Origin of the sequence: Streptacidiphilus neutrinimicus (genome assembly GCF_000787815.1) — a bacterium.
GTDB classification, from domain to species: domain Bacteria; phylum Actinomycetota; class Actinomycetes; order Streptomycetales; family Streptomycetaceae; genus Streptacidiphilus; species Streptacidiphilus neutrinimicus.
This window is the reverse complement of the sequence record NZ_BBPO01000055.1, coordinates 1-45250: the sequence shown is the minus strand read 5'-3', so window position 1 is coordinate 45250 and position 45250 is coordinate 1. Positions and strand designations below refer to the sequence as shown.

The 45250-nt window shown below is 72.1% G+C and carries 41 protein-coding genes and 1 pseudogene; 20 read left to right on the top strand and 22 right to left on the bottom strand.

Annotated features, from left to right (window positions below):
* Positions 1 to 354: 354 nt before the first annotated feature.
* Positions 355 to 807 (top strand): hypothetical protein, encoded by a 453-nt coding sequence (locus tag TR48_RS28280; RefSeq protein ID WP_042372516.1) that lies wholly within the window; start codon positions 355 to 357, stop codon positions 805 to 807.
* Positions 808 to 987: 180 nt separating this feature from the next.
* Here TR48_RS28280 and TR48_RS45860 read toward each other — a convergent pair.
* Positions 988 to 1101: pseudogene (locus TR48_RS45860) on the bottom strand (aminoglycoside phosphotransferase family protein); the annotation flags it as partial.
* Positions 1102 to 1339: 238 nt separating this feature from the next.
* Here TR48_RS45860 and TR48_RS28270 point away from each other — a divergent pair.
* A complete protein-coding gene (locus TR48_RS28270) occupies positions 1340 to 2101 on the top strand; it encodes an alpha/beta fold hydrolase (protein WP_161789921.1) in 762 nt (253 codons plus the stop codon).
* A complete protein-coding gene (locus TR48_RS28265; RefSeq protein ID WP_052443127.1) occupies positions 2098 to 3558 on the top strand; it encodes a DHA2 family efflux MFS transporter permease subunit in 1461 nt (486 codons plus the stop codon). Before TR48_RS28270 ends, TR48_RS28265 begins: the two co-directional genes overlap by 4 nt.
* Positions 3559 to 3631: 73 nt before the next feature.
* Here the strand turns inward: TR48_RS28265 and TR48_RS28260 are convergent, their stop codons facing one another.
* The gene (locus tag TR48_RS28260; RefSeq protein WP_152628225.1) at positions 3632 to 4909 is read right to left on the bottom strand and encodes an ATP-grasp domain-containing protein; all 1278 of its coding nucleotides are present in this window, start codon (positions 4907 to 4909) and stop codon (positions 3632 to 3634) included.
* 180 nt (positions 4910 to 5089) lie between these two features.
* Here TR48_RS28260 and TR48_RS28255 point away from each other — a divergent pair, with 180 nt between their 5' ends.
* On the top strand, positions 5090 to 6259 hold the full coding sequence (locus TR48_RS28255; protein WP_042372508.1) for an AMP-binding protein: 1170 nt from the start codon (positions 5090 to 5092) through the stop codon (positions 6257 to 6259).
* A gap of 123 nt (positions 6260 to 6382) precedes the next feature.
* Here TR48_RS28255 and leuD read toward each other — a convergent pair whose 3' ends face one another.
* Genes leuD through TR48_RS28235 form a run of 4 tightly spaced genes read right to left on the bottom strand, consistent with a single transcriptional unit; the run spans position 6383 to position 10670 of the window.
* Positions 6383 to 6979, bottom strand: coding sequence for a 3-isopropylmalate dehydratase small subunit (leuD, locus tag TR48_RS28250; protein ID WP_042372537.1), 597 nt, complete (start codon positions 6977 to 6979; stop codon positions 6383 to 6385).
* Positions 6980 to 7002: 23 nt separating this feature from the next.
* Positions 7003 to 8394: a 3-isopropylmalate dehydratase large subunit gene (gene leuC / locus TR48_RS28245; RefSeq protein WP_042372507.1), complete on the bottom strand. Its 1392-nt coding sequence runs from the start codon at positions 8392 to 8394 to the stop codon at positions 7003 to 7005.
* Between the two features lie 39 nt (positions 8395 to 8433).
* Positions 8434 to 9984 (bottom strand): class I adenylate-forming enzyme family protein, encoded by a 1551-nt coding sequence (locus TR48_RS28240; protein ID WP_161789920.1) that lies wholly within the window; start codon positions 9982 to 9984, stop codon positions 8434 to 8436.
* On the bottom strand, positions 9981 to 10670 hold the full coding sequence (locus TR48_RS28235; protein WP_042372503.1) for a class I SAM-dependent methyltransferase: 690 nt from the start codon (positions 10668 to 10670) through the stop codon (positions 9981 to 9983). Before TR48_RS28235 ends, TR48_RS28240 begins: the two co-directional genes overlap by 4 nt.
* A gap of 207 nt (positions 10671 to 10877) precedes the next feature.
* On the opposite strand from TR48_RS28235, the gene TR48_RS28230 reads away from it, so the two are divergent.
* From TR48_RS28230 to TR48_RS28205, 6 genes are all read left to right on the top strand, one after another.
* A complete protein-coding gene (locus TR48_RS28230) occupies positions 10878 to 12578 on the top strand; it encodes a 2-isopropylmalate synthase (RefSeq protein WP_052443126.1) in 1701 nt (566 codons plus the stop codon).
* A 110-nt stretch (positions 12579 to 12688) separates the two neighbouring features.
* Positions 12689 to 13741, top strand: coding sequence for an iron-containing redox enzyme family protein (locus TR48_RS28225; RefSeq protein ID WP_042372502.1), 1053 nt, complete (start codon positions 12689 to 12691; stop codon positions 13739 to 13741).
* 31 nt (positions 13742 to 13772) lie between these two features.
* Positions 13773 to 14462, top strand: coding sequence for a 2OG-Fe dioxygenase family protein (locus TR48_RS28220; RefSeq protein WP_042372500.1), 690 nt, complete (start codon positions 13773 to 13775; stop codon positions 14460 to 14462).
* Positions 14459 to 15337, top strand: coding sequence for a diaminopimelate epimerase (gene dapF / locus TR48_RS28215; protein WP_042372498.1), 879 nt, complete (start codon positions 14459 to 14461; stop codon positions 15335 to 15337). Before TR48_RS28220 ends, dapF begins: the two co-directional genes overlap by 4 nt.
* On the top strand, positions 15334 to 17397 hold the full coding sequence (locus TR48_RS28210; RefSeq protein ID WP_201777171.1) for a molybdopterin-containing oxidoreductase family protein: 2064 nt from the start codon (positions 15334 to 15336) through the stop codon (positions 17395 to 17397). The genes dapF and TR48_RS28210 overlap by 4 nt, the downstream gene beginning before the upstream one ends.
* Before the next feature lie 11 nt (positions 17398 to 17408).
* Positions 17409 to 18101: a M24 family metallopeptidase gene (locus tag TR48_RS28205; RefSeq protein ID WP_042372496.1), complete on the top strand. Its 693-nt coding sequence runs from the start codon at positions 17409 to 17411 to the stop codon at positions 18099 to 18101.
* 59 nt (positions 18102 to 18160) lie between these two features.
* Here TR48_RS28205 and TR48_RS28200 read toward each other — a convergent pair whose 3' ends face one another.
* The 3 genes from TR48_RS28200 to TR48_RS28190 form a co-directional block, all read right to left on the bottom strand.
* Positions 18161 to 19081, bottom strand: coding sequence for a LysR family transcriptional regulator (locus TR48_RS28200; protein WP_042372494.1), 921 nt, complete (start codon positions 19079 to 19081; stop codon positions 18161 to 18163).
* Positions 19082 to 19138: 57 nt separating this feature from the next.
* Positions 19139 to 19423, bottom strand: a complete 285-nt coding sequence (locus TR48_RS42380; RefSeq protein WP_063771082.1) for a helix-turn-helix domain-containing protein — start codon at positions 19421 to 19423, stop codon at positions 19139 to 19141.
* 132 nt (positions 19424 to 19555) lie between these two features.
* The gene (locus TR48_RS28190) at positions 19556 to 20464 is read right to left on the bottom strand and encodes a helix-turn-helix transcriptional regulator (protein ID WP_052443125.1); all 909 of its coding nucleotides are present in this window, start codon (positions 20462 to 20464) and stop codon (positions 19556 to 19558) included.
* Between the two features lie 973 nt (positions 20465 to 21437).
* On the opposite strand from TR48_RS28190, the gene TR48_RS28180 reads away from it, so the two are divergent.
* From TR48_RS28180 to TR48_RS28170, 3 genes are all read left to right on the top strand, one after another.
* On the top strand, positions 21438 to 21695 hold the full coding sequence (locus tag TR48_RS28180) for a hypothetical protein (protein WP_052443124.1): 258 nt from the start codon (positions 21438 to 21440) through the stop codon (positions 21693 to 21695).
* 247 nt (positions 21696 to 21942) lie between these two features.
* Positions 21943 to 22140: a ferredoxin gene (locus TR48_RS28175; protein WP_042372490.1), complete on the top strand. Its 198-nt coding sequence runs from the start codon at positions 21943 to 21945 to the stop codon at positions 22138 to 22140.
* 62 nt (positions 22141 to 22202) lie between these two features.
* The gene (locus TR48_RS28170; protein WP_042372488.1) at positions 22203 to 23402 is read left to right on the top strand and encodes a cytochrome P450; all 1200 of its coding nucleotides are present in this window, start codon (positions 22203 to 22205) and stop codon (positions 23400 to 23402) included.
* Between the two features lie 16 nt (positions 23403 to 23418).
* Here the strand turns inward: TR48_RS28170 and TR48_RS28165 are convergent, their stop codons facing one another.
* From TR48_RS28165 to TR48_RS28150, 4 genes are all read right to left on the bottom strand, one after another.
* Entirely contained in the window at positions 23419 to 24225 is an 807-nt protein-coding gene (locus TR48_RS28165; protein ID WP_042372486.1) for an SDR family NAD(P)-dependent oxidoreductase, read from the bottom strand.
* Positions 24222 to 25031, bottom strand: coding sequence for an alpha/beta hydrolase (locus TR48_RS28160; RefSeq protein ID WP_042372484.1), 810 nt, complete (start codon positions 25029 to 25031; stop codon positions 24222 to 24224). Before TR48_RS28160 ends, TR48_RS28165 begins: the two co-directional genes overlap by 4 nt.
* A 165-nt stretch (positions 25032 to 25196) precedes the next feature.
* Positions 25197 to 25460 carry a hypothetical protein gene (locus TR48_RS28155; protein WP_042372482.1) on the bottom strand — a complete coding sequence of 88 codons (264 nt, stop codon included), beginning with the start codon at positions 25458 to 25460 and terminating at the stop codon, positions 25197 to 25199.
* A 17-nt stretch (positions 25461 to 25477) separates the two neighbouring features.
* A complete protein-coding gene (locus TR48_RS28150) occupies positions 25478 to 25693 on the bottom strand; it encodes a hypothetical protein (protein ID WP_152628223.1) in 216 nt (71 codons plus the stop codon).
* Positions 25694 to 25967: 274 nt separating this feature from the next.
* Here TR48_RS28150 and TR48_RS28145 point away from each other — a divergent pair, with 274 nt between their 5' ends.
* Positions 25968 to 26957 (top strand): helix-turn-helix transcriptional regulator, encoded by a 990-nt coding sequence (locus TR48_RS28145; protein ID WP_369405620.1) that lies wholly within the window; start codon positions 25968 to 25970, stop codon positions 26955 to 26957.
* On the opposite strand, the gene TR48_RS28140 is transcribed toward TR48_RS28145, so the two are convergent.
* On the bottom strand, positions 26929 to 28464 hold the full coding sequence (locus tag TR48_RS28140; protein ID WP_236652364.1) for a DUF2079 domain-containing protein: 1536 nt from the start codon (positions 28462 to 28464) through the stop codon (positions 26929 to 26931). The two genes, TR48_RS28145 and TR48_RS28140, sit on opposite strands and share 29 nt — an antisense overlap.
* An 83-nt stretch (positions 28465 to 28547) precedes the next feature.
* Here TR48_RS28140 and TR48_RS28135 point away from each other — a divergent pair, with 83 nt between their 5' ends.
* The gene (locus TR48_RS28135) at positions 28548 to 29615 is read left to right on the top strand and encodes a hypothetical protein (RefSeq protein WP_042372478.1); all 1068 of its coding nucleotides are present in this window, start codon (positions 28548 to 28550) and stop codon (positions 29613 to 29615) included.
* 80 nt (positions 29616 to 29695) lie between these two features.
* On the opposite strand, the gene TR48_RS44770 is transcribed toward TR48_RS28135, so the two are convergent.
* Both TR48_RS44770 and TR48_RS28125 read right to left on the bottom strand, forming a co-directional pair.
* Positions 29696 to 31450 carry a hypothetical protein gene (locus TR48_RS44770; RefSeq protein WP_063771081.1) on the bottom strand — a complete coding sequence of 585 codons (1755 nt, stop codon included), beginning with the start codon at positions 31448 to 31450 and terminating at the stop codon, positions 29696 to 29698.
* Between the two features lie 276 nt (positions 31451 to 31726).
* Positions 31727 to 33166, bottom strand: a complete 1440-nt coding sequence (locus TR48_RS28125) for a hypothetical protein (protein WP_152628222.1) — start codon at positions 33164 to 33166, stop codon at positions 31727 to 31729.
* A 281-nt stretch (positions 33167 to 33447) separates the two neighbouring features.
* On the opposite strand from TR48_RS28125, the gene TR48_RS28120 reads away from it, so the two are divergent.
* A complete protein-coding gene (locus tag TR48_RS28120) occupies positions 33448 to 33912 on the top strand; it encodes a helix-turn-helix domain-containing protein (RefSeq protein WP_042372476.1) in 465 nt (154 codons plus the stop codon).
* 120 nt (positions 33913 to 34032) lie between these two features.
* On the opposite strand, the gene TR48_RS28115 is transcribed toward TR48_RS28120, so the two are convergent.
* Together TR48_RS28115 and TR48_RS28110 are read right to left on the bottom strand one after the other, a co-directional pair.
* Complete coding sequence (locus tag TR48_RS28115) at positions 34033 to 34635, bottom strand: ClpP family protease (protein ID WP_042372473.1); 603 nt, start codon at positions 34633 to 34635, stop codon at positions 34033 to 34035.
* 1 nt (position 34636) lies between these two features.
* Entirely contained in the window at positions 34637 to 35281 is a 645-nt protein-coding gene (locus tag TR48_RS28110; protein ID WP_042372472.1) for an ATP-dependent Clp protease proteolytic subunit, read from the bottom strand.
* Positions 35282 to 35537: 256 nt separating this feature from the next.
* Here TR48_RS28110 and TR48_RS28105 point away from each other — a divergent pair, with 256 nt between their 5' ends.
* Positions 35538 to 37139 (top strand): FAD-binding oxidoreductase, encoded by a 1602-nt coding sequence (locus TR48_RS28105; protein ID WP_084729829.1) that lies wholly within the window; start codon positions 35538 to 35540, stop codon positions 37137 to 37139.
* 7 nt (positions 37140 to 37146) lie between these two features.
* Here TR48_RS28105 and TR48_RS28100 read toward each other — a convergent pair whose 3' ends face one another.
* The 4 genes from TR48_RS28100 to TR48_RS28085 are packed head-to-tail and all read right to left on the bottom strand — an operon-like array spanning position 37147 to position 42141.
* Positions 37147 to 37746, bottom strand: a complete 600-nt coding sequence (locus TR48_RS28100) for a sarcosine oxidase subunit gamma (protein WP_042372470.1) — start codon at positions 37744 to 37746, stop codon at positions 37147 to 37149.
* Positions 37736 to 40600, bottom strand: a complete 2865-nt coding sequence (locus TR48_RS28095; RefSeq protein ID WP_042372468.1) for a 2Fe-2S iron-sulfur cluster-binding protein — start codon at positions 40598 to 40600, stop codon at positions 37736 to 37738. Before TR48_RS28095 ends, TR48_RS28100 begins: the two co-directional genes overlap by 11 nt.
* A complete protein-coding gene (locus tag TR48_RS28090) occupies positions 40597 to 40902 on the bottom strand; it encodes a sarcosine oxidase subunit delta (RefSeq protein ID WP_042372467.1) in 306 nt (101 codons plus the stop codon). The genes TR48_RS28095 and TR48_RS28090 overlap by 4 nt, the downstream gene beginning before the upstream one ends.
* A gap of 18 nt (positions 40903 to 40920) precedes the next feature.
* On the bottom strand, positions 40921 to 42141 hold the full coding sequence (locus TR48_RS28085; protein ID WP_042372465.1) for a sarcosine oxidase subunit beta family protein: 1221 nt from the start codon (positions 42139 to 42141) through the stop codon (positions 40921 to 40923).
* Positions 42142 to 42388: 247 nt separating this feature from the next.
* Between TR48_RS28085 and betA the strand changes: the two genes are divergently transcribed.
* The 3 genes from betA to TR48_RS28070 all read left to right on the top strand — a co-directional run bounded on the left by betA (position 42389) and on the right by TR48_RS28070 (position 45233).
* Positions 42389 to 44050 (top strand): choline dehydrogenase, encoded by a 1662-nt coding sequence (gene betA, locus TR48_RS28080; protein ID WP_042372462.1) that lies wholly within the window; start codon positions 42389 to 42391, stop codon positions 44048 to 44050.
* 107 nt (positions 44051 to 44157) lie between these two features.
* Entirely contained in the window at positions 44158 to 44352 is a 195-nt protein-coding gene (locus TR48_RS28075; RefSeq protein ID WP_042372461.1) for a hypothetical protein, read from the top strand.
* 152 nt (positions 44353 to 44504) lie between these two features.
* Complete coding sequence (locus TR48_RS28070) at positions 44505 to 45233, top strand: type 1 glutamine amidotransferase family protein (RefSeq protein ID WP_042372460.1); 729 nt, start codon at positions 44505 to 44507, stop codon at positions 45231 to 45233.
* Positions 45234 to 45250 lie beyond the last annotated feature (17 nt).

Sequence of the window (45250 nt, the reverse complement as noted above, 5' to 3'; positions counted from 1 at the left end):
GCGCTGGGCTCCGCCGTCCCGGAGCCGCCGGCCTGCGTCGGCGCGGGCGTCGCGGTCGGCGCGGCGCTCGACGCTCCTGCCCCGGAGCCGCCGGCGGCGACGGCGGGTGCGGCTGTGGCCAGCACGGCGGCGAAGGTCAGGGCGACGGCAGTGGCAACACTCGTACGCATCAACAGCTTCTCTCTGCTCGGTCCACCGGCTCCCGGGCGGGGATGCCGGCGGTTTCGTTCCAGATCGGCCGAAGAGACGACGCACGCGGTGGTCCTGCTGCAAAGAAATGGCAAAGTCCTCGGATCGGTTCTTGGTCGTCGACCTGATTGCCCGTCATGGAGCGGGCAACTAACCTGACCGCCTGTGGAGCACCGTGCACCGACTCTGGCACCCTCGCCGGCTCCCGCCGACTGGAGCCGTGGGCGCGCCCGCGCGGCGGCGGCCCTCTGTCTGACGGCGGCGGCCGTGATCGTGGCGTACTGGGCGGTGTGGTTCACCGATCGACCGCTCCTGGCCAGCTCGACCACGCGCGGCTACCTCGACTTCGAGAACGCCTTCCCGCTCGCCGACGCCTGGCTGACGGCAGCCCTGCTGCTGGCCGCGGCCGCCTGCCTGAGCGAACGCGCCGCCACCGCCCGGCTCTGGCTCACCGTCGCCGCCGGCAGCGGTGTGTACCTGTTCAGCATGGACGTCCTCTACGACCTCGAACACCGCGTCTGGTTCACCGGCGGGGGCGCGGGCGTCGTCGAGGCCGTGATCAACCTGCTGACTCTGGCCATGAGCGTCCTTCTGTGGCGCCTCGCGCCCCGACGGTGAGTCATCGGGGAGCCACGGTGGCCCTCGCGAGGGTCACCACCCGGTAGATGCTGCCGTCGAGGCGCCCGTCGCCATGGTGGACAACCAGGAGGCCCCGGCCCGCCGTCCGCTCCTTGAGGGTGCGGAACACCAGGTCCCCGCCGTTCTCGTCGAGGTTGGGTCGGAGGGGGGACGCCGGAGGCGTCCAACGCCCACAGGACCCCGGCGGCGGCGCAAGGCCCTGACGGCCGCGCCCGCGGCGGCCCAGGCCGTCGGCGACGCGGTCGAGGGCTCGCCGAGGCGGCCGAGCGCCGTCCAAGTCCACCCTCAGGAACACGCCGAGTCCAGTCAAGTCGAGTTGATAAAACCAATTGATCGACCCTTTGAAATTCGTGATCGGGCGACGGCCGGGCATAAAGAGGTCTGATCACTCCCCCCGGGCGTGATTTCGCAGGCCCGCCGTATATTTTGCTCATCGCACCCGGGGACCGATTGGAGCTCTCCCATGCTCGAAATGATTCACCATGCCCGGCGCCCCGGTACCGGGCCCACCGTGTTGTTCGTACCGGGCCTCGGAATGACCTCGGGGTGTTTCGCGCCGGTGGTGGCCGCGCTCGGGCCGGAGTACGACGTCGTCACCGTGGACCTGCGCGGGCACGGGGCCAGCCCGGAGCCGCCACCGGGGTGGACCGTCGAGGACGCCGCAGCCGATCTGGCGCAGGTCGTCGAGCGGCTCGACCTGCGTGACGTCACGCTCGTCGGATGGTCGCTCGGCGCGACGGTCGCCTACAACTACCTGGAACAGCATGGGACGGACCGGGTCTCGCGGCTGGTCTCGGTGGAGATGTCGCCCTACCTGCTGCGCGAGGACGGCTGGGAGCACGCGGCGTTCGGCGGCCTGGACGCCGTCGGCGCGCTGCAGGCGACCCGGCAGCAGTGGACCGACCCGCAGGGGTACCTGACCGCCGTGACCGAGAACTGCTTCGCCTCCGGGAGCGAGCCCGAACCCGGCGTGCTGCGAGAGCTGTTGACGGAGTCGCTGCCGACCTCGCGGCTCGCGCTGCTGGCGCTGTGGAGCGGGGTTCTCGGCCAGGACTGGCGCGAGCGGATCAGTGGGCTGGCGCTCCCGACGCTGCTGCTGCACGGCGCCAAGAGCCGGATCTTCCCCACGGAGGTCGGCAAGTGGCTGCTGACCGCGCTCCCGGACGCCCGGCTGGAGATGTTCCCTGACAGTGGCCACGCCCCCTTCCTGGAGGAGCCGGACCGGTTCGTCCGGGTGCTCCGCGACTTCGTCGACGGGACGGCGGGCGCGTGAGCCGGCTGCGCGACAACCCGTGGGCGACGCTGGTCGTGTTGTCCCTGGGCTACTTCATGACCCTGCTGGACTCCACGATGGTCACCATCGCGATCCCCGGCATCATCGGCTCCCTGCACACCACGCTGCCCGTGGCGCTGTGGGCCTTGAACGGCTACATCATCACCGTCACCGTCCTGCTCATCACGGCGGGCCGGCTGGGCGACCGGTACGGCCCGCGACAGCTGTTCGTCGTGGGCATCGCGTTCTTCACCGTCGCGAGCCTGCTGTGCGGGCTCGCGACGGCGCCCGGTGTCCTCGTGGGCGCCCGCGTGCTGCAGGGCGTCGGCGCGGCGCTGCTCATGCCGCAGAGCCTCACGTTGATCGTGGCCACCTTCCCGCGCGAGCGACGCGGCACCGCGCTCGGGGTGTGGGGCGCGATCGGCGGGGTGGCCTCGGTGCTCGGCCCGTCCCTCGGCGGTCTGCTGATCGACGCGGTCGGCTGGCGCTGGATCTTCCTGATCAACCTGCCGATCGGCATGCTGGTCGTGGCGGCGGGCCTGACGGTCGTTCCGGACCTGCGGACGGGCCGGCAGCACCGCCTGGACGTGCTCGGCGTCGTCCTCGCCTCGACGGCCCTCGGCTGCTTCGCCTACGCCGTGACCAACGGCGCCGATCAGCACTGGGGCCCCGTCGTCTGGGCGCTGCTGGTGGCGGCCGCGCTGCTCGGCGTCGGCTTCGCCGTCCGCCAGCGGCAGCGTCAGGACCGGGACCCGCTGGTGCCCTTCGCCCTGCTGCGGATCCGCAGCTTCACCGTGATGCTCGGGGTGGCCGCGGCGATCACCGGCGCGACCTTCGGCATCACGGTGCTGGCCGTGCTGTACTCCCAGTCGGTGCTCGGCCTGAGCCCCTTTCGGGCGGGGCTGATCCTGGCGCCCGCGTCGGCGACGTCCATGCTGGTGGCCTTCTACGCGGGCAGGCTGGCCGACCGGATGGAGGGGCGTCACATCCTGCTGACCGGCATGCTCGTCCAGGCCGCGGGCATCCTGTGGACGGCGCTGCTGATGACGGGCTCGGCCTCGTGGACGGCCTTCCTGGCCCCCATGGCGGTGATCGGCGTCGGCAACGGCTGCTCGATCGCGCCGAGGACCACGGTCGCCATGCGCGAGGTGCCCCAGGAGCTGACGGGCGCGGCCTCCGGGGTCCTGGAGACGGTGCGTCAGGCGGGGGCGCTGGTCTTCACCGCGGGCGTCGTGGCGCTGGCGCAGGGCCTGCGGTCGGTGACGGGCGGCGTCGGTCCGGCCATGCGCGCGGCCACCCTCCTGCCGATCGCGGCGCTGGTGCTCGGCGCCGTCGCCTGCCTGGCGCTCGCACGCGAGGCGGCCGAGCCGACCGATGCGGCGCAGAAGGCGCAGAAGGCGCAGGAAGCGCAGGAGGCGGAAGCGGGCGCGCCGGCGCAGCCGCTCGCCTCGGACTGACGGGCGGCCGGCCTGCATGCTGCCGGGCCGGGGACGCCCCGGCCCGGCAGTGCTGCTCTCGCTCGGGGCCCGGCTACTCGCCGCCGGAGCCGTTCTGTCCCGGCGTGCCCGGCGTGTGCCGCTGGAGGAAGCTGATGTTCTCGTGGACGACCGCGTGGTCCTTCGCCGCGAACAGGGCGTGGCCCGCGAACCACCAGCGGATGCGCAGGCCTTCGTACGTGAAGACCTTGGGAGCCCGGCGCCGGTCGAGGTCGATCGAGACGACGGCCTCGGGGTGGGGGAAGTCGTAGGTCGGCCAGACCAGCGGAGCGTCGGTCCGACCGGTGAAGAAGCCCACGCCGTAGTGGTCGCCGGCCAACTGGGGACGGCTCGGGGTGCGGCCGTTGAGCATCGCGTCGAAATACGCCTGGTAGGGGCGCATTTCGTACGCCGCTTCGAGCAGTTCGATCATCCGGCCGCCGGCATAACGGGTGTGGATCTCGACGAGCTCGACACGGTCGTCGAGCAGCTTGATCTCGGCGTGCATCGGCGAGGTGACGAAGCCCAGCGCCGAGACGACCGCCTGGAGGTACTCCTCGACCTGCGCCCACCGCTCCTCGGTGTGCCGGCTGGGCACCATCTGGCCGACCTCTTCGAAGTGCGGCGTGCCGGTGTTGAACTTGTCGGTCAGGGTGAACAGCGTGAGCCGGCCGTCGACGACGAGCCCCTCGGCGCTGATCTCGGTGCCGGGGATGTACTCCTCGACGAGGACCTCGTGGGTGCGGCGGTCGCCGGACAGGTGGGCCACCCGGCCGTCACGCTCGTCACGGTCGGTCTCGGCCAGGTTGTACGGCTCGAAGACGCGGGCCAGCTCGGAGCGGTCGGCGACGAACTGCACGCCGTGGCTGCCGCTGAACGCCCGCGGCTTGACCACCACCGGCGGCTCGAGGCCGCCGAGCAGGTCCTCCCCGGGGGAGAGCAGCGACGCCCGGTGGAAGCCGACCTTGGTGAGCCCGTGGTCGCGCAGCACCTCGCGGGTCTCGGACTTGTCCAGGACCCGGGCCTCGACGGTGGACGGCGTGCCCGGGATGCCGAGCCGCTCGCGCACGGCCGCGGCCAGCTCCATGGAGAACTCGGTGATGGCGAGGACGGTCGCCGGCTCGATGTCGCGCACGCAGTCGGCGATCACCGACGGGTCGAGCGCCTCGACCGCGCGGGTCCGCACACTGGTGAGGTCGCCGATCTGCGCCAGGGACTCGGGTGTGTCGACGACGACGATCGAGGCGCCGAGTGAGGCCGCGTCACGGATCGCGTTGTTCAGCTCGTGGACGCTCCACGGGACTCCGACGAGCACGACGGTCTGAGTATTCATTCCGCCATTTTCTTCGGACGCCGGGCGCGCGACAATGCCGGACCGGCGCAGAAATTGTTATCGGCCGATCAAGGATCATTATTGGACCGCCCGGCGACGGGCTGCATAGGATTTTTCCGGCCCACTGCCGTGCGGCATGCGAACTATTCCACCTGAATTCATCGATCGTCCAGGAGAATCATGATCGGAACCATCGACCGGGAGATCCTGCTCGCCCACGCCCGGACGATCGCCTCACGTGGCGGCAAGGCGGTGCCCGACGGCGCGAAGGACCTCTGCGACCTGGAGGTCTGCGGCCCCGCCGAGATCACGGCCATGACCAGGGCGGCGGCCGAACGCGACGGCAGCGTGCTGGTCTCCAGCGGCGGCACCACCGGCACCCCGAAGCTCACCTACCTGCCGCACCACATGGCCTTCGACCGGCTCCTGCCGGTCTGGCGCCCGCTGGGCGTCGGCGACGTCGTGCTCAACCTGTACGACGCAGGCCGCATGTGGGGCACCCACTACTTCGTCCAGAAGCTCGCCGAGCGCACGGAGTCGACGGTCATCCCCTCGGGGCCGATGACGGCCGAGGAGCTCGAGCTGCGGCTCCCGATGCTCCGCGACGTCGGCGTCAGCGTGCTGGCCAGCGTCCCGTCCGGGCTGGCCGACTTCGCGGAGATCGTGCTCAAGACCGGGGTCAAGCCGCCGGTCAAGAACATCATCTGGATGGGCGAGGCCTGGACGGAGGCCAAGCGGGAGCTGGTCCGGCAGGCCTTTCCCGACGTGCGCCTGTGGGGCATCTACGGCTCGGTCGAGACCTGGGCGATGGGGTCCAACGGGCCGGACTGCGACGAGACGACGCTCCATCTGCTGGCCGACGAGATCTTCGAGTTGGAGGACTCCGGCGCCCTGCTGACGCGGGTCGGCGAGGGGTGGACCGTGCCCGTCGTCCGCTACCGCCTCGGCGACCGCGTCGAGGCGGCGCAGTGCCGCTGCGGACGCGGCGACGCCTTCCGGGTCCTGGGGCGTGCCGACGACGGCTTCAGCCTGCTCGGCAACTACGTCAACACCGCGGACATCGTCGACCGCGCCCGGCAGTGCCCCGGCGTGGTGGACGCCCAGCTCGTGCTGGTCCGGGACCCCGACACGGCAGATGCGGCACGTTCGATGACCGTCGAGTACACCGGGACCGCTGCCCCGGAGGCCGTGCGGAGCTGGCTGACCGGCGGCCACGTGCGGCTCGGCACCACCGACAGCCAGCACCCCGAGGCGATCTCCGCCCGGCGGGTCGACCGCCTGCGCCGCATCGCCAGGACCAACAAGACGCCGGGCGCGGTGTGGCAGGACCCGCTGGACAGCGCGTCCTGACTCCCCCGCGGTCCTGGCTCCCCCGCGGTCCTGATCCCCCGCGGTCCTGGCTCCCCGCACAGATCAGCCCCGGCAGGTCGGACGACCTGCCGGGGCTGCTGCTGTCCGCCGCTTCTCAGCGCCTCACGCGGTGACGTCCAGCCAGGGGGCGCGAGCCGCCTCGTACGCCGCGATCCGGTCGGCGGCGCGCAGCGTCACCTCCAGTTGCGTCAGCCCGGAAACGAGCCGGTCACGGGCCTCGTCGTCGAGCTGGAACGGCTCCGCCCGGACCCCCGCGGCCTCGCAGGCGACCGTCCGCGCGGCCACGTCGACGGCGATCTCGGCGGCGGGGTCGGCCGTGACGGCGGCCATCACGGCGGCGGCCACCGCAGGCTCGCAGCGCACGGGGACCAGTCCGGCGTTCGGCATGTTGTTGCGGAAGATATCCGCGAACCCGGGCGCGATCACCGCCCGGAATCCCCACTCGTGCAGCGCCCACGGGGCGTGTTCGCGCGACGAGCCGCAGCCGAAGTTCGGGCCGGCCACCAGGATCCTCGCGCCGGCCCGTTCGGGCCGGTTGAGGACGAAGTCCGGGTCCTGGCGCCACTGCTCGAAGAGGCCGTCGGCGTAGCCGGTGCGGGTGGTCTTCTTCAGCCACGCGGCGGGGATGATCTGGTCGGTGTCGACGTTGGGCCGGTCCAGGGGCACCCCGCGGCCGGTGACGTGGACGAGCGGTTCCATGCGGCTTCCCATACGGCTTCTCCCTACAGGTCGGCCGGCGTGACGAAACGCCCGGCGACGGCGGTGGCGGCGGCCGTGGCGGGAGACACGAGATGCGTCCGCGCCCCGGGACCCTGCCGGCCTTCGAAGTTGCGGTTCGAGGTCGACGCGCAGCGCTGCCCCGGCTCGACGGTGTCGCCGTTGATGCCGACGCACATCGAGCAGCCCGGCATGCGCCACTCGAAACCCGCGGCGGTGAAGACCCGGTCCAGGCCTTCCCGTTCGGCCAGCTGACGCACCAGCATCGAGCCGGGGACGACCAGGCCGCGGACGCCGTCGGCGACGCGCCGCCCGCGCACCACGTCGGCGGCCGCGCGCAGGTCCTCGATCCGGCTGTTGGTGCAGGACCCGATGAAGACGACGTCGACGCCGACGTCACGCATCGCGGTGCCCGGGCGCAGGCCCATGTAGGCGAGGGCGCGCTCGGCCGCCGCCCGCTCTCCGGGGTGCGCGATGCCGTCCGGGTCGGGGACCGCGCCGTCGACCGCGACGCTCTGCCCGGGGTTGGTGCCCCAGGTCACCCGCGGCGCCATGGAGCCCGCGTCGACGACCAGTTCGCGGTCGAAGACGGCGTCCGCGTCGCTGCGCAGCGTCCGCCACGCGGCGACGGCCTCGTCCCACAGGTCGCCGCGCGGGGCGCGCGGGCGGCCCTTCAGGTACGCGAACGTGGTCTCGTCGGGCGCGACCAGGCCGCTGCGGGCGCCCATCTCGACGGCCATGTTGCAGAGCGTCATCCGCCCCTCCATGGACAGCGCGCGCACGGCCGGGCCGCGGAACTCGATGAGCGTCCCCGTGCCCGCGTCGGTGCCGCCCTCGGCGAGGATGCCGAGCGCGAGGTCCTTGGCCGTGACGTCCGGCGGAAGCTCGCCGGTCACCGTGACGGCCATGGACTGCGGCCGCCGGGCCCGCAGCGTCTGCGTGGCCAGGACGTGCTCGATCTCGCTGGTGCCGATGCCGAACGCGATGGCGCCGAAGGCGCCGTGGGTGGCGGTGTGGCTGTCGCCGCAGACGATGGTGGCGCCGGGCCGGGTGAGCCCCATCTGGGGGCCGATCACGTGCACGATGCCCTGTCCCGGGCTTCCGACCGGGTGCAGCTCGATGTCGTTGTCGCGGCAGTTGTCGGCGAGCACCCGCAACTGCTGTGCAGCGCCCGCGTCCGCGGGCAGCTCCCGGCCGTCGGTCGGGACGTCGTGGTCGGTGGTGGCGACCGCGTGCGAGGGGCGGCGCACGGCGCGGCCAGCCTCGCGCAGCCCGGCGAACGCCTGGGGCGAACTGACCTCGTGCAGCAGGTGCAGGTCGATGTAGAGGAGGTCGGACGCTCCGGGCTCCACGACGTGCAGGTCCCAGATCTTGTCTACCAGGGTCTTGGGGGTCAAGACTCGCCCTTTCCGAACAGGTCGCTGACGCCGGCGACGTCAGGAGGAGGCCGCGGCCGGGATGTAGCGGCGGCGGATCAGCGCGCGGTCGGCCTTGCCGACGACGGTGCGCGGGATCCGGTCGAAGGCCAGGACCGCGCTGGTCAGCCCGCGGGCGGCGAGGAGCGCGTCGACGGCGGCCACGGCGTCGTCCGCGGGGGTTCCCTCCGCGGCGCGCAGCACCACGAGCACGCGGTCGGTCAGGGTGTCCGCGTCGACGGCGAGGCTGACGGACTCGGCGACGGGGCAGCGCTGCGCGATCAGGTCGTCGAGCTGGGGAACGGCCAGCGGGCCGTCGGCGGCCAGCACCAGGTCGGTGACGCGTCCCAGCAGGCGGAGGCGGCCGTCGTCCAGGCGCTGGGCGACGTCACCGGTCCAGAAGTCGGGGCCGCGGAACGTGGCCGCGTTGGCCTCGTCGTCGCCCAGGTAGCCGTCGCTGGTGCAGTCGGAGGTGAGCACCAGCTGGCCGAGGTCGTCCCTCTCGTACCCGGGGAGCGCCTCCAGCCGTGCCCGGACGCCCGCGACCTCGTGCATGCCACCGCCGGTCTGCACCTCGTCCGCCATGTTGCCCAGGGCGAGGCCGAACTCGGTCGAGCCGTAGACGTGGCGGATGCGGATGCCGAGCACCTCGGCGGCGGTGGCGATCAGGGCCGGGCTCGCGTAGGCGCCGCCGCACATCGGGCGGCGCAGCCGGGAGAGATCGGCGTCGGGCGCCCGCCCGGCGGCGGCGACCAGGTCCTCGTAGTGGTTGGGCAGCATGCTGGTGAAGGTGGCGCCGGTCGCGGCCAGTTGCGCCAGCAGCGTCGCGGGCTCGGCACGCGGGTCCGCGAGGATCAGCCGGGCGCCGGCGAGCAGCGCCGCGAAGGCGTGGAGATCGGTCGCGTGCGCCACGTCGAGGGTGTGCCGGCAGAAGAACGCGTCGCGCTCGGTCGCCTCGATGTGCGCGATCCAGCGCCGCCGCTCGCGGACGAAGGGCTCCTGACGCCAGGTGACGAGTTTGGGCGCCTTCGTCGAGCCGGAGGTCCACAGCATGCGGAAGGTCCCCGGGGCGGTCGCCCGCTCCTGCGGCCCCGCGCCTGACGCCGCGCCGAGCTCCGCGCCTGTCGCGGCGTCGGCGGCGGCGTCGGGGGCGGCGGTGACGGAGGCGGCGGCGAAGTCGGCGTGCGGGGCCTGCAGCGCGGCGAGTTCCACGCGGGGCAGCGTGACGCCGGGCCGGTGGTGGTTCTCGGGGCCGACCCAGAGCACCGGCTCGGTCATCCTCAGGGCCCGGGACACGGCGGCGGCGTCGAAGTCGGCGAGCAGCGGGACGTACGCGGCCCCGGCCGCGCAGACCCCGAGCAGGAAGGCCATGTAGGAGGCGTCGTTGGGCAGGCCGGAGCAGACCACGACGCGGCCCTCGGTGACACCGCGGGCCCGCAGGCCGACCGTGATCCGGTCGGCCTGCGCGACGAGTTCGGCGTAGGTGGTGAGCTCGCCGGCGGTGGTCTCGACCGCGATCGCGTCCGGCCGGAGCCGCGCGACCGACGCGACCGCTTCGTAGAGGGCTGTCACGCGGAGACCCACCCGGCGTAGGTGGCGAAGCGGAAGTCCTTGGCGAGGCAGTCGACGCTGCGGAACCCGGCGTCGCGCAGCCACTGCAGCTGGGTCTCCAGGTCGATGCAGTTGTCGAACTTCATCCGCTCGCGGCCGGCCGCCCACTCGTGCGCCGGCGCCTGCTCGCGGGCCACGTGCAGTTCGTGCTGGCTGTCGTAGAGGGACTCCAGGTGCGGCAGCGGGCCCTGCACCTGCTCGACGTTGACGAAGACGCCGCCGGGGCGCAGCGCCTCGCGGATGCGCCGGAACAGGTCCCGCTTGTCGGTGTGGCTCAGGTGGTGGATCGCCAGACCGGAGACGACCGCGTCGAACCGCCCTTCGGGCAGCGGGTCGGTCAGGTCCCCGGTCTGCACCGTCACGCCCTCCTGGCTGGCGAACCGGCTGCGGGCCTGAGCCAGCATCAGTTCCGAGCGGTCGACGAGCACCACGTTCGCCGCGGGGAGTTCGGTCAGGATCGCCGCGCTGAGCAGTCCGGTGCCGGCGCCCAGGTCGAGCACCCGCGGCGTCGCCGGCACGGTCGCCGCGACGGTCCGCACCGCGGCCTCGTAGATGAGGTCGAACGACGGAATCAGCTGGCGACGCAGCGCGTCGAACGTCGTCGGGTCCCAGAGGTCGTTCCCCTTGATCTCAAACGCTTGCACCACGTCTTCTCTCCGTTCGTCCACGGTCCGCCGATGCGGAACCGGGGCGAGTCTTGCGGCGTACAAGAACGGGCGTCAACGTCCGTTGCCGTATTGCGCAAGAGCAATCCCTTTTATCGGCGTCGCTTCCGTTTCGCTTCTGCGCAGTTTTCTGGTCGGCCGTCGGACCGCTGGCTAGCGTGGTTCGCAATTTATGCGCGAGGAGTCCCCATGACGAACGAAATCGCGGCCCGTCCGGTCTGGAACGAGCAGCGCCGGAGCCCGATGCCGGCTCACCGCTACCGCTCGTACGCCGAGGAGGTGGAACCGGTCCTGCTGCCGGACCGGACCTGGCCCGACCGGACGATCACCCGTGCCCCGCTGTGGTGCTCGGTCGACCTGCGCGACGGCAACCAGGCCCTCGCCGTACCGATGGACCCGGAGCGGAAGCACCGCTTCTTCCGCCTGCTGGTGGGGATGGGCTACAAGGAGATCGAGGTCGGCTTCCCCTCGGCCAGCGCGGCGGACCTCGCCTTCGTCCGGGAGCTCATCGAGCGGGACGCGGTCCCGGACGACGTGCGCATCCAGGTCCTCTCGCCGTGCCGCCCGGAGCTCATCGACCGGACGGTCGAGGCCGTCGCCGGGGTGCGCAAGGTGACCCTGCACATCTACAACCCGACCTCCGAGCTGCAGCGCCGGGTGGTCTTCCGTCAGGACCGGGCCCAGATCCGCGAGCTGGCCGTCGCGTCGGCCCGCCGCCTCGCCGCCGCGGCCGAGTCGCTGACCGGCGCGGACGTGCGCCTCCAGTACTCACCGGAGTCGTTCACCGGCACCGAGCCGGGCTTCGCGGCCGAGGTCTGCAACGCCGTCCTCGACGTCTGGCAGCCCACCCCGCAGCGTCCGGCCACGATCTGCCTGCCCGCCACGGTGGAGATGACCACGCCGAACACCTACGCCGACTCGATCGAGTGGATGAGCCGCAACCTGGAGCGGCGCGACTCGGTCATCCTCTCGCTGCACCCGCACAACGACCGCGGCACCGCGGTCGCCGCCGCCGAGCTCGGCCTCGCGGCCGGCGCGGACCGCATCGAGGGCTGCCTGTTCGGCAACGGCGAACGCACGGGCAACGTCTGCCTGGTCACGCTGGGGATGAACCTGTTCAGCCGCGGCGTCGACCCCGAGATCGACTTCTCCGACCTGGCCGAGGTGCGCCGGGTGGTGGAGGAGTGCACGGCCCTGCCCGTGCACGAACGCCATCCGTGGGGGGGCGAGCTCGTCTTCACCGCCTTCTCCGGCGGTCACCAGGACGCCATCAGCAAGGGAATCTCGGCGCTCGCCGACGAGGCCCACGGGGGCGGCCACGAACTGCGCGAGGAGCACTGGCAGGTCCCCTACCTGCCCATCGACCCGGGTGACGTCGGCCGCGCCTACGAGCCGGTCGTCCGGGTCAACTCGCAGTCGGGCAAGGGCGGCGTGGCGTTCGTGCTCAGCGACTCCCACGGCCTGCACCTGCCGCTGCGGCTTCGCGCCGACTTCGCCGTCCTGGTCCAGCAGGTCGCGGACCGCGAGGGCGGCGAGCTGGGCCCGGAACGGCTGCGCGAGCTCTTCGACGCCGCGTACGCGCCCGCGTCCGGCCGGCTACGGCTCCTCGAGCGTACGCAGACCTCCGTGACGGTCTGCCTCGACGGCATCGACAAGGAGCTCCCCATGAACGGGGCCACGCCGCTGGCCGCGTTCGCCGACGCGCTCGGCCAGGTCGGCCTGGAACTCACCGTCACGTCGGCCACGGCACACGAACTTCCCGGCGGCGGGGCGATCGCCTACCTGAGCAGCGGCGCCGTCTGGTCCGTCGGAACCGGCGAGGACGCGGCCGCGGCGGAACTCGCCGCCGCCGTCGGCGTCATCAATTCTGTTTATGGCCACGATAAATAACTGGACTTGGACCGCGTCCGCCGCCTCTGGATAGGCTGACGTCAATCGAAGCCGAAAAATCGTTCGGCGTTTCGGCGGGCGGGAAAACAGCCACCGAGAGGAATCCCGACATGCCTGATCCGCAGCAGAAAGCCTTTCCGCTCCTCGCTGGTTTCACGGAGGCCCTCACCTCGGTGACCTTCGAGAAATGGCAGGAGCTGGTCGACGACTACGCCCACCGCGCCGAGCTGGCCGGGGAGTGTCGGCGGCTTGCGGACCTGGCCTTCCACGGCCGCGACGCCGCGGCGCGCGCACACCTGCACGAGGTGCTCGCGGTCGTGTACGCCCACGAGTTCAGCCAGTCGGCGGCGCGCAAGCCCGACCAGGACCTCCAGCCGATCCTGCGGGACGTCACCAGCGTCCTTGAGAACGCCATGCTGGAGCACGAGTTCCGCCAGGTGCCGGAGGAGTCGCTGGGCGGCTACCCCACCGGCGAGAAGGAGTACGTGCGCTGGCTGAAGGCCCTGATCCAGGACCACCCGGCGAGCGCCCACCCGCTGTACTCCGAGCACCTGGCCAACTCCGCGACGGTGGAGGACATACGGCTGCTGCTCGCCCAGGAGACCTCCCTGGACCCGCGGTTCGACGACATCCTCGCCGTCATGCAGCTCGGCGCCACCGGCGCCGAGAAGATGGAGATCGCGTCCAACTACTGGGACGAGATGGGCGACGGCGCCTTCGCCGACGTCCACACGACGCTGTTCTCCCAGTGCCTCGCCTCGGTCGGGGTCGACCAGGACTACGTCGAGTCGAACCTGCTGCCCGACTCCAGGGAGTGCGGCAACATCTCGGCGGGGCTCGCCCTCAGCCGCCGGCACTACCTGCGTGCGATCGGCTACTACGGCGTCACGGAGTTCCTGGCCCCCCGGCGCTTCCGCCAGTTGGTCACCGCATGGGACCGCCTCGGGCTCCCGCCCGAGGGCAAGATCTACCACGACATCCACATCGGCGTCGACGCGCAGCACGCGGCCGGTTGGTACAAGAACGTCATCGGACCGGTCGTCGAACGCGATCCGGCCGCCGGCCGCGAGGTCGCCCTCGGCACGATCGTGCGGCTCAACACCTCGGCGCGCTACCTCGACCGGGTCCTCGAGGTGTGTCTCAAGCAGCCCGTGCCCGCCTGACCCCTTACCCGTCTCCCCGAAAGGCACGACCGTGACGCTCAACGCGCAGGGCTTCCAGATCTTCGACCTCCCCGAGACCGGCGAGGACGTGCTGAAGAGCTTCGACGACCTCGCCTTCGACGAGTACATCGGCAACGGCAACCGCTGGCGCCGCTTCTCCCAGTACCGGCTCGAACACCGCGACGGGGCTTGGGAGTTCGAGCGACTGCCGCACCGCCCGTACGTCACCTACTCCAAGTTCAACCCGATCGCGGGCGGCATCCGGCGGCACTACCAGCCGATCCAGGTCGACCTGGTCGAGCACATCCGGGAGGCCTGCGAGCAAATCCCGCTGCCCGAGGACGACGTCTGGCAGATCAACGTCCACCAGTACCGGGTCATCGCCAACAAGGAGCTGCAGGGCGTCGTCGTCCCGGAGGGCGTGCACCAGGACGGCCACGAGTTCGTGGTGATCTCCGTCTACAACCGCGTCGGCATCACCGGCGCCGAGCTGACCCTGCGCAGCGCGGACGACAAGGAGACGCCGATCTTCACCGCGACCCTGCCGGCCGGGCAGGCCATCGCCTTCGACGACCGGGCGCTGTGGCACTACGTGACCGATATCGTGCCGGTCGAGGAGGAGGGCCATCGCGACATCACGGTGGTGTCCTTCTCGCGCTGGAGCGAGCGCTGGTACGGCGACGCCTTCGAGGAGGACGCCATCGGTGAGGGTCGCGGATGACCACACTCCTGAAGTACCACACCCTCGGCAACGACTACCTCGTCGCCGACCCGGCGCTCGGCGCGCTCGCGCCGGACGCCGGGACCGCCCGGGCGCTGTGCGACCGGCGCACCGGCGTCGGGGCGGACGGGGTCCTCTACGGTCCCCTCCCGGCCGCGGATCACCCGGTCGACGCGCAGGACGCCTTCGACGTACGGGTCTTCAACGCCGACGGCTCCGAGTGCGCGCGAAACGCGAACGGCCTGCGGATCTTCGCCCGCTACCTGCGCGAGCACGGCCGCGCGCACCACGACGAGATCACGCTGCGGACGCCCGGCGGTCCGGTCACGGTGCTGCTCGGCAGCTCGGTCACCGCCCCCAGCACCGTCGACCTGGGCCCGTGGACCCACCGCAGTCCCGCCCTGGCCGACGGCGCGGAGCTGGTCGGCGTGCCGGTCGAGGTCGAGCCGGGCACCACGGTGCACGCGACGGCGGTCCACAACGGCGTGCCGCACCTGGTCGCGCTGGTCGACGACGCCACCGCCGAGCTGGCCACCCGGCTCGGCCCGGCCATCGTCGGCCACTCCGGCTTCGCGGAGCGGCCCAACGCCGAGCTGCTGACCGTCGAGGACCGGCGCACCCTGCGGATCCAGATCTGGGAGCGGGGTGTCGGCTACGCCCCCGCCTCCGGCAGCGGGGCCTGCGCCGCTGCCTGCGCCGCCTATCGGCTTGGCCTCACCGATCCCTCGGTGACCGTCGTCATGCCCGGAGGCACCGTGACCGTGGAGATCACGCGGGACGGGCGGGCGCTGCTCTCCGGCGCCAGTTCCCTCGTCGGCCGGGTGACCTTGGCCGACGAGTTCCTGACGCGCCTGCACGCGGAGCGGACGACGTGAACCGTGCGCTGAAGATCCTGCCCGGGGGCTGCCCGCTGGACTGCCCGGACGCGTGTTCCTGGCAGGTCGAGGTGGAGGACGGCGTCGCGGTGGGGTTGCGCGGGACACCGGACCACCCCTACACGCGCGGGACCCTGTGCGTGAAGGTGAACCAGTACCTGGAGCACACGCGCGCGCCCGACCGGCTGACCCACCCCCTGCGCAGGACCGGCCCCAAGGGCGAGGGCCGGTTCGAGCGGATCAGCTGGGACGAGGCGCTCGACGAGATCGCCGACCGCCTCACGGACGTGATCGACCGCTACGGCGGGCAGGCCGTCTGGCCCTACCAGGGCACCGGGAACCTGGGCTACCTGCAAGGCCTCCAGGGGCGCGCCGGCAGCCGGCTGTGGAACAGCCTGGGCGCCTCCCGTCACGACATGACGATCTGCTCGATCGCCGGCCTGGTGGGCACCGGCTACACGCTCGGCACCAGCCGGGGCATCGACCCCGAGGACCTGCGCCACTCCCGGCTGATCCTGCTGTGGGGGTGCAACACGCTCACCACCAGCCACCACCTGTGGAAGGTCCTCTCGGAGGCGCAGCGCTCCGGGGCCTACGTCGTGGCCATCGACCCGGTCCTGACCAGGACGGCCCGGCTCGCGGACGAGCACCTGCCGCTCAACCCCGGCACGGACGCGGCGCTCGCCCTCGGGCTGCTCAACGTCGTGCTCTCGCTCGGCGCCGAGGACCGCGCGTATCTGGCCGAGCGGACGGTGGGCTGGCCCGAGTTCCGCGCACGCATCGAGCAGTTCACGCCGGAACGCACCGCGGAGATCTGCGGGCTGCCGGTGGAGACGGTCGAGCGGCTCGGACAGCGGCTGGCCGTCACCCGGCCCACCGGGATGAAGGCGGCGCAGGGGATCCAGCGGCACGCCGGCGGCGGGATGGCGCTGCGCACGCTGGCGGCGCTGCCGGGGGTGACGGGCGACTGGAAGCTCCCGGGCGGCGGGCTGGCCTACTCGACAGACGGCTACTTCGGCGGGGACCGCGAAGCCCTGTTCCGTGACGACCTGCTGGCCGGGCCGGTCCGCAGCCTCTCGATGACCCGCCTCGGCGAGGCGCTCACCACGGCCGACGACCCGCCCGTCAAGGCGCTGTTCGTCTACGGGGCCAACCCGGCCACGGCGGTGGGCGGCCAGAGCCAGGTGCGTGCCGGTCTGCTGCGCGAGGACCTGTTCACCGTCGTCCTGGAGCACTTCCGCACCGACACGGTGGACTACGCGGACATCGTGCTGCCCGCCACGATGCAGACCGAGCACGCGGACCTGCTCGACGGGTACGGGCACATGTACCTCACCTGGAACGAGCCCGCCACGGCCCCTCCCGGCGAGTGCCTGTCGACCACGGAGACGTTCCGCCGGCTCGCGGCCCGGCTGGGCCTCACCGAGCCGAGCCTGTTCGACTCCGACGAGGAGCTCGCCCGGCAACTGCTGTCCAGCGGCCACCCGTCGCTGGACGGCGTCGACCTGGACCGGCTGCGCCGGGAGGGCTACGTCCGGCTCAACTACCCCAGTCCCTTCGTGCCGTTCGCGGACGGCTTTCCCACACCCTCGGGGAAGCTCGAGTTCGTCTCCGAGACGGCGGCCGCCGACGGGTACGACCCGCTCACCGGATACACGCCTCCCAAGGAGTCCGCCGATCCGGAGCTGGCCCGCCGGCTGCCGCTGGTGCTGATCTCGTCGGCCTCGCACTTCTTTCTCAACACGACGTTCGCGAACAAGGAGTCGCTGGTGCGGCGGGCCGGAGCGCCTTTCGTGGAGTTGCACCCCGACGACGCCGCGTCCCGGGGGCTGGTCGAGGGAGAGCAGGTGCGGATCTTCAACGACCGGGGCGCCTTCACCGCGCAGTTGAAGGTGAGCGACGCCGTGCGGCCAGGGGTGGCCCGCACGGGCAAGGGCTGGTGGTCGAAGCTCACCGGACACCGGGCGGGCGTCAACGCCACCGTGGACGAGCGGGACTCCGACATGGGCGGCGGCGCCGTCTACCACGACAACCGCGTCGAGGTGTCGGCGACCGAGTAGCGAGGACGAGGATGGACGACAACGAGGCACGGCGCGTGGCGCTCCTCCTCCATGCGCAGGCCACGGCGGAGGAGCTGTTCGAGGAGATCGGGCGTAGGCGGCTGGTCGCCGCAGGCAAGGGTGAACGGGAACTCAGCGACGAGATCCGAGACCTGGCGCGCGAGATGTTCGGCATCGAGAACTACTGGCACAAGCGCATCGTGCGCTCGGGCCCGAACACCCTGCACCCCTACCGGGCGAACCCGCCGGACCGGCTGATCGCCGAGGACGACATCGTCTTCTGCGACTTCGGACCGCTGCTCGAACAGTGGGAGGCCGACTTCGGCCGCACCTACGTGCTCGGGGACGATCCGGTCAAGCACCGCCTCCGCGACGATCTGGCCGTCGTCTTCGAGGCCGGGCGGCGCTACTTCCGGGCCCGGCCGGACGTCACCGGCGCGGAGCTGTTCGGCGAGATCCGGCGACTGGCGGCCGAGGCGGGCTGGGAGGTCGGCGCCACCCACGCCGGGCACCTGGTCGGGGAGTTCCCGCACGAACGCATCAACGGGGACGAGCTCGAGTACTACATCACCACCGGGAGCGACGAACCGATGCGCCGCCCCGACCGCGTCGGGCGGCTCTGCCACTGGATCCTGGAGATCCATCTGGTGGACCGGTCCCGGGGGTTCGGCGGCTTCCACGAGCAGCTGCTGGATCTGGGCTGAGGCACGGCCGCCGCACGGTTCGCGCGGCGGCCGTCCGACACGGCGTCAGGCTCGTCCGCTCAGGCCGCCTCAGGGGTGGCCGTGTCGGGCTCATCGACCAAAGGGAACTGACGGAGGGCCGCTTGGGCGACGGAGAAGGCCGCCTCCACCACGTGCGCCGGCGTGCCCGGCGCGTGGACGAAGGAGACCGGCACCAGGCCGGGATGGAACGGCAGCATGCCGCCGGGGACCGGGGTCAGGTTCCACTTCTCGCCGCTGTTGGCGAGCAGACCGATGACGCCGAGCCCCGCTCGGGTGGCCGCCCGCAGCCCGGCGAGGTCGGGGCCCTCGTAGGCGACGTGCCAGGGGACGCCCTGACGGTCGAGGGCGGACACGATGTGCGCGCGCGTGTTGCACGGTCCGGTGGGCAGCACCATCGGAATGGACCGGCTCGCGGCCAGGCGAGCGGCGTCGTGCGCGTACCAGGCCAGTTGGAGCGAGCCGAGCGGGCGGCTGCGTTCGCCGCGGGGGCGGCCGATGATGACGGCGACGTCGGTCTCCTGCTCGGCCGTCCGCGCGGCGATCTGCTCGCTGGCCCCGATCCGCGCGGTCAGGGTGACCCGGGGCAGCGCCCGGGTGAGGCCGACGAGCAGGTCCTGGAGGACGTCCTCCAACTGCTCCGAGGCGCCGATCGTGAGCCGGAGGTTGTCCCTCGGGGCCGTCAGCCGGGCCATCGCCTCGTCGTTGACGGTGAGGATCTTGCGGGCGTAGAAGAGCAGTTCCTCTCCGGCGTCGCTGAGTTCGAGGCGGCCCCTGGTCCGGACGAAGACCGGGCCGCGCAGCACCGCTTCGAGTCGGCGAATGTGGTAACTCACGGCGGGCTGGGTCAGCGCCAGCACGTCCGCGGCCCGTCGGAAGCTACCGGTCTCCACGATCGTGCTGAGCGTTCGCAGCTGGTTCACGTCGAGGTTGCGGGAGATGATGGTTCGTTCTGTAGTCATACGTTTTCACTTTCGCGTGCGGCAAGGCAGCCTGGAACATCCCCCGAAACCCCAGAACTAGCTTTCACGAAGGACGGGTTCGCGCAGGTCCACGGGCCGGACGGGATGTCGCGGCGCCGGGCACCTGGCGCAGGAGCGGCTGCGGGCACCGACGGCGATGCCGAGCTGGAAGCGGTTGTTGATGCCTAACCCGTCCATCATGGAACGGAGCATGTTGGTCACGGTGCGACGGCTGACGCCCAGGCGCCGGGCCGCGCTGGCATCGGTGTGGCCTGCGGCCAGCAGGGCGATCAGTATGTCGTCGCGGTTCTGGGGGTGCGCTTGCTCGAAATCGTGGTGCACTACTCGAACCAATCTGAGATTGTCATCCTGGTCGAATGCGGAGATGGCTTCGCCATGACAAACAAGAGAACAAGGTGTCTGCGGTCGGCGAAATCGAACCGGATCGGATTGGTCCGGCTTCCAGGCCAAACGCTACGTTCGATCGGCGGACTCAGCCACGCACGATCCATACGTGGATACGGGAGCGCCCGGCGCGTTTGAGAGGCTGGTCAGCCGCTGCTGGGTGGGCGTGCCCGGGAGCGCCTGCAGCAGGAACAGCCGCTGCCGCGATCGCGAACTCATCATCATGGGTGCGTAGTCGAAGTCCAGGCTGCCGACGCGCTCGTCCAGCACGCTCACGACGGGAGCGGGCGCCCGGGAGATCTGATGGTCGCCCCACACCCGCGAGAACTCGTCGCTCGCCGCGCACAGATCGGCCACCAGCGCCGACGCGGCCGCGTCGTAGCCGCGCTCGGCCACGATGACGCGCAGGTAGGCGACGAAGTTGCGGCCGATGGCCTCCTGCTGCTCCGCCGGGTTGAGCACCGACCGCCGCCAGCGGCCCGAACAGAACCAGCACCACAGCATGTTGCCCTCCCAGCCGGGCAGGCCGGCGACCCGGCCGAACAGCGTGGTGTGCAGGGCGTTCTGCGCCACGACCGTGGCGAGGTCGTCCACCACGAAGGCGGGGGACGTCCCGGTCACGGCGTGCATGACCGAAAGCAACTCCGGATCCACCGCCCCATCGGGCCCGGCGACCGCCCGCTCCGCACGCCCGGCCAGCAGGAACAGGTAGCCGCGCTCGTCCGCGTCCAGCCGCAGCGCCCGGGCCAGCCCGGCGAGTATGGCCGTGGAGGGCTGCGGCCCGCGGCCCTGCTCCAGCCGTTCGTAGTAGGTCGTCGAGATGTTGGCCAGGCGCGCCACCTCGTCCCGCCGCAGGCCCGGCGTCCGACGCCGCCGACCGGCCTCCAGCCCGACGGCGGTCGGTGACAACGCGTCACGTCGACGCCGCAGGAAGTCAGCCAGCGCCTCGCGCGTGGTCGACTCGCTGTTCTCCCGCACGCCTACCCCCTCCCGCCCCGGCCGCACGGCACCCGTCCTGGCAGCCCGCCGGTGAGCGCCGCCCCGGGGGCGAGCCGTGATCTCCGGGAGGCGGCTCCGTTGCCAAGGGCTGGGCTGGTGTGCGTGACGGCCACATTCACTCCTTGCAGTCGAGGGCCGAGCGTAGTCGGACACTGTTGGGTTTGTTAACTCCCCCTGTAGGGCCCGCCACCAGGCAAGGTGTCCGTACAAGGTCACCTGCAGGGACAGGAGCTGAACAGCCCTGGTTCCCGCAGGCGTACACGGTGTGTCACTTTCGGCCATTCCCGCGGGGGGCACGCGGCTGAATCTCGATCAGGGCCTGGCATGGCGTCGTCTTGTCAAATGATCCGCCATCAATCATTGCCGTCAGTGCTCCGATAGCACGTACGGAAACCACACCCGCGATCCGCCCGAAGGAGCCCGATGCGTCCGAGCATCTCGCGCACCGCCCCCATTCTCACCGGCCTCCTCGCCGCTCTCGGCGCCGTCACGGTGCCCGCCGCCGCACACAACGCCGCGCCGGCCCCGGACCCACTCGGGGGGTCGCAGCCGGTCACGGCACCGGTCAAGCCCACCCCCTCGGCCGAGGCGAACAGACCCGCCCACGCCGCCAGCCGGGCCCTGATCGTGCGGGTGACCACCTGCAGCGAGAGCGACCTCCAAGCCGCGATCGGCGCCGTCGCCACGGTGGGCGGCGTGGTCGACCTGAAGCCCCGCTGCACGTACACCCTGACCGACGCCGCACCGCCCAACGGGGGCGACAACGGACTTCCGGTCATCAAGAACAGCGTCACGATCAACGGATGCGACGACACCATCACCCGGGCCGCGACCGCGGCCGGTTTCCGTTTCTTCGAGGTCGACGGGCCGAGCGGGAGCCTCACTCTCGACACGCTGACCCTGAGCAAGCAACAACGCGCAGGGCGGCGGCGTCTTCAACACGGGCGGCTCAGTGAAGATCACCGACGGCCTGGTGGCCGGAAACACCGCCAACGGCCAGAACTCCCGCGGCGGCGGCATCTTCAACACGGGCGGCGGCTCGGCGATGCTCACCCGCACCCCGGTGACCAAGAACCAGGCACTGGGAGCGGGCGCGAACGGCGGCGGCGTCTTCAACGCCAGCGGCACGGTGACGCGGACCGCCAGTCCCGTCGTCGGCAACCAGCCCGACAACTGCGGCACCCCCAGCACGGTAGCCGGCTGCTCCTAGTCTCGAGCGTGCTTGAGGGCCCGTCAGCAGACCGACGGGCCCTCAAGCACGCTCGAACGGGCGCCGTCCCAGCGGCGGCACCGGCGACCACCACCGGTGCTCCCTCGGCTCGACGATGGGACGGGTACGGAATGTTTCCGGCCATTGTGCCTCCGGATGCCGTTGCGTACTACACCTACGGCGGGACGTGGACTACGTTGGCGGCGTAGTTGGAAGCATGGTCATGCCATCTACAGGGAGGCCCGTCATGCGTGTCAGTGTCGACCCGGACCGTTGCTGCAGTTCGGGGCAGTGCGTGGCGGCCGTCCCGGAGGTGTTCGACCAGTCCGAGGACGACGGGGTCGTCCTGCTGGTCCAGCCGTCGCCCCCGGCGGAACTGCGGTCCGCCGTCCGCACGGCGGCCGGGATCTGCCCGGGGCGGGCCATCTCCGTACAGGAGTCCTGAGCGGCTCGGCGGCGCCCGCCATCCGGGCCGCCGGGCCGCGGAAGCGTGGAGGAGAACCACTCGTGACCACCGTGGAGCCGATCGACGCCATCACCTTCCCGGCCGCCCGCGGCGGCTGCCCGTTCGCGCCGCCGCCCGCGTACCAGGAGGCCCTGGAGCAGCGACCGGTCACTCCCGTCTCACTCTGGGACGGTTCCCGCGCCTGGCTGGTGACCCGGCACGAGGACGTCCGCGCCGTCATGGGCGACCGCCGGTTCAGCGCCGACGCGCGCAACGCGGGATTCCCCTTCCTCAGCGACGGACGCCGGGAACTGGCGGTGGAGAACCCGTCCTTCATCCGGATGGACGACCCCGAGCACGCCAGGTTCCGGCGCATGCTGACCGGAGACTTCATCATCAAGCGGGTGGAGGCGCTGCGGCCCGAGGTCCAGCGGATCGTCGACGGCTTCCTCGACGAGATGACCGCGCACCACCCCCCGGCCGACCTGGTCGCCGAGTTCGCCCTGCCGGTGCCCTCGCTGGTGATCTGCATGCTGTTGGGCGTGCCCTATGAGGACCACGACTACTTCCAGGAGCGCAGCCGGATCCTGCTGCGCAACCACAGCACCGCCGAGCAGGTCCGCCGGGCGCGCGACGAACTCTCCGGCTACATCGAGGAGCTGGCGGAGCGCAAGGCCAACGAGCCGGACGAGCGGATCATCAGCCGGCTGGTCGCGCGCGGGGATCTCACCCGCGCGGAGGTGGCCGGCATGAGCCTGCTGCTGCTCGTCGCCGGGCACGAGACCACGGCCAACATGACCGCCCTGTCCACGCTGGCGCTGCTGCGCGATCCCGTCCAGCTGGCCAGGCTCCGCGAGGATCCGACGCTGATCAAGGGCGCGGTCGAGGAGTTGCTGCGCTTCCTGAGCATCGTCCAGAGCGGCACGGTCCGGGTCGCGGTCGAGACCGCGGAGGTCGGCGGCACCACCATCGAGGCCGGGGAGGGCGTGGTCTGCATGCTCTCCACCGCCAACCGGGACGGCTCCGTCTTCGCCTCGCCCGACGAGCTGGACGTGGGGCGGGACGCCAGGCGGCACGTCGCCTTCGGGTTCGGCGTCCACCAGTGCCTGGGCCAGCCGCTGGCCAGGCTGGAGCTGCAGATCGCGCTCGAGACGCTGATCCGGCGGCTGCCGGGGCTGCGGCTCGCGGTCCCGGTCGAGCAGCTGCGGTACCGCACGGACACTGTCGTCTACGGCGTCGAGGAGCTGCCCGTCGCCTGGTGAGCGCAGCGCTGCGGTCTCACAGCGCGTCGATCATGCCCCCGTCGACCAGGTAGTCCGCGCCGGTGGTGTTACCCGAGCGCGGGCTGGCGAGGAAGAGCACGAGGTCGGCGACCTCGGCCGGGGTGGTGAACCGGCCCGTGGCCGCCTGCGCCGCGACGTTCCCGGCGACGGAGGCGGGATCGACGCCGAGGCTCTTGCCGAGGGTCTCGGCCATGCCGTCGCCGCCGTTCCACAGCGCCGTCTCCACCGGGCCGGGGCTCACGCAGTTGACGCGCACGCCCTGGGGTCCGACCTGCTTGGAGAGCGCCTTGCAGAAGTTCGACAGCGCCGCCTTGGCGGCGCAGTAGTCGATGACGAGGGGATCGGGCAGCCGGGCGTTGACAGAGGAGACGGTCACGATCCGGCCGTCGCCGGCGGCGATCAGGTGGGGCAGCGCGGCGCGCGTGGCGCGCACGGCCGCGGTGAAGTTGACCGCGAAGGTCCACTCCCAGTCCGCGTCGGTGGTGGCGAGGAAGCCGTCGACGCGCGGCCGGACCGCGCCGACGTTGTTGACCAGCACGTCGAGACGCCCGTGTGCGGCGACCGCGGCTCCGACGAGCGCGGCCGGACCCTCGGCGGTGGCGAGGTCGACCTCGACCACGGTGAGGTCGGCGCCCTGCTCGACCAGCCGGTCCAGCTCCTCGGTCCGCTGCCTGCTCCCGGCCACGACCCGGCATCCCGCGGCCAGGAAACCCGCGGTGACGGCCAGTCCGATGCCGCGGCCCGCGCCGGTGACCACGACGGTCTGCCCGGCGAGCCCCAGGTCGAACGGGGCGACCGTCACCGCGCCGCCGCCAAGTCCTGCTGCCGCAGCCAGGTCAGCGCGGCGTCCGCGACCTCGCGCCAGCCGCTGTCGATGATCAGCGAGTGACCGCGGGTCGGGAAGGTCATGAACTCCGTCACGGCGTCGGAGTGGCGGTACTGCTTGAGGGTGGCGCGGGTGACGGACTCCGGGACGGTGTGGTCCTTCCCGCCGGACATCAGCAGCAGCGGGCCGCGGCCGGAGTTCTCCGTGTCGACCTTGGCCGCCGAGTGCGGGTTGAAGTTGGCTCCGGCGGCCTCGAACAACGGCTTGCCCGGAGCCGGGATGGTCCACCGCTCGTAGAGCTCCGCGGACTCCTCCTCCGAGATCGCGTTGCCGAACGCGAAGCGGAACTGCTCCGCGGTCAGCGAGACGGAACGGTGCCGGTTGGCGGGGTTCTTGAACACCGGCAGGGTGGACCGGAGCGCGGACAGCGGGAGCGGCAGGTCCCCCTTGATCTGCGCCGCGTCGATCGCGACCGCAGCGGCGGCACGGTCCTGGCCGAGGAGCTTCTGGGCGATCATGCCGCCGAAGGAGTGCCCGACCAGGATCGGCGGTGCCGGCAGTTCGGCGATCAGCGCCGCGTAGTGCTCGACCACGTCGTCGATCCCGTGGTCGGCGATGCTCTCCGGATTCTTCCTGGCCTCCTCGACCGTGCCGGGGTCGCCCGGCCAGCCCGGGGCCGAGGGGTCGTAGCCCTCGCCGCGGAAGAGGTCGATCCACGGCTGCCACGAGCTGCTGTGCAGCCACAGCCCGTGGATGAAGACGACAGGGGTCGAGGGCGTCATGGCGGTGCCTCTCAGTCTCTGGGGGTGTCTGCAGGTGCCAGCCAACTGCGTACCTCGCCCGTTCGAACTCGGGAAACACCCCGGAGGAGCCGCGAATTCGCCCGTTCGGCCCCATCGGTGCGTTGCTCCGGCAGGGACGAACGGAATTCCTCCGCGGGTCCGCGTTCAGCGCGGAGCGGTGGCGGCCCACCCGGGGAGGGCGGCGAGCAGGCCCGCGAGCGCGGCCGCGGCGTGCGACGCGCCGTGGCTTCCGTCGCCGCTGAAGAAGAGGCCGAGGTCGACGGCCCCGGGTCCCGGGCGGGTCCGGATGTGCTCGATGCCGGACCGGTGGTCGACGTGCGCCCACAGGATGTCCAGGACGCGCTCGGCGTCCGCGGAGCTGGGCTGCGGCAGGTCGGGGTGGGTGAGGACGATGTGCACGAGGTGCATGGCTCTTCTTGTCCCTCCTAGTCCCAGCCGATGCCGTTCGTCTGGTTCGGCGTCACGGCCTGGGCGACCTGGGCGGCCGCGGCCGGAGCGAAGACCGTCGCCGTGGCCGTGGGGGCCTGGTCCCAGCCGATCCCGTCGCCGAGGGCCGTCGTCGGGGCGGTGGCTGCCGCCGCGCCTGCGGGGACGGCGGCGAGCAGGACGGCGACCACCGCGGCACGAACGAATTTCCACATGACGGCCCCCGAATCGTTGGCGAAAGCACCTCGTGCTTTCCGGATGTGATGAGTCAGCCGCCGGATTCCCTTTCCGTCCGGCGTTCTGGGAAGAGCATCCACCGGGGTCGTCGGCACGGGAACGGGGTCCGCCTGGCACCAAGCTGCCCGGCACCTTGGTGCCAGGGGCCGCCCCGCGCAGGGAGGCCGTTGCGCGACGGGTCGGGTACTGACAGGATCACGCCTGCACGAGTTGGTTCGCTGGCGTGACGACGCGCACGGGGGTGCGGCAATCATGGTGCTCGGTTTCCTGGGCCTCGAACCGGTGGCCGAAGCGGTGTACGGGGCGCTGCTCCAGCACCCCCAGGCGGACCTGTCCGAGCTCCTCGCCGCGACCCGGCTGCCCGAGGCGGCGGTCCGCGCGGCCCTGGACGATCTCGCCGACCTCGCCTTCGTGCGGCCGTCCCGGGACACCCCGGGCGGGCTTCGGGTCGTCAGCCCGCAGATCGCCCTGGATCTGATGGTCCGCCGGCAGGAGGCGGAGCTGGCGCGCAGGGCCCAGGAGCTCGCCGCGAGCAAGGCTGCGGCCGCCGAGGCCGTCGCCGCCTTCGGCTCGCTCGCCCCCAACACGGCCGTGAACGGAGCGGAGCGCCTGGTGGGCCTGGACGCCATAGCGGCCAAGCTCGAGCTCCTCGCCAAGGAACTGCGCGACGAATGCCTGTCGGTGATGCCGGGCGGCGCCCAGTCCCAGGCCAGCCTGGACGCCTCGCGCCCGCTGGACGCCGACGCCCTCGGCCGCGGGGTCACCGTCCTCACGCTCTACCAGGACAGCGTCCGCAACGACCTGGCCACCCACGCCTACGCGCACTGGCTGACAGACAACGGCGGCGAGGTCCGCACCGCGCCCCTGCTGCCGCCGCGCATGCTCATCTTCGACCGCGAGGTCGCGGTGGTCCCCGTCGATCCCACGAACACCAAGGCCGGTGCCCTGTGCACCCGCGAACCGGGGATCGTCGCCTCCCTCGTCGCCGTCTACGAGCAGGCCTGGGCGACGGCCGTGCCGCTCGGCGCGGCGACCACCCGTGACACGGGCAGCGGCCTGACCGCCGCGGAGCGCGAACTGCTGACCCTCCTGGCCACCGGCATGACGGACGAGGCCGCCGCCAAGCGCCTCGGCATCGGGCTGCGCACGGTCCGCCGTCAGATGGCGGCCCTGATGGAACGCCTGGGCGCCAGCAGCCGCTTCGAGGCCGGCCTCAAGGCGGCCCAGCGCGGCTGGCTGTAGCCGTCGGCCGGAGCGCGGCGACGTTCACCGGCGCGCGCCGGCGTTCACCCCGTTCGAGGAGGATCACGCTGTCGCGGTCGGCGCGGACCCGATAGCCGTCGCGTCGGTAGGTGTCGAGCCAGTACCGCGTCCGGTTCGCCGGGCAGGGGGCCTTGACGGTGGGGTCGGTGCGGTCGACGACGACCCACTGGGGCCCGGCGGCGGTGGGGGCGGCGCAGTAGAGGCTGACGGTGGTGCGGCTGACGAGCTGGGCGGCGAGGTGGTCGGAGGCGGCGACGGTCGCGCCGTCGGGTATGAGCGCCAGGACCTGCCCGGCCGTGCGGACGTGGGCCGAGGTCTGCCAGACCTCGGGCATCATCACCTCGTGCAGCGGGTAGACCGGGATCATCAGGCAGGCGAAGGCGGCGACGCCGCGCCGTCCCGCCCGCAGCAGTCGTGGGGTGACGTGCGGCGTCCGCTGCAGCATCGCGGCGAAGACGACCGGCATGAGGACCGCGCTGTAGTGGTAGCTGACGCCCCAGTAGTTCGGGTTGTCGGAGGCGAAGCGCCACAGCAGCGTCGGAACGGTGAGCCACAGCAGCGGGGCACGTAGGCAGAGGAACCCGGTGGGCGCGACGAGCATCAGCAGTGTGAGCCACTTGAGCGGCGGCCACAGCAGGTGCGTCGCCAGGTGCGCCGGGCCCGCGCCCGAGGCGGAGAGCTGCGGCAGGTAGTCGAAGGCGCCGTGCGGGTTGAACGACGGGATCACCACCAGGACTTCCAGGGCGGTGGCCGACAGCCCGAAGCCCGCGAGCGGCAGTCCGAGGCGGGGACGGCGTCCGTACCAGGCGACGTACACGCCGACCGCCGCGACGGTCAGGCCCAGGTCCTCCTTCACCAGCACCAGCGGCAGGCTCCACCACAGCGCCGCGTGCCAGCGCCTGCGGCCGAGGGCCTCGACCGTGAACGCCAGCAGCGGGACGGCGAACGCGATCTCGTGGAAGTCGAAGGAGACCGCCTTCACGATCCCCCACGAGCTGCCGACCGCGCACCCCACCAACACGGCCGCCCTCGGGCCGTGTTGGGCCAGCGCCCAGCGGGCGAGCGGCAGGACGGCCAGGGCCATGAGCAGGGCCTGCGCGACCAGCAGGGTGACCGGCGTGGGGAGGAGCCGGTAGGCCGGCGCCAGCAGCATCAGGACGGGGTGGAAGTGGTCGCCGAGCAGGTTGTAGCCGGGCCCCTTCAACGGCACGACGGGCGCACGGAGGTGGGCGTAGGCCTTGACGGCCTGCTCGAAGATGCCGAGGTCGTACCCCATGCTGAGCATCCGGTCGTTCCGGCGGACCGAGACCACGGTGTACAGCACCGCGAACAGCGCGGTCAGCGCCCACGGCAGGGCGGTCAGCGGCGTCCGGGCTCGTGTGGGGATTCCGTCTGGTGCCGCCTGTACGCCGGCCCCGGTCGCGCCGGCCCCGGTCGCGCCGGGCCGCAGGACGGACGGGGCGGCAGGCCCCCCGAGCATACTCATGTCACTTACATATATAGCTCGCCGACCTATTGCGGCAAGCGACTCTCCTCTTATCAGGGGTGTCTCCGGGGCAGCCTGGAGGCATGAGCTACGCGGTCACCGTGGACACCAGCCAGCCCGAGGACTCCCCCGCGCTCGACCCGCTCCAGCGGGCGGGCGTCGTCCACCTCCTGCGGGAGGGGCTCGACGCGGTCGAGTCGATCGAGGACGAGACCGGGCAGGTCGTCGAGATCACCGACCACTTCATCGGCGTCCACCCGGACGGGGCGCTGCTGAGGGTCTTCGTCGACGCGCCCAGGCTGGAGGACGCCGAGGCAGCGGTCGAGGCGGTGATGGGCGAGGTCCTGCGGCACACCGAGTTGCTCGCGCAGTGGACCGTCGACCGGTGCGAGGTCGAACTCCACCTCGACCTGGCAGAGGAGAGCTTTCGCTCGGCCGGCAGCCCGGACGCCGCCGCCGCGAAGCCGGAGGCCCGCGCCCGCGCCCGCGCCCATCGCGCCCCAGGCGGCACCGGGACCGGGGCGGGGGCCGACGCCGGGGCTGGTGCTGCCTCCGGGGTGACGGACGTCGAGGCGCACGAGGAGGACATGCGTGCCGCGATCTCCGCGCTCGCGCCCCGGTTGGCCGGAGTCGCCCTCGCGTCCTTCGGGCCGGCGACCGCCGAGGCCGAGCTGGCCGCGGGCGCGCTGGTCTACAGCATCGACGTCCTCATCGACGAGCTCTTCGAGGACGTCGCCGCCCTCGACGGAAGCCCCAGCGCGGCGGAGTGCACCGACGGGCTACTCCAACTCGAAGGTCTCCCGTGGGGGTTCGCCCACCTTTACACCCCGCTGTTCGCCCGCAGGCTCCTGGTCGCCGCCGTCACGCTCACCGACCGGCTCTGCCGCCCCGGATTCGCCCGGCTCGGCTGCGTCGCCGAGGAGCTCCTGCTTCGCCTCCTGCTGGAGACCGCCGAGGCCACCCTCGACCTCCACGGACTCCTGCACCGCGGCGTTCACGAAGCGCTCGACGCCGTGCGCGACAGCCTCTGCGACGAGATCGGCCATGCGTGGCCCTCCGCTCCGGCCATGGACGACATCCCGGACGTCGCGGACTGGTTCACGCCGCTCGACGCGGGCCGCCCCTCCCACCCGTACACGGTCGAGCCGTAGGGTATGCCCGGCGTGCGGGCGTCTCCTGGACGCCCGCACGCGGGACGGCGGGGCCGCCGTGCGGGGCGGCCCCGCCCAGGTCACCACCTCATGTGGTGATGGTGCCGCCCGCCCGTGGTGGCGGACGCGGTGGGGATGGGCGAGCCGTTCGCGGCGGTGTTGGTCGCGACGGGCATCGGCGAGGCGCAGGCCGCCGCCGGGGAGGACGCGGACGCGCTCGGAGAGGCGGTCGCACCGCCCATCGCGCTCGGGGAGACGGTCATACCGCCCATGGCGCTCGGAGCGGCCGACGTGCCGCCCGTCGTGGTGGGGGAAACGGTCATGCCGCCCGTCGTGGTCGGGGAAGCGGACATCCCGCCCATCGCGCTCGGAGAGGCCGACATGCCGCCCATCGCACTCGGAGAAGCCGACATGCCGCCCATCGTGGTCGGGGAAGCGGCGGTGCAGGTCGCCGTGGGCGTCGCGGTCGGGGTCGCCGCGCCGGGCGCGGGTGCGGCCGGCGCCTGGCCGAGCGGGGTGAACGTCGCGTTGATCACCACGCCGTTGCCGTCCGTGGTCAGCGTGATCGGGTTGGCCACGTTGAGCAGACCGCCGCAGTTGAGGTTGGTGAAGGACTGGTTGGCGCGCATGGCCAGGAAGGTGAAGAGGTTGTTGGCCATGGCCGCGTCGACCGAGGGCCCGTTCATGAAGATGGCCTGGTCCTTGAAGACGCGTTGGATCCCCATCGCGCTGCCGAAGAAGTTCTGGCAGTAGGTGGCGCCGTTGCCGTTGTCGCCCGCAGCGGTCGTCCTCATGTCGACGCCGGCGCGGTAGAGGTTGGTCTTGGTGTTGCTGCCCTTCTTGTTGTTCAGCGTCATCGGGTCGGTCAGCGGGACCAGCGCGATCGGGGCCTGCTGGTTCGCCGCCGCGGAGAGCTCGTCCAGGGGCAGGGCGCCGGAGGCCATGCCGTCGCTGGACTGGTCGGGCCGGGTGAAGGGGGTGCAGCCCAGGGTCGGGTCGACGAACTGGTTCAGCAGCAGGTTGTCGCTGCCGTTGGCCAGGTCCACCAACTGCTGGTTCTGCAGCGCGGCCTTGCTGGCGGCGTTGTTCTGCGCGGTCTGGCCGTTCGCGGTGGCCAGGTAGTGGGTGACCACGTTGTCGCTCTGGTCCTGGTCCACCACGGAGAAGTCGCGGGTGGTCGGACAGGGCAGGCCGTCCTTGGCGGTGCCGACCGCCGGGACCTGCAGCTGGTTGGCCGCTATCTGCCGGTTCGCGTTGCGGAAGAACGCGGGGGCGTTGCAGTAGGCGAACTGGCCGAAGATCGAGGCACCCGCTCCGTTCACACACCGTCCCTGGCCCAACGCGTTGGTGCCGGCCGTGTTCTTCAGGGTCAGGTTGGTTCCGTTGAAGCCGAACCAGATCCCGACCGTCGACCCCGCGGGGACGGTGGCGGGCGTGGTCGGCGCGGCGGGCTGGGTGCCCTGGTCGATCACCAGCGGGTCGTACAGGGTCACCTGTCCGCCCGGGGCGGCGATCGCGGCCTCGACGAACGCGGACTGGTTGGCGTTGGCCTCGTTGCAGGGGCCCGCGGCCGCGTCAGTGGCCACCAGCTGGTACGGGGTGGCCAGGCCCTTGGCGCTGAGCGGGTTCGGCGGGACGACCAGCGTGCAGTTGGGGTTGACCGCCGCCGCCGGCGCGGCCGCCTGCTGGTTGTTCGCCGCCAGCGCGGTGGCCAGACCGCCGGCGACCAGTGGCAGCCCGACCAGCAGAGCGATCCAGCTGAGCTTCCTGCCGGGGCGTCGTCGCCGTCGGTCCGGCGTGAAGCGTGAGTGTCGGGGCTTGTCCGAATGGCGCATGTGCGACTCAACTCCAATCCGGCCCAACGACTGTGGGCCGCGATCCACATGGCTCCTGTGACCGGTGTGGCGCCAGAGCCTTGTGTGCCGTATGCGTTCCCCCCGGCGCCGAGCCTCGCAGACCAACCACGGGTCACCCCGTTCCGGAGCCCTCACGTTAGGAATCGGTAATCGATCCCACGCGACCACTTGGACTGCGGAAAAAGCCTGCTGACCGGCCGTCATCAAGGGGGGCGGCCCCCGCGGGGGTACGGGGGCCGCTGTCGGGCGGGATGGTCAGAAGTGCGTGCCCGCGACCGTGCTCGGCGCTGCGGGGACGCTGGGCGCGGAGGTCGGCGGCATGGTGGTGGGCATGGGCGTCGTGGTCGGGGTGGGTGTCATCGTGGGGGTGGGCATCGGGGAGGGCGAGCCGGTCACGGTGAGGCTCACGTGCAGACGGGCCAGGAACAGCGAGGTGACGGTCGGCCAACTGTGCATGCGGTGGCCGTAGACGGGGGTCTGCCGGACGAAGGCCCAGACCAGGTCCCCGTTGGCCAGCACGGTGATGGTGCCGGAGATGTGGATGTTCAGCACGAGGTCCGGGGTGAGGAACCGGCCGTTCAGGTCGATCAGCCGGAAGTGCGTGCCGGTGAAGGCGCCGTGCAGGAACGACTCCCAACTGACCAGCAGGGCCGTCCTCCCGTAGGGGGCCACATGGACGTTGACGTTCGTCGTTCCCCGCGTGCTGGTCAGGATGACCGAACGCGCGCTGTGGGAGTTGGAGTTGACGAAGAACAGCACGGCCTGGGGAGTGCTCCAGCGCGGGGCGATCTTCCAGGTGAGGGCGTTCTTCCGAGTGGAGACCGGCCCGAGCGAGGACAGGGCGGTCACCCAACTCCCGTTTCCTGCCTGCACCATGTCGTCTCCGGTGGTCAGCGCCGAACCGGCGGCGGTCATGTCGTCGTAGCAGTTGTACGCCGCCGACGAGCCCGACCAGCCGAGGGTGCGCCCGGCGTCACCCCGACACCCCCACGCGCGACCGCCGGAGAGCATCCGCCCGGAGTCGCTGACGTAGACCATCTTGTCGCCCCACCGGCCGTTCTCGGAGCCGCCGGCCCCGTGCACGGTGAAGACGGCGGCGTAGCGGCTGCCGTTCCAGCTGAGCTGGCCGTCGAGCATCGGGGAGGTGTCGTGGCTGGCGGCGCCGGTCAGCTTGACGGCGAAGGCGACATGGCCGTTGCGCACCCGGATCAGCTCGGCGGCGGTCTCGCCCCAGCGGTTGTGGTCCGCGAAGCGGGTGAGCAGCGCGAAGCCGTCGTTGAAGGCGACCAGGCCGCCGATCTCGTGGGCGCCGGTGATCACGGCGTCCGGTCCGGTGCGGCGCAGCCACTGGTCGACGGGGGTGACGTGGACGGCGTTCGCCGCCTGCCAGGCCACCTCCAGCCTGCCATCGGGGGCGACGGCGGTGACGGTCCGCGTCCACTGGGGCATCCCGTCGCCGCCCGGGGAGAGATAACTGAACGCGCTGCTCAGCTTGATGGTGGACAGGGATATGTTCGCCGCGATGACGTTGCCGCTCATCATCGTCGAGGCGTTCGTGGCCGGCTGGCTGGGGACCGCGCCCCAGTTCGTCGGCGCGGCCGCCGCGCCAGTGACCGGAGGGGTCGTCGGGGTGACGTCGGCGAAGGCCAGGCCTCCGCCGACGACCACCGCCAGCGCTAACGGCAGACCCAACACGAGACGGCGCCTGCGCCGCCCGGAACGAGCCCTGCTTGCTGTGAGTCGCATGCCCGGCATGTCTGCTCCAATCCGCTCGGGTGGGGAACAGACTGCCGCCGCGAGGGCCCGCGGTCGCCGGTACGCAAGGGGGTGTAAGAGACGCGTAATGCGTCCCGGGACGCGAGAGACGGAGGGTTTTCGCACGTTGACCGGCGGCTTCTCCGGTTCGGCGAGGCGACTTCACCCAGGGCAGAACGCCGCTCCCTTCCCCTGGCGCCGCGGCTGCCTACGCTGAAGGAGTGAGCATGCCTGCGCCGAACGAACGCCGCGTCATCCCCCTGCGCCCGCAGACCTCCCCGCCCGGCTCCCGCGAGGCCGGCTCCCGCGAGGCGCCCCGCGCCTCGCAACGGCCGACGGGCCCCCAGCGGACCCCGGCCCCGAGGGAGCCCCTGTGGCGGGATCTCGTCGGCGACGCGCTGCGGCGCGAGCGGCGCGCCCAGGAGCGCACGTTGAAGGACGTCGCGGACGCGGCGCGGATCTCGGTGCCGTACCTGTCGGAGCTGGAGCGCGGACGCAAGGAGGCCTCCTCCGAGGTGCTCGCTGCGGCCGCCCGCGCCCTGGGTCTCGGGCTCGGGGATCTGCTCTCGCTCGCCCAGGACGGCCTGGTCCGGCACGCCGGCAGCCGGGCCGGCCTGGTCGGCCGCGGCCGCACGGCGCCGACGGCGTCCACGACTCGGCACGGCGGTCTCTGTCTGGCCGCCTGACCGTACCGGCTGCTCCAAACCGACCGTCGGACCCGCCGGCCGTCGGACCGGCCGTCGCTGGAGGCCGCTCCGACGCGGCCGCGACCAGGCCGCGCCCGCTCGGGTCGGACGAACGCGCGGTCAGGCGAAGGCGAGCCGCCGGTTCAGCACCTCGTCGGCGAGCCCGTAGCCGACGGCCTCCTCCGCGGTGAACACCTTGTCGCGGTCCATGTCCGCCCGCAGCGTCGCCACGTCGTGGTGGGTGTGCCGGGACAGGACCTCCTCGACCTGCGAGCGGATGCGGACCATCTCCTTGGCGGCGAGGCTGAGGTCGGAGACCGTCCCCTGCCGCCCGCCGCTGGCCGGCTGGCCGAGCAGCACCCGGGCGTGCTGGAGCATGAACCGCCGACCGGGATCCCCGCCGGCCAGCAGCACCGCCGCCGTCGACGCCGCCTGGCCCACGCAGAACGTGGAGATCGGCGCCTGGACGAAGGTCATGGTGTCGTAGATGGCCATCAGCGAGGTGAACGATCCGCCGGGCGAGTTGAGGTAGATCGAGATCTCGCGCTCCGGGTTCGCCGACTCCAGGTGCAGGAGCTGCGCGATGACGACGTTGGCCACGCCGTCGTCGATCTCGGTGCCGAGGAAGATGATGCGCTCGTTCAGCAGTCGGCTGAACACGTCGAAGGAGCGCTCGCCCTGCGCGGTGCGCTCGACGACGTAGGGAACCGTGTACGACCCCATGTCACAACCCCATCCTCGGACGCGAGGCGGCCGGACGGATGTCGGCGAGCGACTCCACCACCTGGTCCACGATCCCGTACTCCCTGGCCTGCTCGGCTGTGAACCAGCGGTCCCGGTCGCCGTCCCGCGCGATCGTCTCCTCGCTCTGCCCGGTGTGCTCGGCGGTGATCCGCTCGATGGCCTTCTTGGTGAACTGGAGGTTCTCCGCCTGGATCTCGATGTCCGAGGCGGTGCCGCCGATGCCCGCCGAGGGCTGGTGCATCATGATCCGCGCGTTCGGCAGTGCGAAGCGCTTGCCGGACGCCCCCACGGTCAGCAGGAACTGGCCCATGCTGGCCGCGAACCCCATCGCCAGCGTCGAGACGTCGTTCGGGATGAGCCGCATGGTGTCGTAGATGGCCAGACCCGCGGTCACCGACCCGCCGGGACTGTTGATGTACAGGCTGATGTCGGTCCGCGCGTCCTCCGCGGACAGCAGCAGCAACTGCGCGCACACACGGTTCACGGACACGTCGTCGACCTGCGTGCCGAGCACGATGATCCGCTGGTCCAGCAGCTGCGCCGCGAGGTGGTCGTCGAACCGGCTGGGCGGAGTGTCGCCCTGCTCCGCGCGCGGCGGGAACGGGAGCGTGGTGGGTGGAGTCATCAGGTCTCCTGGTCGAGGCGGGAATGCCGTCCTCTCCACTCTTGACCCGCCCTGCCCTCGGAGGACCGCTTCTCTGCCCGCCGCAGATTCGCCGAGGGCAGAGCCCGGGCGGAGGCGGGGCGGACGCGGGGGCGCGCGGGTGAACTTTCGCAGGTGAGGCCGTGCGGCGCGTGGACACGCGGCCGTTTGTCCGTACACGGTCTGAAGTGGATGCCGGAGGCGTCGGGGTCTCCGAGCGGTACGGAAGGCGGCCACAGTGATCGACAGGCGGGACGTGTTGCGGGCGGCTGCCGTGGGGACCCTCGGCACGGCGGGCGCGGTGGGCTCGGCGGCCCTGGGCGGGCTCCCCGCCGCGGTCGCCGCCGCGCCGGGGCTCGTCGAGCAGGTGCCCGATCACGCGTGGCGACGGCTGGCCGCCGCCCTCTCCCCGGGCGCCTCCCTGTACCGGCCGCACGACCCGGCGTATCCGCCGCTGGCGCTCCCCTTCAACCACCGGTATGCCGGGATCCGCCCGCAGGGGATCGTCGCCTGCGCGACCACGCGCGACGTGAGCGCGGCGATCCGCTGGGCCCGCGAGGTCGGGCTGCCCGCGGTGCCGCGCTCCGGGCTCGGCCACAACTACGCGGGCTACTCCACGACCACCGGGCTGCTGCTCAACATGAGCCGGATGAAGACCATCACCGCCCACCCCCGTCCGAGCACCGCCCGCACCCGCCGCTACGGGCCGATCGAGGTCGTTCACGAGGCGGGCACGGTCACCGTCGGGGCCGGCGTCACCAACGGCGACCTGCACCCGCTGCTGGAGAACCAGGGCATGTTCGTACCGACGGGCCGCTGCCCCTCCGTCGGCGTGGCCGGTCTGGTGCTGGGCGGCGGCATCGGGTTCAGCGACAAGATGTTCGGGCTGACCTGCGACCGGCTCGTCTCCACCACCGTAGTGCTGGCCGACGGCCGGGTGGTCACGGCCGACGACCACAGCGAGCCCGAGCTGTTCTGGGCTTGCCGCGGCGGGGCGGGCAACAACTTCGGCGTGCACACCTCGTTCACCTTCCGGTACGAGCAGTTCCACGGCAACGTCGGCTTCTACCAAATGCGTTGGAGCCTGGACTCGGTCCTGCCGGTGATGGCGGCCATGCAGCGGACCGGCCTGGAGACCGCGGACGACAAGCGGTTCCACTGCCGCCTGGGCATCGGCACCAAGGGCCGGACCTGGCAGGAGATCGCCCGCAACGCCAACGTCAACGTGATCGGACAGCACTACGGCACGGTCGCGGAGTTGGAGAGCATCCTCGCCCCGCTGCTGGCCATCGGCACGCCGGAGGAACGCGCCCGCAACCGTGCGGCCATCCGCGAGGTCACCCCGGCGGAGGCGGCCGGACTCCTCAGCGCCACCACGCCGGTGGACAAGTTCGCGGCCAAGTCGGCGATCCTCGGCCGGCGGGAGCTTCTCTCCGAGCGGCAGGTCGCGGCGGCGGCGGAGCGCCTGCTCGCCTGGCCGGGCAGCGGCAACGACGACGGCGCCGGGTTCGCCATGTTCGGACTCGGCGGCGAGATCAACGAGGTCCCGCCGGGCGCGACCGCGTTCGTCCACCGCGACGGCGTCTTCGTCCTCGCCGCCGAGACCTCCTGGGCGGACCACGACCACCCGGCCACCGTCCACGCCAACCTTCGGTGGCTGGACGAGTTCTACGCCGCGCTCTTCCCGGCCGCGCCGCCCGCGCAGTCCTACCAGAACTTCCCCGACCCCGAGTTGAAGGACTGGCGCTCGGCCTACTACGGCGCCAACTACCCCCGCCTGGTCCGTGCCAAGCACCAGTACGACCCGACGCGCTTCTTCGACTATCCCCAGGCCGTCTGAGGGTCCTTCACTCCCCCGTCGCGTCGAGCAGCCAGTCGGCGAGGTACTGGGCGAAGGAGCCGCGCACGAGGAGGCGGTAGCTGGGTTCGGCGTCGATCTGGTCGAGGACCAGCTGGACCTTGGCGACCGTCGTCTGGGCGCAGCGGCCCGGACCGAAGGCGCGCGGGTGGAGATCCAGGGAGCAGCCCTGTTCCAGCACCGAGCGGGCCGAGGGGCCGGAGAGCTCCAGGGTGGTCCGGTTGGCGGAGACGTCGACGACGGAGCCCGGCTCGTCGCCGAGCGCTCGACGCAGCGCGTGCTCGATCGTGGGGGCCGCGCCGTCCGCGCCGACGACGAGCCACTCGTCCGGCCCGAGCCAGAGCACCCGCAGGTCTGCCGTCGCCACCACCGAGCCGGCGAGGGTGGGCAGCGGCGCGCCCAGGGCCTCGGCGGCGCGGGCGGCCGCGGGGCCGGCGGGATCGAGTCGGAGGTTCAACTGGGCGAGGAAGGGGATCTCCCGCAGCCGCACCCCGCCCGGGCCGGTGGCCTCCGCGGCCGCCAACCGGTCGGCGAGGTGGCCGAGCGGGCTGCGCCGCAGGTGGGCGAGGGCGAAGCCGTCAACCGTCACGGCGGCCTCCCTTCGGGTCGAAGAGGACGGGTTCGGTGACGGTGGCCGCGACCGTGCGGCCGTCCGGGAGTGGGGCCAGCACCGTCTCGCCGATGCGGTCCCGGCCGCCGCGCACCAGCGCGAGGGCGAAGGTGCGGTCGAGGGCGGCGCTTCGGTAGCTGGAGGTCACGTGGCCGAGCGAGTCCACGGGAACCGCCGTGAGGTCGGCGCCGGGGGCCACCAACTGGGCTCCCTCCGGCAGCAGTTCACCGCCGTCGACCGGCAGCAGCCCGACCAGGTGCCTGCGGTCGGCGCGGGAGGTGTCCGCGCGGGCGAAGGAGCGCTTGCCGACGAAGTCCTTGTGCCGGGCGACGACCCACGTCATGCCGAGGTCCTGCGGGGTGACCGTGCCGTCGGTGTCCTGGCCGACGATCGGGTAGCCCTTCTCGGCGCGCAGCACGTGCATGGTCTCGGTGCCGTAGGGGGTGATCCCGGCGTGCGCGCCGTAGGCGAGCACGGCCTCCCAGACCGCGAGCCCGTACCAGGACGACACGTTGATCTCGTAGGCCAGCTCGCCGGAGAAGGAGATCCGGCAGATCCTGGCCGGGACGCCGTTCGCCAGCACGGCGTCCCGGACCGTCATGAAGGGGAAGGCGTCGTTGGAGACGTCCAGCCCGGGGGCGAGGGCGGCGACCACCTCGCGGGAGCGGGGGCCGACGACGGCGGCCGTGGACCACTGCTCGGTGACGGAGGTGCAGCGCACCCGAAGTTCGGGCCACTCGGTCTGGAGCCACTCCTCCATCCAGTCCAGGACGGCCGCCGCGTTGCCGGTGGTCGTGGTGAGGTAGTAGTGGTCGGGCGCGAGCCGCACGGTGACGCCGTCGTCGAAGACCATGCCGTCGGCCCGGCACATGACGCCGTAGCGGGCGGAGCCCACCGGCAGCTTGGCGAAGCCGTTGGTGTAGAGCCGGTCGAGGAACACGGCGGCGTCGGGGCCGATCACATCGATCTTGCCGAGGGTGGAGGCGTCCATCACGGCCACGGCCTCGCGGGCCGCCCGGCACTCGCGCAGCACGGCGGCGTCCATGTCCTCGCCGGGGCGCGGGTAGTAGCGCGGACGGTGCCACTGGCCGACGTTCTCGAACACCGCGCCGCGCCGCACGTGCCAGGGGTGGACGGCGGTCGTGCGCACCGGGTCGAACAGCGGCCCGCGCTCGCGTCCGGCGAGCAGCGCGAAGGAGACCGGGACGTAGGGCCCGCGGAACGTGGTGGTGCCGACCTCGCCGGGCGAGCGCGCCCCGAGCAGCCGGGCGATCACGCCGATCGCCGCCACACCGCAGGACTTGCCCTGGTCATGGGCGGTGCCGATGGTGGTGTACCGCTTGATGTGCTCGACGGAGCGCATCCCTGCCCGGACCGCCCGGTGCACGTCGGCGACGGTCGCGTCGCGCTGGGCGTCGACGAAGTGGTCGCGCCAGGTCGACGGGTCGCCCTCCTCGCCGGGGACGAGCCAGACGGGGCGCGGCGGCGCGGGCGGCGTGTCGCCCTCGCACGGCGGCGCGATGGGGGCGGCGAAGGGGAACCCGGCGGCCGTCGCCGCCTCGGCCCCGGCGGTGAACCCCTCGGTGAGACAGCCCGCGAGGTCGTGACGGCCGCGGCCGGAGCCGCAGGCGCGGACCTCCTGGGCCGCCCGGTCCGGGACGAAGGCCGCGAGTGTCGCGTCGTAGCGGACGGTGCCGCGGGCCATGCTCCACAGGTGGACCGCCGGACTCCAGCCGCCCGAGACGGCGAGCAGGTCGCAGGCCACCTCGCGCACGGGGCCGGTCAGTTGTTCCTCCGCCGTGAGCGCCGAGATCCGCACGCCGGTCAGCCGTGCCCCGCCCTCGGTGCCGACCACGGCGGCTCCGGCCAGCACCTCGATCCCGGCGGCCCGCGCGGCCTTGACGAGGGCGGCGGGCGGCTCGGGGCGCGTGTCCACCAGCGCCGGGACCTCCGCGCCGGCCGCGGCCAGCTCCAGCGCGGTGGCGTAGGCGCTGTCGCCGGTGGTGAACACCACCGCGCGCCGCCCGGTAAGGACCGCGTAGCGGTTCAGGTAGCTGCGGACCGCGGCGGCCGACATGACGCCGGGCCGGTCGTTGCCCGCGAAGACCAGGGGGCGCTCGTGCGCGCCGGTGGCCAGCACGACCTGGCGGGCACGGAAGTGCCACAGCCGTCCGCCGCCTCCCGGCCGGTCGGGGCGGCGCTCGGCGACCAGCACGTAGTTCTGGTCGTGGTGGCCGATCGCGGTGGCCCGGGTCAGCAGCCGCGTCTCCGGCTGCGCCTCCAGCTCGGCGCGCGCCTCGGCCACCCAGGCGAGGGCGGGCCGCCCGTCGATCCGCTCCCGGCCGGAGAGCAGCGCGCCGCCGGGTTCGGGCTGGTCGTCGACGAGGACGACCCGCGCGCCGGAGCGCCCGGCCGCGAGGGCGGCGGCGAGCCCTGCCGGGCCCGCGCCGACCACGAGCACGTCGGTGTGCAGGTAGGTCTTGTCGTACCTGGTCTCGTCAGGCGCGTCGTCGAGCCGTCCGCGGCCCTGAAGGCCGGTCGCGGCCAGCCCGTCGGAGAGCTCGACGGTGGTGGCGAGCTGCATCGGATCGGAGCACGGGCGCTCCAGTTGGACGAGCGCGTGCGGGTCGTCGACCCCGGCGGTGACGATCCCGCGCGGACGCTCCCGGTACAGGCTCGGGCCGACGGCGAGGACGCCGTTCGCGAGCAGCGCGGAGGCGAGGGTGTCCCCGCGCAGTCCGGTGTACTCGACGCCGTCGAAGGTGAAGCGCAGCGGCGCGGAGCGGTCCACCCGGCCGCCCGCGGCCAGACGGTTGCCCGGACGGTTGCTCATGCGGTCACCTCGCTGTGCTCGTCGGACGGGGGCACGGGCCGCGGCTGCCCGGCCGGGTAGACGGCCGAGATGTCGTGCGTGACGGTGTGCCGGACCACGTTGAACCAGCGGCGGCAGCCGGCGGCGTGCATCCAGCGTTCCGCGAACTCGCCCTTGGGGTTGTCGCGGACGAAGAGGTAGGCGCCCCACTCGGCGTCGCTCAGGGCGTGGGGGTCGGCGGGGTGGGCGACGTGGGCCTGTCCGCCGTAGTGGTACTCGGTCTCGTCGCGCTCCCCGCACCAGGGGCAGGCGATGAGCAGCATGCGTCCTCCCGGAAGCCGTCAGTGCGCCACGGCGGCGGCGCCGTGCTCGTCGATGAGTGCGCCGGTGGCGAACCGCTCCAGCGCGAAGGGCGCGGCCAGCTGGTGGGGCCGCCCGTGGGCGATGGTGTCGGCGTAGACCCAGCCGGAGGCGGGCGTCGCCTTGAAACCGCCGGTGCCCCAACCGCAGTTGAGGTACAGGTTCTCGACCGGCGTCAGCCCGATGATCGGAGAGGCGTCCGGGGTGACGTCGACGATGCCGCCCCAGGTCCGCAGCACGTGGGCCCGGGCGAAGATCGGGAACAGCTCGAGCGCGGCGGCCATCTGGTGCTCGATCTGGTGGAACGAGCCGCGCTGGCCGTAGCCGTTGTAGGAGTCGATGCCCGCGCCCATGACCAGCTCGCCCTTGTGCGCCTGGCTCACGTAGACGTGCACGTGGTTGGACATGACGACGGTCGGGTGCACGGGCTCCAGCAGCTCGGAGACGAGCGCCTGGAGCGGGTGGCTCTGGATCGGCAGGCGCAGGCCGAGCAGGTCGGTGAGGGTGCTGGTGTGTCCGGCGGCGGCGAGGGCGACGCGGCCCGCGCCGATCCGGCCGCGCGTGGTCTCGACGCCGACGACCCGGCCGCCGCCGTCCCGGACGAAGCCGGTGACCTCGCAGTTCTGGATCAGGTCGACGCCGTGCTCGTCCGCCTTGCGGGCCAGCGCCCAGGCGACGTGGTCGTGCTTGGCGATCCCGGCACGGGGCTGCAGCGTCGCGCCGAGCACGGGGTAGCGCACGTCGGGCGAGGTGTTGACGATGGGGCAGAAGGCGCGGACCTCGTCCGGGTCGAGCCACTCGGCGTCGACGCCGCCGAGCCGGTTGGCCCCCACCCGGCGCGTCCCCTCGCGTACGTCCTGGAGCGTGTGGGCGAGGTTGAGCACGCCGCGCTGGCTGAAGAGGAAGTCGTACTCCAGCTCCTCCGGCAGGCCCTCCCAGAGCTTCAGGGCGTGCTCGTAGATCGCGGCGCTCTCTTCGCACAGGTAGTTGGAGCGGATGATCGTGGTGTTCCGGGCCATGTTCCCGCCGGCCAGCCAACCGCGCTCCAGCACGGCGACGTTGCTGATGCCGTGGTTGCGGGCCAGGTAGTAGGCGGTGGCCAGGCCGTGGCCGCCGGCGCCGACCACGACCACGTCGTAGGACGGCTTCGGATCGGGTGTGCGCCACAGCCAGTCGGGGTGCTCCGGCAGTTGGTCGGGCATCGGCGGGTTCCTCCCTGACGTGTGACCTGCGGAGGCTGACATGCGGAGGCGGCGAACTTGTTTCAGATTACGCACGCTGTTGCGTAACCCACAACACCCCGGGGGGGAGATTGTTCCGTGACGAGCTCTCTTGACGCTCCGTCGGAGCAGCCGGAGACTGTTGCGCCATACGGATTGCGTTTCATTTGGTGAAACTCGCCGTCGACGTCACGGTTACCCGGTTGCCGAGAGATACGGCAGGAACCCCATGACCCTGCAGAACTACGACTTCGTCATCGTCGGTGGAGGATCGGCTGGTTGCGCGCTCGCCGCCCGCCTGAGCGCCGATCCGGGCAACCGGGTGCTGGTCCTGGAGGCGGGTCGTCCCGACTATCCCTGGGACGTCTTCATCCACATGCCCGCGGCGCTCACCTTCCCCATCGGGAGCCGCTTCTACGACTGGAAGTACGAGTCCGAGCCGGAGCCGTTCATGCACGGCCGGCGCATCTACCACGCCCGGGGCAAGGTGCTGGGCGGCTCCAGCAGCATCAACGGCATGATCTTCCAGCGCGGCAACCCGCTCGACTACGAGCGCTGGGGCGCCGATCCCGGTATGAAGAGCTGGGACTACGCCCACTGCCTGCCCTACTTCAGGAAGATGGAGAACTGCCTCGCCGACCCCGGCACCGGCTGGCGCGGGCACGACGGCCCCCTCGCCATGGAGCGCGGGCCCGCCACCAACCCGCTGTTCGGCGCCTTCTTCGAGGCGGTGCAGCAGGCCGGCTACCCGCTGACGGACGACGTCAACGGCTACCGGCAGGAGGGCTTCGCCCCGTTCGACCGCAACCTGCGCCGCGGACGGCGGCTGAGCGCGGCGCGCGCCTACCTGCATCCCGTCAAGAGCCGCCCCAACCTCGAGGTGCGGACGCGGGCCCTCGTGACGCGGGTCCTGTTCGAGGGCAGGCGCGCCGTCGGCGTCGAGTACACCCCGCACGGCGGCGCGCCGCAGCAGGTCGCGGCCGGGAAGGTCATCCTGTCCGGCGGCTCGATCAACTCCCCGCAACTGCTGCAGCTCTCGGGCGTCGGCAACGCGGACGAGCTCGCCGCGCTGGGCATCGAGCCGGTGCACCACCTGCCGGGCGTCGGCGAGAACCTCCAGGACCACCTGGAGGTCTACGTCCAACACGCCTGCAAGCAGCCGGTGTCCGTGCAGCCGCAGCTCAAGATGTGGCGGCGGCCCTTCATCGGCGCACAGTGGCTCTTCCTGCGCAGCGGACCCGGCGCGACCAACCACTTCGAGGGCGGCGGCTTCGTCCGCAGCAACGAGGAGGTGGACTACCCCAACCTGATGTTCCACTTCCTCCCGATCGCCGTCCGCTACGACGGCTCCGCACCGGCCGGCGGGCACGGCTACCAGGTGCACATCGGCCCGATGTACTCGGACGCGCGGGGCTCGGTGAAGATCAAGTCGCGTGATCCGCAGGTCCATCCGGCGCTGCGGTTCAACTACCTCTCGACGGAGCAGGACCGGCGCGAGTGGGTGGAGGCCATCCGGATCACCCGCTCGATCCTCGGCCAGGACGCGTTCGCCCCGTTCAGCGACGGTGAGATCTCCCCCGGCCCCTCCGTGGAGACCGACGAGCAGATCCTCGACTGGGTCGCCCGCGACGGCGAGACCGCCTTGCACCCCTCCTGCACCTGCAGGATGGGCACGGACGAGATGTCCGTCGTCGACCCGTCCACGATGCAGGTGCACGGCCTGGAGGGCCTGCACGTGGTGGACGCCTCGGCGATGCCGTACGTGACCAACGGCAACATCTACGCCCCGGTCATGATGCTCGCGGAGAAGTCCGCGGACCTCATCCTCGGCAACACCCCCCTCGACCCGGACCACACGGAGTTCTACCGCCACCGCACCCCCACCGGCTGACCCCGCCACCGGCGCAGGGCCCCGCGCTCCACCTTCCCCAGGAGCGCGGGGCCCTGCTGCGGCTGTTTCCGCTCGGCGGCCTCGTAGGGTGGCATGCGAAGGAGGTGGTGAGGGGAGATCACATCGATGCGAGCTCGGCGCTGCTGACTGAGTTGTGGCGCTCCTGGGCGGAGCGCGGGACCGCACTGGAACCGGCCGGGTGGAGCACGCCGACGCGGCTGGTGGACGTGGTGGATCCGATCGTCTTCATCGAGGCGGCGGCCGGGCGGACCGAGGACGCCGTGCTTCCGGTCATCAGGTAGCGCGCCACCCCTGCGCTCCCGCTCGCCGTGCCACTTGCGATCAGGGCGGGGTCCGCGTGGAACAAATGCTCTCGCCCGCACCGTCGGTGGCTTGCTAGGTTCCCAAGCCGCGCCGGAGAGTCGGCTGTGCGGATGACGAGGAGAGAAGAGCTGTGACCACGTACCTGATCGGCGGCGGCTGGAACGACGAGGCGGCGCCTCTGGTGTACGGGCCCTTCCTCGCGGCGGCAGGTTCTGAGCCCGTGGTGGCCTGCCTGCTGGTCGACGAAGGCGAGGGCGCCGCACAGTTCGCGCGCTTCGAGGCCGCGCTGGGCAAGGTGGCTCCGTGCCGGCCGGTTCCCCTCCTGGTGCCGCTCGGCGGCCGCTTCGATCCGGCTTCGTTGGACGGTCACGCTGCGCTGCTGGTCTGCGGTGGGCTGACCCCCGCCTACCAGGAGGCGCTGGCGCCGGTCCTTTCCGAGGTGAACTCTCGCCTCGGCACCGGGGGGATGACCTACGCGGGCTTCTCCGCCGGTGCCGCGGTCGCCGCCCGCACGGCAGTGGTCGGGGGCTGGTGCTCCCGGGGCGTCCAGGTCTGCGCGGAGGAGACGGGCGAGGACCTGGACGAGATCGAGGTGCGGCCGGGCCTGGATCTCGTACCGTTCGCCGTCGACGTTCACGCCGCCCAGTGGGGCACGCTGCCGCGCCTGATCGAGGCTGTCTCGCTCGGCGCGGCTCCGTACGGCGTGGCGATCGACGAGGACACCCTGCTCACGGTGGACGGCGGCCGAGCCCGCGTCTCCGGCCTGGGCCGGGTGCACCTCGTACGGGCGCAGGACGCCCCGGGAGGCGTCGCACTCCGCTCCTACCGCCCCGGCGAGGCGTTCGCTCTCCCGCACTGACCAGTTCGAAGGTCACC

Coding starts and splice junctions, on each gene's coding strand:
- TR48_RS28200 (WP_042372494.1), bottom strand. CDS start 19,081: ATGACTACAGAACGAACCATCATCTCCCGCAACCTCGACGTGAACCAG.
- TR48_RS28175 (WP_042372490.1), top strand. CDS start 21,943: ATGCGTGTCAGTGTCGACCCGGACCGTTGCTGCAGTTCGGGGCAGTGC.
- TR48_RS28225 (WP_042372502.1), top strand. CDS start 12,689: ATGCCTGATCCGCAGCAGAAAGCCTTTCCGCTCCTCGCTGGTTTCACG.
- TR48_RS28085 (WP_042372465.1), bottom strand. CDS start 42,141: ATGCCCGACCAACTGCCGGAGCACCCCGACTGGCTGTGGCGCACACCC.
- TR48_RS44770 (WP_063771081.1), bottom strand. CDS start 31,450: ATGCGCCATTCGGACAAGCCCCGACACTCACGCTTCACGCCGGACCGA.
- TR48_RS28260 (WP_152628225.1), bottom strand. CDS start 4,909: ATGAATACTCAGACCGTCGTGCTCGTCGGAGTCCCGTGGAGCGTCCAC.
- TR48_RS28155 (WP_042372482.1), bottom strand. CDS start 25,460: ATGCACCTCGTGCACATCGTCCTCACCCACCCCGACCTGCCGCAGCCC.
- betA (WP_042372462.1), top strand. CDS start 42,389: ATGACCCTGCAGAACTACGACTTCGTCATCGTCGGTGGAGGATCGGCT.
- TR48_RS28255 (WP_042372508.1), top strand. CDS start 5,090: ATGATCGGAACCATCGACCGGGAGATCCTGCTCGCCCACGCCCGGACG.
- TR48_RS28230 (WP_052443126.1), top strand. CDS start 10,878: ATGACGAACGAAATCGCGGCCCGTCCGGTCTGGAACGAGCAGCGCCGG.
- TR48_RS28090 (WP_042372467.1), bottom strand. CDS start 40,902: ATGCTGCTCATCGCCTGCCCCTGGTGCGGGGAGCGCGACGAGACCGAG.
- leuD (WP_042372537.1), bottom strand. CDS start 6,979: ATGGAACCGCTCGTCCACGTCACCGGCCGCGGGGTGCCCCTGGACCGG.
- TR48_RS28145 (WP_369405620.1), top strand. CDS start 25,968: ATGGTGCTCGGTTTCCTGGGCCTCGAACCGGTGGCCGAAGCGGTGTAC.
- TR48_RS28205 (WP_042372496.1), top strand. CDS start 17,409: ATGGACGACAACGAGGCACGGCGCGTGGCGCTCCTCCTCCATGCGCAG.
- TR48_RS28150 (WP_152628223.1), bottom strand. CDS start 25,693: ATGTGGAAATTCGTTCGTGCCGCGGTGGTCGCCGTCCTGCTCGCCGCC.
- TR48_RS28095 (WP_042372468.1), bottom strand. CDS start 40,600: ATGAGCAACCGTCCGGGCAACCGTCTGGCCGCGGGCGGCCGGGTGGAC.
- TR48_RS28160 (WP_042372484.1), bottom strand. CDS start 25,031: ATGACGCCCTCGACCCCTGTCGTCTTCATCCACGGGCTGTGGCTGCAC.
- TR48_RS28110 (WP_042372472.1), bottom strand. CDS start 35,281: ATGACTCCACCCACCACGCTCCCGTTCCCGCCGCGCGCGGAGCAGGGC.
- TR48_RS28135 (WP_042372478.1), top strand. CDS start 28,548: ATGAGCTACGCGGTCACCGTGGACACCAGCCAGCCCGAGGACTCCCCC.
- TR48_RS28140 (WP_236652364.1), bottom strand. CDS start 28,464: ATGAGTATGCTCGGGGGGCCTGCCGCCCCGTCCGTCCTGCGGCCCGGC.
- dapF (WP_042372498.1), top strand. CDS start 14,459: ATGACCACACTCCTGAAGTACCACACCCTCGGCAACGACTACCTCGTC.
- TR48_RS28115 (WP_042372473.1), bottom strand. CDS start 34,635: ATGGGGTCGTACACGGTTCCCTACGTCGTCGAGCGCACCGCGCAGGGC.